At 51.4% G+C, this 57,671-nt stretch carries 48 protein-coding genes (2 of these 48 cut by a window edge); 12 read left to right on the top strand and 36 right to left on the bottom strand.

Going from position 1 to position 57,671, the window contains the following annotated elements:
* The 5 genes from F4Y39_17940 to F4Y39_17920 all read left to right on the top strand — a co-directional run.
* Positions 1–677, top strand: the 3' portion of a protein-coding gene (locus tag F4Y39_17940; GenBank protein ID MYC15609.1) for an ABC transporter permease. The gene continues 127 nt to the left of window position 1, outside the view; only the last 677 of its 804 coding nucleotides appear in the window; its start codon lies off the left edge, out of view; its stop codon occupies positions 675–677.
* An 11-nt stretch (positions 678–688) separates the two neighbouring features.
* A complete protein-coding gene (locus F4Y39_17935; protein ID MYC15608.1) occupies positions 689–1,474 on the top strand; it encodes an ABC transporter permease in 786 nt (261 codons plus the stop codon).
* A gap of 86 nt (positions 1,475–1,560) precedes the next feature.
* Positions 1,561–3,219 carry a fucose isomerase gene (locus F4Y39_17930; protein ID MYC15607.1) on the top strand — a complete coding sequence of 553 codons (1,659 nt, stop codon included), beginning with the start codon at positions 1,561–1,563 and terminating at the stop codon, positions 3,217–3,219.
* 1 nt (position 3,220) lies between these two features.
* Entirely contained in the window at positions 3,221–4,231 is a 1,011-nt protein-coding gene (locus tag F4Y39_17925; protein MYC15606.1) for a Gfo/Idh/MocA family oxidoreductase, read from the top strand.
* 17 nt (positions 4,232–4,248) lie between these two features.
* Positions 4,249–5,193, top strand: a complete 945-nt coding sequence (locus tag F4Y39_17920; GenBank protein ID MYC15605.1) for a TIM barrel protein — start codon at positions 4,249–4,251, stop codon at positions 5,191–5,193.
* A gap of 62 nt (positions 5,194–5,255) precedes the next feature.
* On the opposite strand, the gene F4Y39_17915 is transcribed toward F4Y39_17920, so the two are convergent.
* The 13 genes from F4Y39_17915 to F4Y39_17855 all read right to left on the bottom strand — a co-directional run bounded on the left by F4Y39_17915 (position 5,256) and on the right by F4Y39_17855 (position 24,025).
* Positions 5,256–6,311: a PorV/PorQ family protein gene (locus F4Y39_17915; GenBank protein MYC15604.1), complete on the bottom strand. Its 1,056-nt coding sequence runs from the start codon at positions 6,309–6,311 to the stop codon at positions 5,256–5,258.
* Between the two features lie 26 nt (positions 6,312–6,337).
* Positions 6,338–9,451: a hypothetical protein gene (locus tag F4Y39_17910; GenBank protein MYC15603.1), complete on the bottom strand. Its 3,114-nt coding sequence runs from the start codon at positions 9,449–9,451 to the stop codon at positions 6,338–6,340.
* 15 nt (positions 9,452–9,466) lie between these two features.
* Positions 9,467–12,355: a TonB-dependent receptor gene (locus F4Y39_17905; protein MYC15602.1), complete on the bottom strand. Its 2,889-nt coding sequence runs from the start codon at positions 12,353–12,355 to the stop codon at positions 9,467–9,469.
* A gap of 144 nt (positions 12,356–12,499) precedes the next feature.
* Positions 12,500–13,591 carry an XdhC family protein gene (locus tag F4Y39_17900; protein ID MYC15601.1) on the bottom strand — a complete coding sequence of 364 codons (1,092 nt, stop codon included), beginning with the start codon at positions 13,589–13,591 and terminating at the stop codon, positions 12,500–12,502.
* Positions 13,592–13,689: 98 nt separating this feature from the next.
* Positions 13,690–14,826, bottom strand: a complete 1,137-nt coding sequence (locus F4Y39_17895; GenBank protein MYC15600.1) for a VWA domain-containing protein — start codon at positions 14,824–14,826, stop codon at positions 13,690–13,692.
* An 8-nt stretch (positions 14,827–14,834) separates the two neighbouring features.
* The gene (locus F4Y39_17890) at positions 14,835–15,746 is read right to left on the bottom strand and encodes a MoxR family ATPase (protein ID MYC15599.1); all 912 of its coding nucleotides are present in this window, start codon (positions 15,744–15,746) and stop codon (positions 14,835–14,837) included.
* Positions 15,740–16,297 carry an NUDIX hydrolase gene (locus F4Y39_17885; GenBank protein MYC15598.1) on the bottom strand — a complete coding sequence of 186 codons (558 nt, stop codon included), beginning with the start codon at positions 16,295–16,297 and terminating at the stop codon, positions 15,740–15,742. The genes F4Y39_17890 and F4Y39_17885 overlap by 7 nt, the downstream gene beginning before the upstream one ends.
* 233 nt (positions 16,298–16,530) lie before the next feature.
* Positions 16,531–17,208 carry a phosphate signaling complex protein PhoU gene (gene phoU / locus F4Y39_17880; GenBank protein ID MYC15597.1) on the bottom strand — a complete coding sequence of 226 codons (678 nt, stop codon included), beginning with the start codon at positions 17,206–17,208 and terminating at the stop codon, positions 16,531–16,533.
* A 17-nt stretch (positions 17,209–17,225) separates the two neighbouring features.
* Positions 17,226–18,038, bottom strand: coding sequence for a phosphate ABC transporter ATP-binding protein (locus tag F4Y39_17875; protein MYC15596.1), 813 nt, complete (start codon positions 18,036–18,038; stop codon positions 17,226–17,228).
* A 23-nt stretch (positions 18,039–18,061) separates the two neighbouring features.
* Positions 18,062–19,663 carry a phosphate ABC transporter permease PstA gene (gene pstA, locus F4Y39_17870; protein MYC15595.1) on the bottom strand — a complete coding sequence of 534 codons (1,602 nt, stop codon included), beginning with the start codon at positions 19,661–19,663 and terminating at the stop codon, positions 18,062–18,064.
* A 16-nt stretch (positions 19,664–19,679) separates the two neighbouring features.
* On the bottom strand, positions 19,680–21,920 hold the full coding sequence (locus F4Y39_17865) for an ABC transporter permease subunit (GenBank protein ID MYC15594.1): 2,241 nt from the start codon (positions 21,918–21,920) through the stop codon (positions 19,680–19,682).
* A gap of 116 nt (positions 21,921–22,036) precedes the next feature.
* Entirely contained in the window at positions 22,037–23,014 is a 978-nt protein-coding gene (pstS, locus tag F4Y39_17860) for a phosphate ABC transporter substrate-binding protein PstS family protein (GenBank protein ID MYC15593.1), read from the bottom strand.
* 96 nt (positions 23,015–23,110) lie between these two features.
* A complete protein-coding gene (locus tag F4Y39_17855) occupies positions 23,111–24,025 on the bottom strand; it encodes a hypothetical protein (GenBank protein MYC15592.1) in 915 nt (304 codons plus the stop codon).
* 350 nt (positions 24,026–24,375) lie between these two features.
* On the opposite strand from F4Y39_17855, the gene ppk1 reads away from it, so the two are divergent.
* Entirely contained in the window at positions 24,376–26,496 is a 2,121-nt protein-coding gene (gene ppk1, locus F4Y39_17850) for a polyphosphate kinase 1 (GenBank protein ID MYC15591.1), read from the top strand.
* Here the strand turns inward: ppk1 and F4Y39_17845 are convergent.
* Genes F4Y39_17845 through F4Y39_17830 form a run of 4 tightly spaced genes read right to left on the bottom strand, consistent with a single transcriptional unit; the run spans position 26,470 to position 31,036 of the window.
* Positions 26,470–27,168, bottom strand: coding sequence for a hypothetical protein (locus F4Y39_17845; GenBank protein ID MYC15590.1), 699 nt, complete (start codon positions 27,166–27,168; stop codon positions 26,470–26,472). The two genes, ppk1 and F4Y39_17845, sit on opposite strands and share 27 nt — an antisense overlap.
* 46 nt (positions 27,169–27,214) lie before the next feature.
* Positions 27,215–28,507: a sulfatase-like hydrolase/transferase gene (locus F4Y39_17840; protein ID MYC15589.1), complete on the bottom strand. Its 1,293-nt coding sequence runs from the start codon at positions 28,505–28,507 to the stop codon at positions 27,215–27,217.
* 30 nt (positions 28,508–28,537) lie between these two features.
* Positions 28,538–29,548: an Ldh family oxidoreductase gene (locus F4Y39_17835; protein MYC15588.1), complete on the bottom strand. Its 1,011-nt coding sequence runs from the start codon at positions 29,546–29,548 to the stop codon at positions 28,538–28,540.
* A 12-nt stretch (positions 29,549–29,560) separates the two neighbouring features.
* Positions 29,561–31,036, bottom strand: a complete 1,476-nt coding sequence (locus F4Y39_17830; protein ID MYC15587.1) for a sulfatase-like hydrolase/transferase — start codon at positions 31,034–31,036, stop codon at positions 29,561–29,563.
* Between the two features lie 140 nt (positions 31,037–31,176).
* Here F4Y39_17830 and F4Y39_17825 point away from each other — a divergent pair, with 140 nt between their 5' ends.
* Positions 31,177–32,316: a hypothetical protein gene (locus tag F4Y39_17825; GenBank protein MYC15586.1), complete on the top strand. Its 1,140-nt coding sequence runs from the start codon at positions 31,177–31,179 to the stop codon at positions 32,314–32,316.
* An 8-nt stretch (positions 32,317–32,324) separates the two neighbouring features.
* Here the strand turns inward: F4Y39_17825 and F4Y39_17820 are convergent, their stop codons facing one another.
* The 9 genes from F4Y39_17820 to F4Y39_17780 form a co-directional block, all read right to left on the bottom strand.
* The gene (locus tag F4Y39_17820) at positions 32,325–32,630 is read right to left on the bottom strand and encodes a cupin domain-containing protein (GenBank protein MYC15585.1); all 306 of its coding nucleotides are present in this window, start codon (positions 32,628–32,630) and stop codon (positions 32,325–32,327) included.
* A 17-nt stretch (positions 32,631–32,647) separates the two neighbouring features.
* Entirely contained in the window at positions 32,648–32,899 is a 252-nt protein-coding gene (locus tag F4Y39_17815) for a hypothetical protein (protein ID MYC15584.1), read from the bottom strand.
* Positions 32,900–33,042: 143 nt separating this feature from the next.
* A complete protein-coding gene (gene speD, locus F4Y39_17810) occupies positions 33,043–33,438 on the bottom strand; it encodes an adenosylmethionine decarboxylase (protein ID MYC15583.1) in 396 nt (131 codons plus the stop codon).
* Positions 33,439–33,446: 8 nt separating this feature from the next.
* Positions 33,447–34,259, bottom strand: coding sequence for a sugar phosphate isomerase/epimerase (locus tag F4Y39_17805; GenBank protein ID MYC15582.1), 813 nt, complete (start codon positions 34,257–34,259; stop codon positions 33,447–33,449).
* 11 nt (positions 34,260–34,270) lie between these two features.
* A complete protein-coding gene (locus tag F4Y39_17800) occupies positions 34,271–34,645 on the bottom strand; it encodes a Rieske (2Fe-2S) protein (protein ID MYC15581.1) in 375 nt (124 codons plus the stop codon).
* Positions 34,645–35,757, bottom strand: coding sequence for an amidohydrolase family protein (locus F4Y39_17795; protein MYC15580.1), 1,113 nt, complete (start codon positions 35,755–35,757; stop codon positions 34,645–34,647). Before F4Y39_17795 ends, F4Y39_17800 begins: the two co-directional genes overlap by 1 nt.
* A 55-nt stretch (positions 35,758–35,812) precedes the next feature.
* Positions 35,813–36,559, bottom strand: a complete 747-nt coding sequence (locus F4Y39_17790; protein ID MYC15579.1) for a hypothetical protein — start codon at positions 36,557–36,559, stop codon at positions 35,813–35,815.
* A gap of 19 nt (positions 36,560–36,578) precedes the next feature.
* Complete coding sequence (locus tag F4Y39_17785) at positions 36,579–38,564, bottom strand: hypothetical protein (protein MYC15578.1); 1,986 nt, start codon at positions 38,562–38,564, stop codon at positions 36,579–36,581.
* A 109-nt stretch (positions 38,565–38,673) separates the two neighbouring features.
* Positions 38,674–39,429, bottom strand: a complete 756-nt coding sequence (locus F4Y39_17780; GenBank protein MYC15577.1) for a glutaminyl-peptide cyclotransferase — start codon at positions 39,427–39,429, stop codon at positions 38,674–38,676.
* Between the two features lie 193 nt (positions 39,430–39,622).
* Here F4Y39_17780 and F4Y39_17775 point away from each other — a divergent pair, with 193 nt between their 5' ends.
* Complete coding sequence (locus tag F4Y39_17775) at positions 39,623–40,876, top strand: amidohydrolase/deacetylase family metallohydrolase (GenBank protein ID MYC15576.1); 1,254 nt, start codon at positions 39,623–39,625, stop codon at positions 40,874–40,876.
* Positions 40,877–40,889: 13 nt separating this feature from the next.
* On the opposite strand, the gene F4Y39_17770 is transcribed toward F4Y39_17775, so the two are convergent.
* The 9 genes from F4Y39_17770 to F4Y39_17730 all read right to left on the bottom strand — a co-directional run bounded on the left by F4Y39_17770 (position 40,890) and on the right by F4Y39_17730 (position 50,735).
* A complete protein-coding gene (locus F4Y39_17770; protein ID MYC15575.1) occupies positions 40,890–41,897 on the bottom strand; it encodes a Gfo/Idh/MocA family oxidoreductase in 1,008 nt (335 codons plus the stop codon).
* A gap of 77 nt (positions 41,898–41,974) precedes the next feature.
* Entirely contained in the window at positions 41,975–42,727 is a 753-nt protein-coding gene (locus F4Y39_17765; GenBank protein ID MYC15574.1) for a hypothetical protein, read from the bottom strand.
* A gap of 139 nt (positions 42,728–42,866) precedes the next feature.
* Entirely contained in the window at positions 42,867–44,057 is a 1,191-nt protein-coding gene (locus F4Y39_17760; protein MYC15573.1) for a hypothetical protein, read from the bottom strand.
* Between the two features lie 166 nt (positions 44,058–44,223).
* Complete coding sequence (locus F4Y39_17755) at positions 44,224–45,483, bottom strand: TolC family protein (protein ID MYC15572.1); 1,260 nt, start codon at positions 45,481–45,483, stop codon at positions 44,224–44,226.
* Positions 45,484–45,591: 108 nt separating this feature from the next.
* Positions 45,592–46,974: an MATE family efflux transporter gene (locus F4Y39_17750; GenBank protein MYC15571.1), complete on the bottom strand. Its 1,383-nt coding sequence runs from the start codon at positions 46,972–46,974 to the stop codon at positions 45,592–45,594.
* 114 nt (positions 46,975–47,088) lie between these two features.
* Positions 47,089–47,850: a sugar ABC transporter ATP-binding protein gene (locus tag F4Y39_17745; GenBank protein ID MYC15570.1), complete on the bottom strand. Its 762-nt coding sequence runs from the start codon at positions 47,848–47,850 to the stop codon at positions 47,089–47,091.
* Complete coding sequence (locus tag F4Y39_17740) at positions 47,847–49,037, bottom strand: ABC transporter permease (protein MYC15569.1); 1,191 nt, start codon at positions 49,035–49,037, stop codon at positions 47,847–47,849. The genes F4Y39_17745 and F4Y39_17740 overlap by 4 nt, the downstream gene beginning before the upstream one ends.
* On the bottom strand, positions 49,034–50,002 hold the full coding sequence (locus tag F4Y39_17735) for a sugar ABC transporter substrate-binding protein (protein MYC15568.1): 969 nt from the start codon (positions 50,000–50,002) through the stop codon (positions 49,034–49,036). The genes F4Y39_17740 and F4Y39_17735 overlap by 4 nt, the downstream gene beginning before the upstream one ends.
* Positions 50,003–50,054: 52 nt before the next feature.
* Complete coding sequence (locus F4Y39_17730; protein ID MYC15567.1) at positions 50,055–50,735, bottom strand: glycosyltransferase; 681 nt, start codon at positions 50,733–50,735, stop codon at positions 50,055–50,057.
* A gap of 313 nt (positions 50,736–51,048) precedes the next feature.
* Between F4Y39_17730 and F4Y39_17725 the strand changes: the two genes are divergently transcribed.
* The 4 genes from F4Y39_17725 to F4Y39_17710 all read left to right on the top strand — a co-directional run bounded on the left by F4Y39_17725 (position 51,049) and on the right by F4Y39_17710 (position 57,444).
* A complete protein-coding gene (locus F4Y39_17725) occupies positions 51,049–52,962 on the top strand; it encodes a HEAT repeat domain-containing protein (protein MYC15566.1) in 1,914 nt (637 codons plus the stop codon).
* Between the two features lie 25 nt (positions 52,963–52,987).
* Positions 52,988–54,346 (top strand): sulfatase-like hydrolase/transferase, encoded by a 1,359-nt coding sequence (locus F4Y39_17720; GenBank protein MYC15565.1) that lies wholly within the window; start codon positions 52,988–52,990, stop codon positions 54,344–54,346.
* Positions 54,347–54,357: 11 nt separating this feature from the next.
* The gene (locus F4Y39_17715; protein MYC15564.1) at positions 54,358–55,875 is read left to right on the top strand and encodes an arylsulfatase; all 1,518 of its coding nucleotides are present in this window, start codon (positions 54,358–54,360) and stop codon (positions 55,873–55,875) included.
* A gap of 117 nt (positions 55,876–55,992) precedes the next feature.
* Positions 55,993–57,444 carry a pectate lyase gene (locus F4Y39_17710; protein MYC15563.1) on the top strand — a complete coding sequence of 484 codons (1,452 nt, stop codon included), beginning with the start codon at positions 55,993–55,995 and terminating at the stop codon, positions 57,442–57,444.
* A gap of 18 nt (positions 57,445–57,462) precedes the next feature.
* On the opposite strand, the gene F4Y39_17705 is transcribed toward F4Y39_17710, so the two are convergent.
* Positions 57,463–57,671, bottom strand: the 3' portion of a protein-coding gene (locus F4Y39_17705; protein MYC15562.1) for a hypothetical protein. Its footprint extends 1 nt past the window's final position; 209 of the gene's 210 nt are visible here — the last part of the coding sequence; its start codon straddles the right edge of the window (only 2 of its three bases are visible, at positions 57,670–57,671); it ends in the stop codon at positions 57,463–57,465.

The following is a 57,671-nucleotide window of genomic DNA, read 5'->3' as shown; positions in this document are numbered from 1 at the left end:
TATGGACGACAGTCGCCCACGCACGCGGGGGCAGCGTGGGATCCTATTCACCTGCCGACTTTGCCGCTTATTACATCGTCCTCATGCTCGTCAACCAATTCACATTTTCCTGGATCATGCACATATACGACTTTCGCATTCGCCAGGGCGAACTCTCCAACTTCTTGCTCAAACCCATACACCCCATACACGCGGACATTGCCGAGAACATCGCGTACAAAGTCATGACCGCAGTCATCATTTTTCCCACGGCAATATTGCTCTTCCTTCTCTTTGATCCCAATCTCGCCTTTCACATCCAGACATTCGCCGTCTTTTTACTCGCATTGGGCATAGCGTTCTTCATGCGATTCTTCATCGAGTGGACCCTCGCCCTCGTCGCCTTTTGGACCACGCGCAACGAAGCTATTAATCAGATGTACTTCACACTCGGCCTATTTCTCTCTGGACGCATCGCACCCATCGACCTGCTACCGGGTGCGATCCAGACCCTCGCCGACGCGCTCCCCTTTCGCTGGGCTATTGCATTTCCCGTCGAACTCATGCTCGGTCGTCTTTCGCAAGAACAAATTTGGAACGGATTCACCATGCAAGCCGTTTGGCTGCTCGCGGGTTTTCTCTTAATTCAGCTCACCTGGCGGTCAGGCGTCAAAAAATACTCGGCAGTTGGATCATAGGCACTTCATCCATGTACTACTTAAAACTGATATGGACCTTCTTCCGCATTGGCCTGCTCAACGAAATGGCCTATCGCGTGAACTTCTACGTCCAACTCCTGCAATCCCTCCTCAGCCTGGGCACAGCCATCGCGGGTCTGGCAATCGTATTTTCACACACCGATACCCTCGGCGGATGGCAGGCCGTTGATATCCTCGCACTACTCGGCGTATTTATGTTTGTAGGTGGCGTGATAGGCATGGTCATATCTCCGAGCATGAGCCAGCTCATGGACGATGTGCTACGAGGCCTATTCGACTACACCCTCACCAAACCGTGCGACGCGCAATTCCTCGCCAGCATCTCGCAAATCCGCGTATGGCGGCTCACCGATATTCTACTCGGCGCGGGCGTGCTCATCGCCGCGCTGATCTATCGGGGACTCGATATTGGTCCGCGGGAAGCCCTCGCCTTCGCCTTTGTCCTCTGTACGGGAGGCAGCATCATCTACAGCTTCTGGCTCATGCTCGCCACCCTCACCTTCTGGTTCTTGCGTATCGAAAACATCCTCCACATCTTCCAGAGCATGTACGAAGCCGGCCGCTGGCCCATTGGCATCTACCCCCACTGGCTGCGCTATATCCTCACATTCCTCGTACCCGTGGCATTTGCCATCACAGTACCCGCGGAAGCACTCTCAGGTCGCCTGACACCCGAAAGCATGATCACATCTGGCCTGCTGTGTATCTTTCTCATCGCATTCTCGCGCTGGTTCTGGAAACGCGGCCTAAAAAACTACTCCGGCGCATCGGCATAATAGTCATGCCCGTTTGACTTTCCAGATTCTATCGGCTATTTTACCCCTGCTTTCAACACCAGACAATACACATAAGGAGTTACAGAATGGCCTACCAACTTCCCGAACTCGCCGAACCCGAAGCACCTGAAAAGAACGAAGTCGTACTCATTGCCAACGGCGACCTGCGCTTATCTGCCAACCAGATGTGCTGGCCCGCACAAGAAGCAATGGAAAAAACCATCATAGCCGCAATCCAACGCGAAGGATGGAAAGTCCGCCGCGGACACCCCTACAAACAAGACGAAGAACACGGCTTTATCGGATCGCAAAAAGAGGGCATGGCCGTCTTCAAAAACATCCATCCCGACGCCCCCCTCATCGTAGCCGAAGCCGTCTGGCAATACAGCCACCACGTACTTCACGGACTGATCTCACACCGCGGCCCCATCCTCACCCTTGCCAACTGGTCTGGACAATGGCCCGGCCTCGTCGGCATGCTCAACCTCAACGGCTCCCTCACCAAAGCCGGGGTTGAATACAGCACCCTGTGGAGCCTGGACTTTACCGACGACTTCTTCAAACGCGGCCTGCGCGAATGGCTCACCAGCGGCAGCGTCACCCATGACACCTCCCATGTACGCGACGCCAACACCTTCCGCCTGCCCGAAGCCGAAACGCAACTCGGACAGGCGCTGGCAGAACAACTCCAGCGCGAAAAAGCCATTATGGGCGTCTTTGACGAAGGCTGCATGGGCATGTTCAACGCCATCATCCCCGACCACTTGCTCAATCCCACAGGCGTCTTCAAAGAACGCCTCTCACAATCTGCACTCTGGGCAGAAATGCAAACCATCACAGATGCAGAAGCAAATGCTGTTCGCACCTGGCTCGAGGGCAAGGGCCTCACCTTTGTCACTGGCACAAACACCACCGATGAACTCACCGACGACCAGATCGCAATGCAATGCAAAATGTACATTGCCGCCGTACGCATTGCCGATGACTTTGGTTGCGCCACCATTGGCATTCAATATCAACAGGGCCTCAAAGACCTGTGCCCGGCATCTGATCTGGTCGAAGGCATTCTCAACAACGCAGATCGCCCCCCGGTCAAAGCGCGCGCCAATGGCCAGATCCTCTACGAAGGCGAGGCACTCCCGCATTTCAACGAAGTCGATGAATGCGCTGGCCTCGACGGCCTGATCACCAATCGCATCTGGAGAGCACTGGAGCAGCCACCCGAAAACACCTTACACGACCTGCGCTGGGGCGAACACTATCGGGGAAATGGCATTGACGACTACGTATGGGTCTTTCTCATCTCTGGCGGCGCGCCGCCCGCACACTATATCGGCGGGTACAAAGGCACCTCTTCCGAACGCCAGCCCAACATGTATTTCCCTCTCGGCGGCGGCACCTGCAAAGGCGTGAGTAAACCCGGCGAAATCGTCTGGAGCCGCATCTTTGTTCAAAATGGCGAACTGCACATGGACATTGGCCGCGGTGGCGTCGTCGAACTCCCACAAATAGAAACCGACCGCCGCTGGCGTGCCACCACCCCGCAGTGGCCCATTATGCACGCCGTCACCTACGGCATCTCCCGCGACCAGATGATGGCGCGCCACAAAGCCAACCACATCCAGGTCGCCTATGCCCAATCAGCACAGGCCGCCAACAACGCGCTGGCCGTAAAAATCGCCATGATGCAAGCATTGGGCGTCAAAGTTCATCTGTGTGGCACAAATAACGGATTGGTGGATTGACATGGACCGTGTTCGTATTGGCGTTATCGGCGTGGGCAATATCGCCCGCAATTACCATTTACCCCCTGTACACGCACTCCCAAATGCCGAACTCGTCGCCGTTGCAGACCTCGACGAATCGCTCAGATTAAGAGCACAGAAGCAATTCGGCTTTCGCGATGCGTACACCGATTACCGCTGCATTTTAGACCGCGACGACATTCACGCCATCATGCTCCTCACCCGCGTGAATACACGCACCGAAATCATTCCCGCAGCCCTCGAAGCGGGCAAACACGTCTTCACCCAAAAGCCCTTTGCACTGACAAATGAAGACGCTGAATTTCTCGCCCAGGCAGCCAGGCGCACGGGCAATCGCCTCGTCTGCAGCTTCATGCATCGCTACTTTTCGCATACTCAGGGCGCGCGTCGAATCCTGCAGGAGGGCAAAATCGGCCGCCTCGAAATGGTGCGCCATCGCAACTGCATCGGCAGCCGCTACGACAACGCCGTTCGCTTGTGGGGCGGTGTCCTCGACATCGGTACACACGGCATAGACGTCATCCGGTATCTCACCGAACAAGACGTTGTCAAAGTGCAAGCCATGATGGATCCCTATCTCACCAATGCAAACCTGCCGATAGACCCCACCATCAACCGCCCCAATGAAACCGTAGCCATCATGAATTTCGAAATGTCTGGCGGCACCCTCGTCACCTTTGAAATGCACTGGACCCAACGCGGTGGCGCAGGAGCCTATTACGCCGAACACTACGGCGATGGCGGCTCGATGATCATCAAACATCCCATTGCGCCCGCAACCCTCGTTTACACCCAGGGCCACAAAGGCGACTGGATTCAACCCGACCTCGAACAGCATCCCAAAGGCCACCTGCACCACAAAATCTTCATAGACGACATCCTCAACAACACCTGTGAAAGTGCCACCCCTGAAGACGCCGTAGCCACCGTAAAAATTATCAACGCCGCTTACGAAGCGGCACAAACTGGAAAAACAATCACTGTAGGCTAAAAAAAGGACATAGTACCATGAGAATCGCGCTCGTTATCCGACCATTCACCGATGAAAACCTCCAGACCGCGCTTCAAATGGGCGTAGAAGACATCGTAACGGTCTTACCCAATGCTGGCCCCGTATGGGATTATCTCGCCATCTTGCGCCACAAAAAACGCATTGAAGACCAGGGCTTGCGCTGGTCTGTGGTCGAATCTGTTCCCATTTCGGACAACATCAAACTGGGCCTTGAAGACCGCGACAGTGAAATCGACAACTACTGCCAGACCATCCGCAACCTCGGCGCAGCGGGCATTCCCGTAATGTGTTACAACTGGATGGCTGTCTTTAACTGGATGCGCACCTCGATGACCACCCGCACGCGCGGCAATGCCCTGACCAGTACCTACGACCACAGCGACATGGAAGACGCGCCCCCCATCACCGACTATGGCGACATCACCGAAGAACGCCTCTGGGAAAACCTCGAATACTTCCTCAAAAGAGTCATACCCGTTGCCGAAGAAGCCGGCGTCAAACAGGGCCTGCACCCCGACGACCCGCCGCTCTCGCCCATTCGAGGCGTTGCCCGCATCATCACCAGCCCCGAAGCCTATGATCGCGTCATCTCTTTTATCCCCAGCGAATACAATGGCCTCACCTATTGCCAGGGCAACTTCAAAGCCATGGGTGCCGACATCCCGGCCACCATACACCACTTCAAAGACCACATCCACTTCGCCCACTTCCGCGACCTCCACGGCCAGGTACCCACCTTCTCCGAATCTTTTCACGACGACGGCGACACCGACATGGCAGAAGCCATTCGCGCGTACAAAGCAATCGGATTTAAGGGCGTCGTTCGCCCCGACCACACGCCCACCTTTGCGATTGACCAGGAAGATACAGGAGGCTACAACTTCCTCGGACGGCTCTATGCAGTCGGTTACATGCGTGGTCTCATCCATGGAACAGGCTAATTCAAAAAAAGGCTGCGATCTTTCGACCGCAGCCTTTTGTGTATCCAGTGAGAGAGCTTCTCTCAGAACCCAAGCCCCACAGTCAACCAGTGATTATCCTGAAAGTACTCTGTCTTGCCAAAGGCATAATCCACCTGAAAAGCCATATTGCCCATGGGCACATTCAGACCAAAGCCAAACGTCGGGCCGAGAATATATTCCTTCTTGAACCCGCTGGGCAGGGCATCACCTGTTGGAGAAGCAACATATCCTCCGCGCAACTGAAGAATTTGCTTCATCGAATACTCAACGCCAGCCTGATATTCGTCAGTCGCCAGATTGTTATTGCGGAAGGTCGCCGAAAAAATAGCTTTGCCCAGCGCATCTTCATAGAAAGCATAGGAAAAACCGATTTCTATGGACGTGGGCAACTCAGCCGCTGCCAGTGACGTGCGGAAACTGCGCGACCCGGCCTGGGGATCGGCCTCTGGAACAGCGTCTTGCAATTTCACCACCCGATCCAGATCCGGACCATCAAACCGCAGATCGGGACCAAAATTTTGCATGGCAATACCCAGCGTCAGACCTTTGAGTGCGGTTTTGTACTGGAAGCCAAAGTCAAACGCCAGGCCATTGGCGACCTCGCGCTTAATCGCCTCGTGGATATATTTGATCGTGGTGCCAAACGACACGCGATCTGTCAACAACTGCGAATACGTAAATGTCACACACGAAAATCTCGGCGAGAGCACCTCGCCCGTGCCTTCGGGCGACTCCTCGGTCGTCACAATAATATCGCCCACCGCAAACACGCGGGCACTGATCCCCACCGAAATATCATCCCGCAGACGTGTGGTAATCGCAAAATAGTTCACATTCATATCTGCGATATAATCCAGATATGAAAATATGGCTTCGCGCTTGTGCGTTCCAAATACCAATCCCGAAGGATTCCACTGCAATGCCTCGGCACCCTTTACATGGGCCAGTATGGCACCCCCAAGTGCTGTACCGCGCGATCCAATAGGAATGCGCAACTCTTGTGCCGCGGCTGTGCCAATGCGGCTCTCATCGCCTGCACGGGCATCCTGAGCGATCAATGCCAGCGCGGCAAACAGAAAAATCATCTGCCTGAACATAAGTTATTCCTCCATTAAGCGGTTCGTTAAAATGTGTTCAGCGTCTCAGCTTCCATAAACACCGCGCACTTAATAAAATGCGTACCGATATTTGGCGCATCAAAATGCGCGATATAAATGCCGCTGGCAACCAGCACGCCCTGATCTGTTTTCAGATCCCAGGTATCAAACGACAAACCGTTATTGTGATTAATCGTTCGCACCAGATCGCCCGACAGGCTGAAAATTCGGATCGTGCATTGCGCGGGAAGATTGGTAAAACGCATCTGGCGTGCGAGAGAAGTGAATTCATAAGACGAACGCCCCAGATACGGATTGGGCACCGCCAGAATTTTGGTCAAATCCTCCACCGCCAACTCCTGATCGCCCCGGACAGCCCCCTGTGTGTTAAATGCAAACACATCGTTGGGGCCATTGACGTGATTCGCCAGAATCAAAAACGAATCGCCATCCTGTGGAAACCGATCTGGCGTACGGCGCGCGGCCCAAATGATATACATAATGGGTGGTGCTGGCGCATCGTTAATCAAACCCTGAGACAACTCCGCCACATTGGAATCATCGCCCGGCTCGGTATAATCCCGATCAAAAATGAACAGCCACTCGCGCGGTCCACCACCAGCCAGATTGCTGACATCGCCGTAAAATCCCGGACCATACGCGCCGTTGACCAGGCCGCCGGGTTGGTTATTTTCCAACCAGCCAACTTCGAGACGGCGATTATTTTCCATATCCCAGGCCGAAAGCGCGATGGGATTGCGTTCCTGATACACATATACGCCGGGACCCGATGTATTGATGATATAATGGCTCCAGTCATAAGGTGCTTGTGTGGTCGTCTGATCTGCAGGAGCAGGAGGAGGAGCACCTGCACCGCGCAAATACCGATATCCATAAGACACGTTGGGATTGGTCAGGTCAATGGGTTTGTACTGATCCTCGCCTTCATCTTCAATCACACTGGTAAATCGCAATTCCACATTGACCAACCGCGCAGGCGACACACTCGTTGGACCGAACCACATATGGGCAATATCGCCCGTCATCGCGCCGTTAAAACCTTCGGCACCCCAGTTGGTATTTGCCCAGGTGTACCACCGCGCGCCCGAGGGAATATCCCAATCTTTGATGCCGAGGGGTGGACCCGTCACACGCACGAGCAAACCCTCGACAATCGGATTGGAAATCGCCGCATCCAGTGAGGCGTGCTGCTGCATATCTGAGAGCACGGCCTGACCACTCGACAAATTGATCAAATCCCACACCGTTCCCGCATCGGTATCGCGGAAGCGCACTTCGTAAGACGCGCCCGTGATCTGTGTATCGTCAACCACCTCTACAGCCACGATACCATCGCTTGAACCCGATGTGTGCTCAACAGTACTATCCACACCCACGGTATTGAATCGCGTACCCGCAGTGGGTCCGCGCGGCACAATACCATTGGCCGGAATCAACTCATCCGAAAGGGGCTTAAACGTCATGCGCCCATCAGCCAGAGCCGAGATGGATGTCTCGAGCGTTTTGGGCGACCTGCCCTCATTCAACGAATAGGCCGTCACCGCAAAATAATAGGTTTTACCCGTCACCAGCCTACCGCCCAAAACCTTATCCTCGGTCAGTTCGATATAGCGCCGAATACCCGAGTCACCGCCAAATTGCGCGGGCGAGTTGACCACCACACCCGCACCTTCATCGAACTGATTGTCAAAAATGATGGCCGAGCCATTGATCACGTCATAAGTCGCAAGGCGCCTCCAGGGGCCAGCGATCGACTCGCCCTGATACACGTTATAACCTTCAAAGGCATAATCACCCGAAGCGACTTCTGAATCATCTCCCCAGGTCAACTGAACTTTGCCATTGCCCATGTGATCACCCGTCACAGCCACCGACACTTTGGGTGAGGGCGGAGGCGATGGCAATGCAAAATTGGCATCAAAAGCCGATTGTGCAAATGTATCGTTAAAACGCACGGCTGTAATCGACGTGAGACGATCTTGGCCTTGCCCGATAATAATAGCACCCACTACTTCTTGTGTATCGCCGGGCGCAAAGGTAAACGGACCCGCCGTGAGCATAAAGCGCCGGTCAGCCGGGTTTTCGTCAAGCCAGCCCGTGCCCGCAACCGGATCTCCATCGACCATAAAAGCCTTCACCTGACCCGTAATCGGATCGGTGTGATCGGTCACGCCGCCATCCGGGTCGAGACCCTTCATATAATTATAGGTCTCTTCTGCGGTATGAGGATCCGTACCGTTGATGTATTTGTTAAACGACGTCATCGGCAATTCCACACCGTCATCGCCAATCGGCCCCTTGAAAAAGTCATACCCCACGGCAGGGGGTGAAGAACCATACTGCGCATCTATGTTTGATCCGTTATAACAAAACCCAAAGCTGGTCTCCACATCGCAGCCCACCAGGTCGTTATCGAACTGCCCCAGATCGGGATCAGACCACAGCGACACATAAGTGCTATCGATGGTATTGCCACCCTTGTTGATAATCAAAAATTTGACAAATATCACATTGCCAAGCGGACCTGTGCGGTCAAACGCAAATGTCGTCTGCTGTATTTCAACGCCTAAAGGCGCAGTCTGCATATTGGTGTGGGAACCCGGATCGGCATCGTTATAAACCGCCCACAAGGTCTGGTCACCCAGCACCATTGGCGTACCATCGGAATTGACCGGCGCGCCGTCTTCAACCGGCCACTGCGCGTAATCCGGATTTTCCATGCCATCGCCTTTGCTAATCTTATACACGCGATAGCGGTCGAGTTGCGGATCGGCGGGTGTGCCATCGGGCAAAATAGGCCCGGGCGCAAACTCAAATGAATACTCGGCAATCGCCACGCGAATCTCTCCATTGACCTTGCCCGCAATCCACGGACCGGAAGCAAATACCGCGGTTTTGCCCGTGCCCTTGGGAAATTCAAGGCCCGAAGATCCGGTCGCCAGGTCCCAGGCGAATGATCCCTGGTTGGTCACAAACATTTTGATATTGTTCACATCAATCACTTGATCATTGCTAATTTTACCCAGCCGCGGCTTTTGCGAGGGCGATGCAGCCAGCGCAATGCCAGCCATGCTCACACTCATCAAAGCCAGCGTCAAAATATTCAAAAAGCTTTTCATGTTCTAATCTCCCATTTAGAAGCTGAGCGCGAGTCCGAAGCGAACCTGCCGCGGCGTGCCAAAGTTGAATGGGCTTTTCTCTTTGAGCTTGTATTTGTCTTCGCCCAGTTGACCAAAGCGCTCCACAAATTTGCGGCCTTCGTCTGTATTCAACCAGCCCGAAGTCATTGGGCTGCCCGTGCTCGAATACACGGGGCTAGTCGCGTTGGCGCGGTTGAGCAAATTGAGTACCCAGACGTATATGTCGCCCTGAAGCCCTATAATTTTGAAACGCTTATTCGCCTTCACATCGGTCCTGAATGTCCAGGGACCATAGCTGGAATTCACCGGTCCCGAAGGACGTGACGCCGAAGCCCCTGTGGTCACTTCATTAAACGTAAACGTGGGCGTATAGGGGAACCCACTCCCGGCTTCGAACAACACATTGATCCCGGCATTGGACAGCGGCTGACCGCCCAGGAACCTCGGCCCATCTTTATCGACAAAGCGATAGTCGATCGATGCCGAAATTTTGTGGCGTTGATCAAAGTCGAGAGGTGAGGTCGATTTGGGCGGCTCGGTCACGCCGGGTTGGAAGCCCCAGGCGATCCGCCGCTGAGTTTGTGGGGTTGATCCCGTGCCCGTCGCATAAGCCAGAGAATAAGACAGACGCGCTGTTGTGCGCCCTATGCGACGCATGAGCAAACCAAAGTCCAGCCCCTTGATGGTTCCGTAGTCGTTGTTGCGAAACGAGGAAAAGGCCGTGGGATCAGACGGAATTGTCGACACCTGAACGAGGTTTTCCACGGCTTTGTAATAAGCAGTGACATCGACACTGGCATGACCGCCCAACTGCTGCACCACACCCACTTCGTAAGCCGTGGTTTTTTCCGGCCTGAGATTCGGATTGCCAAAGGCGTAATAATATCCCCCCAGTGGCACTTTGTATTCCAGATAATCCAGACCAACATACAGGTCTTCCAGCTTGGGTTGCTGGTAAAAAATGCCGTAGTTCATGTGGAACACGGTCTTATCTGTAACGGGAAACCCAACACCCAGGCGCGGGCTGATCTTGTGATACACGCTATTGCCAGCGAGATCCGATGGATCGAGTGTGGAATCGCCACCCAATGGCACGCCTTCATTGGCGAGCACATCGGTACTCGCATTCAAATAATCGTAACGCACGCCCGCATTGATGATCAACCCGTCGTATTCCATCTTGTCCTGCACGTAAAACGAAGCCAAAATGGGTTCTTTTTGCGCGTCTCGGGTCGAATCCAGAGGTTCGACTACCTGGCCATTCCAGTTGTAATCATACCCGTAGCGATCTACATCCTGAAAGCCACCCCTGTCGTCTGTGCTGACAAATGGACCGCGAAAGAGCAAAATGGGGGTCAGGTGCCGGTAATAACGCAACCGATGCATCTGCACGTCAAAACCGAGCTTAAACTGGTGATTGCGGCTGATCTGGCTGGTCAAATCGAAGTCGATAGGCGTGAGATAAAATGAGCTGGTTTGCTCAAAGTCATCATACACGCGCCCTTCATCGCCTTCAAAATACGTTATAGAGCGATCATTGATGGTTTCCGTTGTCTGCGTAATCTCGGTGGAATCCACATCGCCGCGTGCAAACAAACTTTCCGCGTCAAAACGCGAATTGCCCTGGGGACGGGCATAGTCGTGCAAATTGTCGAAATGAACCCCGTCGCCCGCCTTAAAATTCTGGTCGAACAGACTTGTTTGCAAAGTGAAGAAGGTCTTTGCACCCATCGTATAGGTCACGCGGGCAAATGCCGAGTTGTTATTTCTTTTGACACGCGGCGCATGCCGCAAATTATAGCGATAGGTGTGACTATAGCTCAAGCGATCCGTTTTTGAGCCTACAATCCCTGCCTTCAGACCGATTTCGTCGGACAACCGATACGCCAGCTTGGCCTGCCAGCCCCATCTTTCGAGCGTATAATGCGGCAATATGCCCTCGCTGAGCAAATCGTACTCTTCCTGTGACAACAGGTCTTTTTCCCACTCGTGGGCTTCCACCCCCCAGCGCGGGCTGCGGTCGAGGCGATCGATGTATTCTCCGGAAACAAAAAACGAAGGTCCGTTCGTTCCGGGAACGAGCGGACCACCAAATGTCGCATCGGTAGTGTTATACCCATAAGAAGGCGCACCGGCCCAACTGCGGTCATTCATCTCATCTGTAATATATTCCACAGACCCCGAATAATTCTGCCCGCCTTCGCGCGTCACCACCTTAACAACGCCCGACATCACGCGCCCGTACTCCGCTTCAAATCCACCCACAATCACAGATACCTGATCTATAGCGCCATTGCTCAGGGTGGTGGTCGATGAGCCGAATTGCAAATCCTTCTGCGACACGCCATCGACGATGTAGTCAACTTCGGAAAACCGCCCACCGCGTATGTAAAGCGTGCCGTTCCGGTTCGTCACGCCCGCCTGCAAGGACGTGGCCGCTGCATACCCGCGAACCGGCATATACTCGAGTTCTTCGCTGGTTACGAGGCGCATCGAGCTGGTCTTGTCTTTCTGCACCAGCGGACGCACCGCCACCACTTCGATAGTTTCGCCTTCCAGTACTTGTTCTGCGAGCACAAAATCTACTTCGGTGGTCAAATCGGGCAATACCTTGATGCCCTTGAGCACCACGTCTTGATACCCGATAAAACTGCATTTTACGTCAAAAGTGCCCGCCGGCACATTCAAAATCACAAAATTACCTTCGGGATCTGATGTCGCACCAAAGACACTGTGCAAGCCCAGAACCACCACATTGGCACCGGGCAAGCCACCACCGTCGCCTTTATCGACAATCTGACCCGCAATTTTACCCGTCACCCCGGCCATTGCCGATGCGGATAAAAACGACATCGCAACAAATGCGATTATCCATCTCGTCATGGTTAACTCCCTTCTGAAATAATTTCGAAAACCAGACTTAAAAGATGCTCGCGCACCTCTGTCGTCTCCCCTCACGTAAATCGTTCTCAGCTATGTCGCTACTACATCACCTCCTTGTTCTCCCCCGACGATAAGTCATTTACCTCACACCGATGACAGCGACATACCCTGATGAATGGGTTTTCCCTGTGACCGGCGCACCTGAACGAGTTCAGAAACAATACTCACGGCGATTTCTTCGGGTGTATCTGCGCCGATATCCAATCCAATCGGCGCGTGAACAACATCCAATTTTTCTCTCGGAATACCTTTGGCTTCAAACTCTTTCCACATCAGCGCGATCTTCCGACGGCTACCAATCATACCAATATACGCCGCCTGGGTATCAATCGCCTGCTCGATAACCGGTTTATCGTGCTGGTGTCCCCGCGTCACAGCCACCACATAAGACAAATCGTCAATAACCAGATGGTCAAAAGCCGTCTCCATCTCCAGCGTCAGCGTTTCACTCGCCATGGGAAACCGCTCTTTATTGGCAAACATGGGCCGGTCGTCAATAACCACAATCCGAAATCCGACCGAATGCGCGATCTGTGCGATAGCATAGGAAACGTGCCCCCCGCCAAACAAAAACAGCGTAGGCTCGGGACAAATAGATTCCAAAAAGACCACAACGGGTTCTGACCCGATTTTTATGACCTTGAGCAAACTTTCCGGAATCGCCTCAAAAGCTGCCACCTCTTCGCGCACACAGGCTTCGGCAAGGTCATGGCCCAGACTACCCACTGTTCTACCATCGGGATGGACCAATAACTTCGCACCCACCTGATCGCCGCCCGAAACCAGCGTTGCCAACACAGCCGAACCGCGCACTTTGCGAACCCGAGCAATATCGCCGAGCATGTCATCTGCGCGACCGGGCAACAGAGGTTCGGTAAAAATCTCGACATTGCCGCCGCAATTGAGGCCATTTTCGCCCGCGTGTTTTTCCGTCAAAATAAACTTCTGCAAAGTCGGTGCTTCGGTTTCCATCACATGACGGGCTTCGGCCCACACATCGGCTTCCAAACAACCGCCACCCACCGTACCTATAATCACGCCATCGGGACGCACGAGCATCTTGGCCTTTTTGCTCATCGGCAAAGACCCCTTGCTCGACACAATCGTCGATAAGGCGGCCTTTTCACCCTGAGAAACCAGGGTCAAAGCCTCTCGAAAAACATCTTGACCAGCCATAACGTCACCTATCGAAAAAACGCGAATAGACGAATAGACGAACTCCGCCCAACCACCCAACTGCTATCGTTGATTCGTTGATTCGTTGATTCGCTACCCTACTTCCAAACAGACCGCAGTGTTCGGGCCAATTGAATCAAACTCTCCAGATTGTGTGCGGGCAAAAAATAATCCAGATATGGAAGTGCTGTCTTCATCCCCAAACACAGGGGCTGATACCCCGGCGTGCCCAAAAGTGGATTGAGCCACATCAACTTATGCACGCGCTTTCGCAATCGCGCCATCTCTTGCCGCATCAAATCGGGATCGCCCCGGTCCCAGCCGTCGCTCACAATAATCATCACAGTGCGCGAGTGCAACATATCGCGTGCAAACTGGTCGTTAAACTCGCGCAAACACCCGCCAATATCTGTGCCACCCGCCCAGTCGTGTACTGTATCAGCCACTTCTACAAGTGATTCTTCAATGCCTTTTGTTTTGAGCAAACGCGAAATTGCGGTCATCCGCGTGGAAAACACCCCGACCTCCACATCTCGGATTTCGCGCTTGAGCGCGTAGATAAAGCGAATCAGAAACCGGCTATAACAATCCATAGACCCGCTCACATCACACAACAACATCAGCTTGGTCTTTTTGATGCGACGCCGCTTCATCATCAATTCGACACCGTCAGAACCATACAGCGCATTGCGCCGCCATGTGCGCCTGAAATCCAGTTCAGCCCCCCGATTTTCGGGCACGCGCCTGCGACTGCGGCGGTTGGCAATGATATTCACAATTTCGTGGATCACCTTTCGGGCCTGCTCAATCTCGCGATCGGACATTGCGGCCAAATCTTTTCCCATCAAAGCCTCATCGGGGCTATACCCAACCTCCTCGGATTCGCCTTCCCCCTCGGCCTCTTCCTGCAAATCTGCAGTATCCACCACCTCATTGACATCTGCCTGAACATCGAGATCCGGATCTCCGCCGGCATCCGTATCGGTCAGAGTCATATCGTCGGGCAAAATCGGTCGCGCCCAGAAAGCCCTGAAAACCTCGTCAAAAGTCTCCAGATCGTCATAGCGCGACACCAGTGTCGCACGCGCAGCAGCGTAAAAATCGCTCCGATTGTGCAGGCTGATATATTGAAAACTATCGCACAAATCAATGAGATTGCCCGCATTGACTTCAACGCCAGCACTGTGCAAAGCCCTTGAAAAACCGACAACTCGTCCCAGCATAGTTCTTGGCATGTGATCTCCTAAACGGCAACTTGTGTGCGTTCTTTCAGCAATCGGGCCTTCTCAATCAGTTGTGGTAGGCCGTCTTCCTGAATTTTTTCAATATCTTCTTTATACTTCAAAACACATCCCAATGTCGCATCAACTATCTGCGGATCCAGTTCTTCAACACGCATAGCCATCAGAGCCAGTGCCCAATCAATCGTTTCGGCAACACCGGGCTTTTTGTAAAAATCGCGATTGCGCAACAATTGCATAAACCCGCAAACCTGTTGTGCCAATTCGTCCTGCACACCCGACACACGCGACCGCACAATATCCATTTCTTTGCTAAACGTGGGATAGTCAATCCACAAATACAAACACCGGCGCTTCAGCGCGTCGTGCAACTCGCGCGTTCGGTTGGACGTAAGCACGACAAACGGCACCTGCATCGCTCTTATCGCACCAATCTCGGGAATCGTAATCTGGAAATCGGATAACACTTCGAGCAAAAACGCTTCAAACTCTTCATCCGATCGATCCACTTCGTCAATCAACAACACCTGTTGCTTTTCTGCGCTACCCTCAAGAGCCGACAAAAGGGGACGCTTGAGCAAAAAATCTTCGCGAAAAATATTTTGACCAATTTCGGCCTTGTCGATTCCCCGCGCTTCTTCGAGCCTTAGCTCCAGCATCTGACGCGGATAATTCCATTCGTACAATGCCGTATTGGCATCAATACCTTCATAGCACTGCAATCGAATCAACTCAGTATCAAAAATACCGGCCATAACTTTGGCTACTTCTGTCTTTCCAACGCCTGGTTCCCCCTCCAGAAAAATTGGTTTGCCAAGCGACTGCGCCAAAAAAATCGTCGTTGCCAATGTGCGGTCCGTGATATACCCCTGCTCGGCAAACCGCTCTTCAACATCTTCAATAGAATTCAGCATAATAACCTTTCTTTATCATACATTTCGCCATACTGCGCCACCCAAATTTGCAATGCCTCTCTGGTCGTGTCAAAAGCCAGATCATTCCATGGAATATCCCGAGGGGCAAATGTAGCCACAGCCTGCGATTCAAAATTGCCTTCCAACTTTCCGCCCACAACCCGTCCAGTATAAACAATCAGCACCACCCGCTCCCCTTCATAAGACAACACGCCGAGCAACTCACCGATCTCGACCTCTAACCCCACTTCCTCGCGGGTTTCGCGCACAGCCGCAACATCGGTTGGCTCGCCTGCATCCACATATCCGCCGGGGAACACCCACTTGCCAAACCCGGGATCAATATTGCGCCTGAGCAGTACAACGCCACCATCGAGGGTTACAATAACTCCGGCTGCTACCTTGGGGTCGAGATAAGCCACAAATCCACACGACGGACAACACGGTCTCTCCCGATCTTCAACTGCTTTTACAACCAGCAAAGTCCCACATCGCTCGCAAAACCGAGCTTCGGATTTTATGCAACTGGGCAAAGAGATCAACCACCTCATTGTTGTAATATTAATATAATATAGTAGTCTCTCCAGACAGTAAAATACACAGGTACCAATTTTGGGTCAACGAAAAAGCCCCGAATTTGAATTCGGGGCAAAAAAAATGGGAACCGGGTCGCGGGCCGGTTCCCAAGAGGGAGAATACGTCGTGCTTTGGGTATAATATCATCGCCGTGTTACAATCGCGTGTCATTTACGCGACAGTGTTCGCCACAAAAATACGGTGGAGATTACTCGCCTGCGCGCAATTCCTCCTGTTGATGTCTCACGATGCGCCCTTGAACGAGATAGACGGCATTTTCGGCAATATTGGATGAATGATCGCCAATGCGCTCCAGATGTCTGGACACGAGAATGAGTAAAATAGCCTGATCCACAGTCGAGGGAATACCCGTGTTTAAGTACGTCAACAACTCGCGGAAAATTTGATCGCGCAAGGCATCCATAGTATCGTCAATTCGACGCACCTTATTGGCCAATTCCACATCGCGATTGACAAATGCATCCAGAGCATCCCTGACCATACCCCGTGCCAACTCGGCCATCCGCGGAATATCGATCAGCGGTTTCAATTGCGGCATGCGATTGAGCAAACGGGCGCGCTGAGCGATATTCACCGCCTGATCATTGATGCGCTCGAGATCGTAATTGATCTTCATAATGCCCGCCACCAGGCGCAAATCGCCAGCCACGGGTTGCTGCACAGCCAACACCCTCAAACACTCTTCTTCTATCTCCACTTCCCAATCGTCAATGTGATGTCCACCCTCTTCAACCACATCAACGAGGTGATTGTCGCGTTCTACAAGCGATTGTACTGCCTGTTCAATAGACTCTTCTACCGCACTACCCATCTTCAACAACTCACCTTTGAGGTGGTCGAGATGCTGGTCAAGAGTACGCTCCATAATCATGACTCCTCTGCTTAGCCAAACCGCCCTGTCACATAATCTTCGGTTTGTTTGAGCTGCGGATTGGTAAACATCTCGCTCGTTTCGGCCATCTCAATCAAACGTCCCAAATAAAAAAACGCCGTATAGTCCGAAATGCGCGACGCCTGCTGCATATTGTGTGTTACAATCACAATCGTATATTGCTTTTTGAGCTCTTCAATTGTCTCTTCAATACGCCCCGTCGCAATTGGATCCAGTGCCGAACAGGGTTCATCCATCAAGATCACCGCAGGCTCAACAGCAATTGCACGCGCAATGCACAACCTTTGCTGTTGTCCTCCTGAAAGCCCCAGAGCACTGTCATTGAGCCGGTCTTTTACCTCATCCCAAAGCGCGGCAGCCTGCAAACTGCGTACCACCACCTCATCGAGCACCGCCCGCCGATTTTCACCTGCAATTCTCAAACCGTAAACGAGATTCTCATAAATCGACTTGGGAAAGGGATTGGACTTTTGAAACACCATACCGACCTGGCGGCGCAACGAAATCACATCGTATCCGGGACCGTAAATGTCGTCATTATCAATTTCAACCACACCCTCGATATGCACCGAATCGATCAAATCGTTCAGCCTATTCATGCACCGCAACAGCGTTGACTTCCCGCATCCCGAAGGACCGATCAAAGCCGTTACCCGATACTCGGGAATCTGCATGTCAATGTCAAAAAGGGCCTGCGTCTCGCCGTAATACAGGCTCAGATTCGATATGGTGACAATGGGATTCTGAATATCTGGAACAATTGCTTCGCCGGACCGTGTATTTGCAAGTTCTGCTTCAGCCATTGTGATTCCTTTCTCTCACCTATTTAAAACGTCGCACCACCAACGCGCTTGCGAAGCCGATTGCGAACCAGAATCGCCACCAGATTCAGAGCCAGTACAATCCCCATCAGCAATAAAGTCGTCGTATATACCATGGGGCGAGCCGCCTCGACATTGGGCGACTGGAAACCCACATCGTAAATGTGAAATCCCAGATGCATAAACTTGCGTTCCAGGTGAAAAAAGGGCCAGATACCATCTACGGGCAATGCAGGAGCCAATTTCACAACGCCAGTAATCATCAGCGGAGCCACTTCGCCAGCACCGCGTGCAATCACGAGAATAATGCCCGTGAGAATACCCGGCAACGCGCCGGGCAAAACCACGCGCAAAATGGTCTGCAATTTGGTCGCCCCGAGTGCCAGCGACCCGGCACGCACATCGCTCGGCACAGCAGAAAGCGCTTCTTCGGCAGAAACAATCATCACCGGCACTGTCAGCAACGCCAGGGTCAACGAAGCCCACAAAATGCCGCCAGTACCAAATGTGGGCGTGGGCAACGCCTCGGGAAAAAAGAACTGATCGATACTTCCGCCAATGCCGTAAACAAAAAATCCCAGGCCAAACATCCCAAAAACAATAGAAGGTACACCCGCCAGATTATTAACCGCAATGCGAATCACTCTAACTAAGATACCTTGCCTGGCGTATTCGTGCAAATAGAGCGCGGCTAAGATACCAAATGGCACAGCCGCCAAACTCATCAAAAAAACCATCATAACAGTGCCAAAGATCGCGGGGAATACCCCACCTTCTGTATTGGACTCACGGGGTTCATCAAATAAAAATTCCGCGACACGCGAAAAATAAACGCTCGTTTTTCCCAAAATTCCCAGTCGGTTAGGTCGATATGCACGCACGATATCGGCCGTGGCAATCTGCCGCACCTCACCGCCAATTAACCGCACATCTATGCGATAAACCTCGTTGGCTGCTCGCAATTGCGCCAGTTCGTCAGCCAATCGTTCATAAGCTTCCCAATAGGATCTGCTCTCTCGATCAATCGCGTCAATCTCATCGGTATCTCCATCACCCAATTCTATCTCACGTTTTTTTAGTCGCAGGCTTTCAATTTGTCGATTTAAGTCACCGATCGCATCTTCTTCAATTTGCCGAATCTGTTCGTGTCGTTCCCGGGTATTATCCAATTGCGCTTGTAGCATATCCCATGTATTCAACACCTGGGTTTCACCTTCGTACAGAGCTTCGATAAACCCATAAAAATTGCCCCACTCGCGCCGCTCAAAAACCACCGCATCTACGAGATAATCCGTCGATTGAATATCCGATTCATCTATCCATTGAAAATCGCTGCCATACACATCGCGATTGCCCACTTTGAGCTGAATGCGAAATTGCCCGGACCCCGTTCGATTCGACGCCGGAATCTCCTGTTTATCCCACCGCTGCCCCATTGCTTTCCGACCATCTTTGAGTATTACCGCTTCGATATCCGAGGGCCAAAAAAATCCAGTGCCATTGTACATAACCAGCGCGATCAGCCCTATAATCATGAGCAAACAAAGCGCCAGCGCGCTACCGGTCAACCAGATAAATGGCACACCTGTTTTCCAAAAATTCTTCACATCCATCTCCAGAACATCAAATCCTGCTATACTTCTCGCGCAAACGCTGCCGCACCACTTCTGCCAGCGTATTCACCAAAAAAGTAATCGCCGCCAGCAAAACCCCTGTCAAAAACAACACGCGATAAAGCGTACCTTCATGGGGTGCTTCGGGAATCTCCACGGCGATATTGGCCGACATCGTGCGCATGCCATTAAAAATGGTCCAATCCAAAATCGGCGTATTGCCCGTAGCCATCAACACAATCATCGTTTCGCCCACAGCGCGGCCAAATCCAATCATAGTCGCGGAAAAAATACCCGGGCTCGCCGTGGGCAACACCACGCGGATAGCCGTTTGCCATGGCGTTGCGCCCAGCGCGAGTGATCCAGCGCGCAGATGCTGTGGCACGCTCGACAGAGCATCTTCGCAGATCGTGTAAATAATGGGTACCACGGCAAATCCCATCGCAAAGCCCACCACCAGACAATTGCGCTGATCGTAGCGTGTACCCGTTGTGCCGAGCAGCCAGCTTTGAAAATTGCCGCCGAACAAAAGCGATTCGGCCAAAGGACCGAGTGCGAACGACAGATAGAGCGAAAACAACGCGATGCCAGCCAGCAAAGTTAGAATCCAGTGATCCGGTATTCTGCGTGCAAAATCTTCGGACATCTGTCCCCAGCTCCAGGCACATATCACCACGACAATGGGCACACAGGGCAACAACAGCAATGCACCGACGATCCTCGTCTCCAGCAGTGGAGCCAACCACAAACCAGCCAAAAAGCCCAGAATCACACTGGGAAGCGAAGCCATCAACTCCACCACGGGTTTGACCACACCACGCACGTTGGGAGAGGCAAATTCCGATGTGTAAATCGCTGCCAGAACAGCCAGAGGCAGCGCGAATAACATCGCATAAAGCGTACCCTTAAAGGTACCAAATATCAAAGGTACAATACTCAGCTTAGGCTCAAAATCATCCGATCCACCCGTAGATTGCCACACGTATTGAGGCTCCGTATATCCCTCGTACCACACTTTGCCAAAAAGTGTTTGTAACGTCACTTCGGGATGTGGATTGTAAAGACCGAAATCCGTCACCTGTCCCGACTTACTCACAGTCAAAAAGCCATTTGCTTTTGGCGCAAAAGACAGGGATTGAATAGGGCTATCACCGGGCAATTGAAAAAACGTTTGTTCCGATGTCATGTGATGCAACGCAACCATCCCCGATACATCGCCCGATAAAAACTGTTTGTCGCGAGCAGACGACGCCAGTGCAGTCACCGCCGCCGGATGAGACTGCAAAGTGTGGATCCTTTTGAACACCCTTTTATTGTCGCCCTCGCTCGTTCTGACGGGCATCCAGACAGACACACGACCACCCACATCGCCCACGACGAGCGACACATCGCCCAGCACAAAATCCAACGCAGACACCTCCTGATCGGAAACCCGAAAATAATCCAACAACCTGGGATTGGAACTCGCCCGTCCAATTTCCCATCGAAATACTTCACCGCGGTCTGTGCCCACCAGAACATAGCGTCCCGATTTTGCCACGGCACCCACCCTGGCGCGCCCTTTGATCTCATCGGTCAAATCGTATGTGCGAACAGTCGTTTTGCCATCACCTAAAAGTCCTCGCTGTCTTTCGGAAATTCCCAAAACGAGTTGCCCGGAATCCGCAATGCCAAGTACTGTGCCTCGAGATTTTCCATCGTGCCGAAATACGAGATGCGCAAGAGCCTCATCGGTTAGATCTATCGCCGACTCAACAAAAAAAGACGGCGTCACAATCTGCTTTCCCTCCGCATCGTAATCCACGGCAAAATTCACGCGACAGCCCAGCATTGTACCGTCGTCCAGACCCAGGCCAACATGCGTGTTATCCAGAGCGCGATAAGCCGCTCGAATGCGCCGTCCCTGTAGTTCGGGAATAGATACGGACTTTGTCACCGACTTTGTAGTCATATCCACAAAATCAATCCCCGCTTCATGCACGACAAACATCACCGCCTGATAGGGATCAACCCCCGTACACAGGACGGGCTGACGGTGCGAAAAATCAAAGGTATGCGCCCTGGACACGCTCGGCTTCAAAAACAGAGGATAGGACTCCATCAACACAAAAAGAAAAATGCCCAGCACCGACAGGATCACCCCGATGCCGCCAGCAGTGATCACCCACCGTCCAGCGCGGTCCATCAGGCGTGCCTTTGGCGTGATGCCAGGCAATTGTCGCTTTGATGTTGGTTCTGTGGGAAGAGACATAATAAAGGTGAGACGTAAGAGGTTAGAAGTGAGAGAACAGAGACTGGGGACGGGTCGTAGCTATTACGTCTCAGGAAGAGGGGCTGGGTGGCCCTCTAACGTCTCACCGCTGGGAGTCAGGGATTTAAGGTGGGGAATTGTAACTTCTCAAGTTCCTCTTTAACCACCTGATAGGGCACGGGCATATAGCCATCTTTAACGACAATCTCTTGCCCCTCTTTGGAGAAAATGAATTTACAAAATTCTCTCACGAGCGGATCGAGAGGTTTATTGGGTGCCTTGTTGATGTACAAATACAAAAAACGCCCCAGAGGATAAGATCCATCTATCACATTTCCGATCGTACCCTCTCTAAAGGGTTCACCAGTTTCCAGCGCCAGAGGTACGACGCGCACGCCAGAGGTCTTGTAACCAATGCCACTATAACCCATGCTGTACCTGTCTTCGGCCACGCCCTGCACCACCGAGGCAGACCCCGGTTGCTCTTTGACTTCATCTTTAAAATCGCCCTTAAACAGCGCGTGATCTTTGAAAAATCCATAAGTGCCCGACGCGGAATTGCGCCCGTAAAGGCTGAATGCGGCATTTTTCCAATCGCCCCCCAAACCCAACTGCCCCCACCTCGTAACATTTTCCTTATACTCACCGCGTCGCGTCTTGGAAAAAATCGCATCTACCTGCTGCAAAGTCAACCCATTAATCGGGTTGTCCTTATTGACAAAAATAGCCAGTGCATCCAGCGAGGTGCGCAACACTGTTGGTGGATATCCAAAATGCTTTTCAAACTTGTCTATCTCCGAAGCCTTCATCGGACGCGACATAGGCCCGAATTGCGCGGTGCCTTCGATCAGTGCGGGAGGCGCAGTGCTCGATCCCTTACCCTCAACCTGAATAGTTACACTGGGATAGTACTTGCGAAACCCTTCCAACCAGAGCGTCATCAAATTATTCATCGTATCTGACCCAATACTGTTGGCACTTCCGGAAATCCCACTCACTTTTTGATACGCAGGAACAGGCGAATCTTGCTGCGCCTGAGCCGCAGCCTGTGTCAAAACAGCCACACATGCGATCATACAAATAAATCTGGTCATTCAATCTCCCTTGGGTAGTGTTACAGAATGAAAAAAATAAACCTGTATCGCGTTACACAGATGACGAAAACACGACATTTATGTGATAACCTGTACTCAAAACTTAACATATAGCGTTAGCCGGGGAATCACCTCAATATCCACATCTGGAGCCTGAAAATTTGTGCCCATCACATTGGGCATAATGTGAATATCCTTTACCGGCTCAATGTCAAGCCCTCCGAGAAAGCAATATTCCCCATCGTCGTCAGACTTATCGTCTGGATCAAAGAAATCGCTACGAGCAAACACCTTTATCTTCTCGCTAATCTGTCCTGAGCCGAACAGTGAAAGTCCTCGCATCTGTGCGGTATGGTTGCGCCAGTGCACAAAGGCTTCCAATCCACCGTGGAAAATTTTCTTTTTCCACCCAATAAACGTAGCCAAAGTCGTGCGATCTAGATTGCCTGCGCGTTTTTCCCAATCTACATAAGTCGTCACATTCAGGGTACCAGGCTCAAAATGCAACAGACCGTAAATTTTCTTGTAGTGATCTGACTCGGACTGCTGTCCGCTGCCATTGGCCAGCATAATCTGGGCATTTAATTTTCCAGCTTCATCCAATCGCGTGCGATATGCAATGCCTATATCAGCCGAAGAGGCAATTTTTTTTCGGTCCATGAGGGTCTTCTCGATAGAGCGATAACCCCAAACAGACTCCGATACGTTCCATGTTGGCGTACCCGACAGCCCCATATAGAGCGCATGGCCATTTTTGCGATAGCGCAAATACGCGTGCTTTACAAAGGGTTCTATTTTCTTTTCGCTATTAAATCCCGCATCCTTGGCTTCCAGCCGAACCCGTCCAGAAAAAGCATCACTCCACTTCAGGTCATGGGTGAGATAAATGCGTCGAAACCTAAAGCCATTTTCTTCTTCTCCATTTCCTCTAACGATATAATAATCGGCAAACATAACACCCTGAAGCCTGGTATCTACAGCTTCACCCCGCCCCGCCAAAACAAAACCCAAACACAACAGTATTCCCCAAATTGCTTTACAAATGCGCTTTTGCTCTCCCTTCGAATTGGTGAATAAACGACGTTCTCCGCGATAAGATATCGCTATAATGTTACAAATCGCCTCCAAAACGGTTACGCTTTGGTCACAAAAACGTGACATTTTTGTTACAAATACGCCATTTCATCCTTTCTTCGGGGATTCTTCCCGCTAACTCTCTTCTCAAAAGAAAAGGTCGGATGGATTTTTGCCCATCCGACCTTTTCCTCAAGATCGCCGTTTTTATTTGACAAACTGCTCTATATCGCATTATAATACCTGACATTTAACGCAATTCCGTCGCCTCTTCCCCGGAGTGTGTTATGGACCTCGGCGATACCAGTCTCTATCTCAATAGAGAACTTTCATGGCTGCGTTTTAATCAGCGCGTATTACAAGAAGCCCGCACCCCTGAAAATCCCCTGCTGGAACGAGTCAAATTCCTGGGCATCGTGGCCAACAACCTCGACGAATTTTTTGAAGTGCGCGTAGCGGGACTGCTCCAACAAGTAGAAGCGGGCATTTCCGACTACGGCCCCGATGGCCTCCTCCCCGAAGAACAAATTTCAGCCATTGCAAAAGAAGCCCATCGCATGGTCGATGAGCAATACGCCTGCTGGAACGACGAACTCCTTCCCGCATTGCGCGATGCAGATGTCCACATTCGCACCATCAGTACGCTTTCTGCCCGCGAAAAATCCTTCCTCGACGACTATTGCCACGCAGAACTCTACCCGGTTTTAACTCCGCTCACCATCAGCCCTGCACACCCATTGCCACGCCTGATTAACAAAGCCCTTTGCATCGCCCTTTTGCTCAAAAATCGCGAAGGCGAAACACTGCTCGGCGTCGTGCAGGTTCCTCGTCTATTGCCGCGTCTGATTCGCTTGCCCCGAGAAGAAGACAGCCAGCGCATCGACTTTGTCTTTCTCGCCGATATTGTCCAGGCACACATTCCCGAACTTTTCCGGGGATATCAAATTCTCGACTCGGCTGCTTTCCGCATCACCCGAAACAGCGATCTCTACCTGGACGAAGAAGAAGCCGATGACTTATTGCTCGCCATTGAAGACGAATTGCAAAATCGGCGCAAAGGCGACACCGTCCGCCTCGAAATCGAAGCCGATGCCAGTCGGGCACTTGTCAAGCGCTTACAATCGACATATAGTCTGAAAAACAATCAGGTGTATCAAGTCAACGGACCGGTGAATCTCAACCGTTTAATGGGACTCTATAGCGCGACCCCCAGACCCGATTTGAAATATTTACCTTATCACCCGCCCGACCACACGTATGAGGAAGTCGATACCCTCTTTGACCAGATCAGACAAAAAGATATGTTGCTTCACCATCCCTACGATGCTTTTACACCCGTTGTTCAATTCGTCAATTCAGCGGCAACCGACCCCGATGTGCTCGCCATCAAACAAACGCTCTATCGCACCAGCGAAGATTCACCCGTTATCGATGCACTGATCCGCGCAGCAGAGGCGGGTAAAGAAGTAACAGTGGTCGTTGAACTCAAAGCGCGATTTGACGAGGAATCCAATATTCGATGGGCACGCCGCCTTCAGGATGCGGGTGTATGCGTCGTATATGGGGTTGTGGGCCTTAAAACGCACTGCAAACTCTCGATGCTGGTCAGACGTGAAACCAATAACGGGCTACGCCGCTACGCCCACATCGGCACGGGCAATTACAATCCCTCAACAGCCCGACTTTATACGGACCTGGGATTGTTCACAGCACGCGAAGACATCACAAATGATGTAGCCGAAGTTTTTAACCTGCTCACCACGCAATCTGCACATCCCCAGGTCAGCAAAATGCTCATTGCACCCTCTACCATGCTCGATTCCATCCTCAAAAAAATCGATCGCGAAATCGACCATGCACGCCAGGGACGCACAGCCCGTATTGTTGCAAAAATGAATTCACTTCAAGACCCCAAAGTCATTCGCGCGCTGTATCGCGCATCGCAAAACGGCGTACAAATTGACCTGATCGTGCGCGGTATATGCTGTCTGCGTGCGGGTGTCTCCGGTATAAGCGATAACATCAGAGTGCGCAGCATAATCGGGCGATTTCTGGAACACAGCCGCGTCTATTACTTTGAAAATGACGGGGACCCCGATGTGTACATCGGCAGTGCGGATTGGATGCCTCGAAATTTGCGCCGCCGCGTCGAAACACTTTGCCCCATCGAAGATCCGGACTTGATTATACGAATAAAATCAGAACTCCTCAGTGCATGTTTTGCCGACAATGTTAAATCGCGCGAAATACTCTCCGATGGCACAGACCGTCACATTGAACCCGCCCAAAACGAACCCGCATTCTGCGTGCACGACATGCTCATGAACCTTTCCCTGGGTGAACCCGTCGATATCCCCGACTTCTTTGCCCAAACACCATCCTCAATCGAATCGACCGCTGCCACTTAAATGCAGCCCCACCAGGCGAGCAACCAGCACCGCCAGATAGGTTTGTCCCCAAACAGCTTCCAAAACAGCCATATTTTTCGCCATCCGGCTTATAGGCATTATATCCCCATAGCCCAGAGTGGTCATTGTTATAAAAGAAAAATAAATTAGATCTGAAAACGCACCCACGACATGATCCGAAAACAAAATCGCATCTGGATCAAATAATAACAGAGTTTGATAAAGAAATGCCCAAAACACGCCGCTTAAAAAATAAATGGCTATTCCCCCTTGAATAGAATCTATAGTAACCGTCGTCTCTGAGAAAATCCGGTGCAAAAAGATGAGAAGGCATATCCCGTAAAACAGGGTATAAGTACCCATTTTTCCCATCTCAAACACTCTGAATACTGCCCCAGAGAGATCAATATTGTGGATAAGTAAATGAAAGCCAAATCCCATAATTCCGGGCACCAAACACAACGTCAATAACCATCTGGGAAGGCCTAAAGTCCAGAGCACTGTGGCCAGGAGCATTAAGAAGAGAAACCGTGCAAAATCCTGTCCTGCGCGGTCTAACAATGGCATTGCAAAAAAAAGAAAAACCACTGAAAGGGCGAGAATAGTGTATTTGTAGGTCGAAAAGTGCTCCCAGAATTTCAAATCTGGTCCTTTACTATTTGATCTCTCCACACCGGTCCTCCATTACTCCTCTCTCCATCCCCACCACGCTCCCCAATCACCTCTTCACGCGCCTGTACCAATTTTGCAACACATCGTACAAATGCGCCTGTTTCTCAGCATTTGTACGATCGTTCAGCAAATTATTCATCTCATAGGGATCATTTTCCAAATCGAACAGATGTGTTGCTTCAAAGCCTTCTTTTTCCACCACCAGCTTAAACGCGCCTTCGCGCACCATACACCAGGGCTGCATTTCTGAAAACACCGGTCGGTCTAAAGTTTGCGAAGGATCGCTCATCAGAGGCGCGAAACTGTCGCCCTCAACCGAAGGAACGGGAGGTTGCCCCGCATAATCTACACACGTCGCAAAAAAATCCATGCCAGACACCAGATCATCCACCACCGCACCTGCCGCACCCCCTGGTGCGCGAACAATCAGGGGAATGCGACTCGACTCCTCCCAGGCCTTGCCCTTATTCGTCTCTCCGTGGCTGCCCTGCAAATCCCCGTGATCCGACGTAAACATCACCACCGTATTATCCCGCAACCCCATGCGATCCAGCGCATCCATCATCCGCCCCACATTTGCATCCAACTGCGTCACCATCGCGTAATACGCGCGCAGATATTCATCGAGATCATTGCCATAGCGCTGATAAACCGGATCATTCTCCTGGGGCTTGGGACTCGGTGGACTATGCGTTCTCGTATAGGGATCAACCTCCACGCAATTTGGACGTCGCGCAAGAGTCACGCCCCGATACATCTCGTCGTATTCGTATCCCGGTTGCTCGGGATAATGCGGATTCTGATAGGACACAAACAGCGCAAAGGGTGCGTTTTCCGCCATCTTCTCCATGCGCTCAATCGCAATATCACTCGTCACATCCGTTCTGTGATCATCATACCAATGCTCATCACCCACTTCATCGTAAAATTTCACACTGTGCAAAAAATCGTTATAACACTGATACCCGATAAACTCCGTAAAATCCGCCCGCAACTCGGGTGGGATCCACACATTACCCGTTGCGCCCAAATGCCACTTGCCCACCCAACCGGTTCGATACCCCGCGTCATTCAGCGTGCCTGCCAGTGTGCGCGTCCCCTCGGGAATATACCGCCCATTGCGCAACGTATCTGTCTGCGACCCGTATTGTCCCGAAATCAGCGTCGCGCGAAACGGCGTACAAACCGGCGCATTGGAATAACAATTGCGAAACAAAACCCCTTCTCGCGCCAGCTTGTCCAGATTTGGCGTATGAATATCCTCCGTCCCCATACACCCCATCGCAAAAGCGTGCATCTGATCGGCAAAAAGAAAAAGAATATTCGGTCTATCGCTCATCTATTGCTCCTTCTGTTAGTTGATACCCGTCTAAAACCTCGACCCTTCAAATTGTCCAAACGGCGACGAAACCCCGACACCATCGCCCACTTTCTCCAGCAAATCGCGGTGCTCATCGGTCATGGGAATACCGATCTCGCGGTGCTCTCTTTCCCATTGCCATTCCATACCGCCAGCTAATTCAGCGCGATCGTGCCCCGGCAGGGGTTTTGTGGCGCGCGCCTCGCCGACATAGCGATCCATCTCCTGCTTAAACATCTCCACATCAGCAAATCGCCTCACGTCAAACACCGCAATAAACGCACCTTGATGCGGCGCAGCCCCCTCGCCTTCACCTGTAAACTCATACCCTTCATTCCAGATACCCGCCAAAATCCCCCCCATCGCCTGTAACACAGCCGCCAGCCCCAAACCCTTGAAAACTGCCGCGGGAAACTTCTCAAATGATTCTTCACTATATGGGATAAAGTGCGCCGCCATATCCATAATTAGAGGGGGTTGTTCGCCAGCGGGCACGGCAATACTAATCGGCGACCCGCCTGACGCACTCATAACCGTCGCATCTGGACGCGGGCGATAGCGATGAGAAGACAGAGCCATCCCGATACAATCGCTGGCAAGAGCCATACGGGAATAATTGCCCGCTGCCCCAAAGTGGAAGTGATTGCGCGTCGTCACCGTACTCACCCCCACCTTTAACGCCTTTTCAATCGCCATCTCCGTTCCCCGATGCGATGGGAAATATCCCAACCCGCCATCCCCATCCAGTATAGCAGTCGCCTCTGACTCGGACACCACCGTCACATTGGGCCGCGGATTGGTATGCCCATTCTTCATTTCGGATATATAACTATGCACCTGCCGCGTACCGTGGCTGAACACACAGCGCAAATCATTTGCAGTCAACGCAACCGCCATGTGCTGCGCGTGTTCTTCAGACGTACCCACAGCGAGAAAAAGCTCACGAACGAATGCCTCCATCACCTCGCATGGCACGCGAATCCCATGATCTGGATGTGAATTGAACAATCGCGATGGCATAATTCCTCCTTCTCACGCATGCCATTGAATCTGGGGCATATCGGATTTTGGTGGTGGAGGCCAGTGCTGTCCGCGCTGGCTGGTCAGCCCCCGGTTGGGGCCGGAGTGATATGGCTGGTCTGGCAGGCCCACCAACTGTCCATTCTCGACCCATGTTTCATCCTCGCCGTAAAGTTCGCCAATCAAGAGCGCGTTCAACCGCGCCAGAATCTCGGCATGTTGCGGATCGGAAGACAAATCCACGAGTTCCTGGGGATCGTTTTTCAGATCAAAAAGCTGCCGGTAATTTCCCACAGAATAGTAGATCAACTTGTAGCGGCCATCGCAAATCATCCGCGTCGAATGGGCATCTTCGCCAACCTCGCCGTAAAACCAATCCCGCTCTTGCTCGCCAACCATCGACATTCCCTCCACAGTATCGGGAATATCTATCCCCGCCAGATCCAACAACGTGGGCATCACATCTTGCCACCCCACCAGGCGATCATCCACGCGATTGAACCCGACCCGCTCATCGCCAGCAGTACCGAGCAAAATCATCGGAATATTGGCCGACCCCTCGTAGAAAAGACGCTTCGCCAACATATTGTGATTGCCCAACATATCGCCGTGATCCGACGTAAAACAAATAATCGTATTATCGAGCAAGCCCTCCTCCCTCAGCGTACCGATCAACACGCGCAGGCTGTGGTCAATATGAGTACACAGGGCATAAAACGCACGCCGCGCCATCTCAATTTGAACCGCGCTGTGCTTGTCTCCTCGCGCAGTCATCGATTGGAGACTATAGGGAAGATTTCCCGACCGAACCCAATCGCCCATAAACGGCGTATCCATCTCCACATCCCGATAAAAATCCAGATACTTCTGCAACGGCACAATCGGCGGATGTGGATGCCGATAGGAAATAAACCAGAACGAAGGGCGCGTGGGATCTCGCCTTTTAATAAATCTCGCCATATTTTGTGTCGCCCAATTTGTCGCATGGGTTTCATCGGGCAAATGCCAGGGCATCGCGCTATACTCGTTATTGCTCATGCCGTGATTAAAGTGCTCGCCCGCATAGCCCTGATCGCCCAAAAAAAGCTCGTAATCGTCGAGAACCCCATACTGCGTGCGCCCCTCCTCGTCTAAGATCACATCGTCAAACCCAATGCGGTCCCGCTGCGGAAACACATGCAACTTGCCCACGGCATACGCCTGATAACCCGCATTGCGAAAGGTCTGCGCCAGAGTTGGCATATCGGGCATTTCGAGTGTCTCCACAAACACGCGATCCCCGTGTGTTCGCGGCGTAGTGCCCGTCATCAACGTGCGCCGTGCCGGAATGCACACCGGGCATTCGGCATAACAATTGGAAAAACGCACCCCACTTCGCGCCAACTCATCCAGCGTCGGCGTCTGAATAACGGGATGGCCAGCACACCCCAAAAGATGCGCTGGCCAGTGATCTGTCGAAATCAGCAAGACGTTCGGTTGTACAGACATAAAATTCCTCACATTTTGGGTGTAGGTTGTCAGCCTCTTTGGCGAGCCGTAATACAGAGACTTGACACCGTGCAAAAGGTTCGCTAAGTTCGAGTATGAGCAGTTATTTTTGAAAAAGCTGCGTTTTGCGGGAGATTGCCATGGCGACAATTGTTGATGGCAAAAAAAGGATTCCATTTTTGCGGGGCATGCTGGCGCACTACTTAATTGAGCATGGATTCGCATTCCAAGAGGCATACAAATTCGCAGATGGCATCCGTCGGTCACTTCAAAAAGCGAAAGACATCAACGCCGAAGATATGGCCGACCTGGTGCGGAAACAGGTGCAACGCGAATTTGGTGATCGGATAATTGGCGATGCCATCTTTTGGGAACCCACATCGCGACAAATTTTTATCGAAGAAGGCGAAGATAGAACACTATTTTCTCTGGAGCGGCTTGCCGATTCGCTCGAAGCCATTGGGCTGGATCACGACCTCACACACCAGATTGCCTCAGAGGTTGAGCAACAACTTTCGAGATCACAAGGCACGGTAATTAAGCGATCACAGATTTTTAAAATCACACTGAAAAGCTTAAAAGACGGCTATGGGTCTCAGTATGCCGAGCGCTATGAGGCCTGGTATCGATTTCGCAAGGATCGACAACACAAGCCACTCATTATTCTCATCAGCGGCGCAACTGGGGTGGGCAAAACATCCGTGGGAGTGGCATTGGCCAACCAGCTAAAAATTTCGCGCGTCGCATCCACCGATGCCATTCGACAGATTATGCGGTTGATGATCGCACCCGAACTGATGCCCGCGTTGCACGCCTCCTCATTTTCTGCCTGGCAACACACAGGTGCAGAATTGGGCGGTGAGCATCCACCAGTAGTGCAGGCATTTCGCGAACAAGCTGTTCGCGTTGGTGTTGGCGTGAGAGCAATGATTGAGCGCGCCATTGAAGAGCATGTCAACCTGATAATTGACGGGGTACATCTCCTGCCCGATTTGATCGATTTGAGCACCTATAAAGATCAGGCAACATTTATCTGGATGACCCTGTACTTAGATGACAAAAAGCAATATGCCGAGCGCTTTGAATTTCGCAGTGAAAAAGCAACGCAAAGAACATCGCACCACTATGTAGAAAACCTCGATGCCATTTTACAGATTCAGCAACATATCTTAGAGGTGGGCGAAGCCCATCACATCATAACCGTTGAGAATGCAAATTTTGACGAAACCGTACAATCGCTCTCGGCACACATTATGGATGTGTTGCGAAAACGCTACTGATTCCTCACTTATTTTCTAATAATCACGGCGTATTGAAGCGGGCCATCGCCGATATTTTTTATCCCGTGCAAAATACTGCATTCCAGGTGCATGGCTTCACCCGTATTGACCGGATGTGTTTGGTCGCCGTACAGAACTTCGCCATTGCCCTTGATCACATAGAAAATCTCCCAACCATCGTGTCGGTGTGGCGGGTGGGCGCGTTGACCTGGACCAACTTCTGAAACATGCAAGTGCAGACGGTCAGCATCGGTACCTTGGGTAAATAAAAACCGAGAAATGCCCTTGATATCGGTGCGGGTTTCGACAGACATAGCTGAACTCCTGAAAATTAATGGGGATGGTCGTCGCAGTCGGGGCGGTTGGGGTCGTCGGTAAAAGTGCCTGTATCGAGATACTCAAGCGCCTTGGTATAACTACGGCGCTCGAGAAAATGTCTGAGTTGTGCTGGCGTATCGCGATCAAGGCTGCGCTGAATATCGTCGAGTTTGAGCAAATGCTCGGCGATATTTTCTTTTTTTTCAATAGCCTCAAACATCTCGATGAGCGTGGATCGAATTTCAGCGGCCTGGCTTACTGTCATGAGGGCCTCCAAAAATAAATATAGAACTTAAAATAGAAGTGTCAAATTATGCAAAAAACGCCCGTCGGGATCAACGGCTACCGCAGTTGTACACCAATCGACGGGCGTCTTACTATTTTAATCTCACAAGTTACGGATCACCATCAGCCCCCAAAATTGCGGCTGGAGCCAGTCTTTGCAGGCGATGCATCGCCTTGCCCACGCCTGAATTGTCGCACTTCGATCCGTGTGGATTGAAGTGCGCGTTTTAAGTGAGTCAAAGCACGCCGCGGTTTGGTCTGCGTGCCACATGTGAACAGGTCAATAGCTGCAAAACCCTGCTCTGGCCAGGTGTGGATGGTCAGATGGCTCTCCTGAATGACCACAACACCCGATACCCCAAAAGGCGAAAAGTGATGAAACATGCTATTGATCACCGTGGCACCTGCGCGTTGGGCGGCTTCAATCATAACCGTTTCAAGCCCAGTGACATCATTGAGCAGATCGGCGGGACAACCGTACAGATCGACGAGCAGATGTTTGCTCAGTGCATGGGACATAGGCTCATTCAGGATAGGATTTTTTCGACATATTTACGTGCAGCAGCACAGGCCTGGACGGGTTCACCCCAGGTGACTTTTTCCAGTTCAATGACAAGTTCGCCCTCATAACCCGCGCCCTTGAGAATGTCGATAACATCTACAAAAGGCAAATCGCCCTCGCCAAAAGGCACGGGAGTTTCACCCTTCTGATCTCTAAGGTGAACATGGCCAATTCGATCGGCAAAAGCTTCCGCAAAAGCCCGCACATCGACACCTGCCGACAGCAGATGCCCTGTATCCATCAGCACTTTGGCGCAATCGGGAATCTCGGGCAAAATACCCTGATAATCTTCGATATTCTCGAACAAATTCCCCTTGTGATTGCCTATGTTGAGGGTAAAGTTAGAGATGCGATCGAGCACGTGATTAATACCCGTAATAAAATCCTCGCGTGCTTCGTTTGTGCGATCACCGCCTTTGAGATTGGCACACTGTAGCCGCAGAGCGCGAGAAAGATGGATATCCCATTCGACCTGGCGCATATTGTATCTCAGATCGCGTTCGTCCTTGCTGGAATTGCGTCCCGTGATATTGCGAATATTGAGACCCGTGAGCGTAACGCCTGCATTGTCCAGACGCTCCCGCACCATACGCACCGATGTATCCACGTGAACCGGCGAACTCTCGGAAAACGTGCGAAAAAGTTCAATGCGATTAAAACCCGCTGCTGTAGCAACGTTCAGCGCATCGGGCAAAAGTAAATCGGGACAAACAGTGGTGCTAAAAGTAAGTTGCATAAGGTATCTCTTAAAAAAGTTATCATTAGACAGCCCATCCATCCCCTCACATCTCACCTCAGATAAAGCACAACATCATCACCCTCGGCCTCCACGCGATAGGTACGCACGCGCAAATTGTCATCTGTAATGGACTTACCGGTCTTCAGTTCAAACTCCCAGTTGTGCCAGGGACACTTGATAATTTCGTTTTCGCGTTCATGCCCGATATCGGTAAAGCGCCCACCGTCCACCTCTTCGCCCTCCCAAACGACCAATGGGCGTACGCGGCCCTTGCAGATCGGACCCAGGCGGTGGGGACAGATATTGCGCAAAGCATAGAGATTGCCATCCACATTGAGAACGCCAATTTCCCGGTTATTAATCGTCACAATTTTGCGCTCGCCAGGGGGCAAATCCGCTATTTTCGCTACCCTGTGTTTCGACATCAGAAAAGCCCAAATATTTCGCCAGCATTCTCGCCCATAATACGCTTCTTTAGATCGCGATCAATATTGCGAAGCACGTGACCGGGTTCATCCCAGTCCCAATGTGGATAATCACTGGCAAAAACAAGGGTATCTTCGGCGTGCATCCAGCGCAGATACGTCTCCAGATCTTCTTTTCCGCCGGGTATATCGGGCATGGGTTGCGTACCCAGGCGGATGTGCTCGCGAATATACTCGCTGGGCAGGCGTTTGACCCACGGCGTATAATCGCGCAACGCGCGCCAATCGAGATCGAGGTGCCACATAAGACCCGGCAGCCAGAAAGTATCCATCTCGACAAATATAAAGTGGAAATTCTGGAATTTCTCAAACACGCCTTCCACAACGAGACTGGTGACATGAGCCTGTGCAATTTGAGGCCGCGCCATCCGCATCTCGAGATAATAGGTGGGATATCCCGCAGCAGTGGGCGGTGCTGCAAGACCTGCGCCTTCAGCACCGAAATGAACCGAAACGGACAACCCGTGTCTCTCACAGGCCTCGTAAATGGGATGATAGTGGCGGTTGCCAAAAGGCATGCGAGCACCCGCGGGCATCATAACCTGCACAAAATCCGGATCGGGACCCAGACGGTCAATTTCCTTGACCGCGAGTTGCGGATCTACAGGACAAATATGGATTGAAGCCCGAAACCGTGGATCGGCACTGATCCAGTGGTCTTTTGTCCAATCGTTAAACGCACTGCAATAAGCCGATGCGTAATCCGGGTTGTTGTGAACAGCTGCTGCATAAGGCCCACCCGTGAGAACCGCGTAATCTATATCATACACATCGAGATGCTTCTCAATACAAACCTGTGGCTGATGGGCGGGATTTTCCTTTGGATCTTCCCACAGATCTTTTCGCGCACCGCCTCCCGGCATATTGGTATATCCGAGTCTCGGCATCATCGTACCAAAATCTTTGATATACTCGACAAAGTGGCGCGGCATATACGGATAGAGCGCGTCACCCTTGTCCGGAGAATGATGTACATCGCAATCTACAATCGTCATTTTTGTAAGCGCATTAGCCCTGCCATTGGTACGCGGGGCAGTTGTAGTAGCAGACATCGCAACCTCCTATGTGATGGTCAGGAGAATAGATTACTTCCTTTTCAATGTCAAGTCAAACGATATCAAACGTACGAGCCACCACCCAATCGGGTCGGGGATTATCCACCGCACGGGGCTTATTGGATATGGCATTGTACGAGATGATAAATGTCTTGCGTGGCAATGGCGACATATTGTGACCAGAGCCATGCACGATATTGCAATCAAAAAACAGCACATCGCCCGGCTTTCCCGTAATATGCTCAATATCTTCCTCGCAGATTTTTTCTTTCAGAGTATCTGTATCAATGCACCACTGCTTATAGCTCGTCGTAACCGTGTCTGCATAGTGCTCCTGGCGCCCCCATTTATGAGACCCCGATACCACCATCAAACAGCCATTGTTGAGCGTGGCCCGATCCAGGAAAACCATAGCGGATACGAGACGCGGATCAACCCCATCCCACATCCAGTACCCATAGTCCTGATGCCACAGCCAGACCGTGCCTTCAAAAGCATCCTTGACATTGAGTTTCGAGTGCCAGACATACACATCGTCTTTGAGAACTTGCCGAACGGGATGCAGGATTTTCGGATGACTGATAAGCTCCTGAAAAGCGTCAACACTCCGATGGGCGAGATAAACCTGACGCACAGCCCCACCGCGTTCGCGTTCCCGATGCAACCCGTCGTTCTCCCCACTGAGCAAAAGCGGAACATCGCCATTGAGTGCATCGACCTCATCTGATGAAAGCAGACCGGGCATAAAAAGATAACCCTGTTCATCGTATTGTGCGAGTTGTTCGTCTGTCCATTTCATGGGTAACTCCCAAGTATTGTTAATTCCCCATCACGTGTATCTGAAGCGTTTCAAAACCTTCCAAAAATAAATCGACATCTTTCTCCATAGAAACGGGTGCAGTCGTGTTCTCAATACCACGAGGACCACGCGGTGGGGGGTCTGGCAAATTGTCAGGCGACGCGCTTTCCTCAAATGGCATAACAAATGTCAAACGCGTCTTTAAGATAACATTTTCATCAATTCCATTCACGCGGACAAAAAAATCTTCGAGCGTTTCATCACGCCCAAAAGGATCAAAAAATCCAAAAGGACCGCCACCGTCTCCAGCAGAATCTGGCCCTAATGTCGCTACAGAACCCACTTCGAGTTCATAAACACCCGCGGGAAGCGTATCGGGCAGGCTAAATGCCATCTCGATTTCCCGATCCTCACGCCGCCCCACGCGCAGCGAAGTCGCAACAGACAACGTACTCCCGGCACTGGCAACCGTATCCGCAGCAACGCCTACTATCTTTGCAAAACGCGATTCGGAGAATATATCAACATGAATCTCTGCCTCGCGCATCTGCACGGCGTAATCATTCCTTGTCATGAGTTGCGAGAGTATCCTTCTCAGGTCAGCAGAGGCATTGTCAGCCAAAGACCAAAGCCGTCCTTCTGGCTCTACATAAAGCCGAGAGCGAGCCAGTATTGAATCTGTCTCCACAAAAGAAATATCCGTCCTGACGCGCACACTGCGATTCGGCTCATTTTCAACCCGGCTAACCAAAGGCCAGAACAAAGCCTCCGCAACGAGATCGGCTGTCGTAAAGGGTTCGAGGCCAACCGCCGCCAACCTGTGCGTAAGCTCAAGTACATGCCCCGAAGAAAACGTATATACGCTCTTGACAGGTATCAATTCTGGCTCCTCGCCAAGCACACCGCGAACCGCGGGCAAACGGTCTTCGGTCAGCGTCCCCCGCACCGTTGGATTCAGCGTTGCAAACTTAAACGGCGCTCTTAGATTGGATATTTGACCGAGCACCACTGCTTCTATGATAGGCAGTTCGACCGCACCCAAATCGTCCATCGAATGTCCAAAACCATATATCCGATTGCCATCGACGTATGATATGGTCCCCAAAGCACCGAACGTAACCTCACCTAGCATCAAACCAACCGCCAGGGGCCTACCCGCCGCAAAACTATCCTGACTTTGTGCGGCTCTCCCCGCTGGCGTCAACTCACCTTGAAAGGGCGAATCAGATAGCTGGTATGCCGGATTGAATCCCGTGCCCAGCAGGGGAATAGTCAGAGGCTTAATACCATTCCCCTCCCAGGTAGTTAGGCGTTTAGCCAATGGAATCGCGCCCTTATTGCCAATTACCCATTCTATCGGCGTTGCAAAAAAATAATACGGCGGGCTATCCTGTGAATTAAAACCATACGCAATAGCACCCCATGTGCCTTGCTCAGTGAAAATAGGAGAACCACTCATACCCTGGGCAATTCCCCCGAGTTGTATCAAAACAGGATCGGAAGCTTCAACCATATAAACAGGCATTGGCGGGAGTAAATCATCAACCACCTGGATGAACGTCATTTCGAGATCTGCAAGCTGTCCATTGGCAAATTCGGTCCGCATGAATACGGGCGTGCCCACAGGCATATTACGAACCTCGTCAATCGAAACAATAGATGAAAGATCCCAGGGCTTTAATTCCCCTGTTGGACGCAAAATATCTTCTGTGTCTCTAAATACTGCTTTACCAAAATGCTCGACAAATAACAGAAAATCGTCAAAAGCAATCTCGCCATCGCCATTCAGATCGTACCTGGATTCATACGCCTCATCGCCACGACTGAACCCGAACTTATCTACAAATTGCAAAAAGTCGGGAAAATCGACAACACCGCTTCCATCAAAATCCGGATTGAAGCCTGATTGTAACGCGCTCTGAAGGGGTTGAATTAGAAAAAAAATCGACAGGCTTGCAAATATCAAAACCTGCGCCGAACAGGTGTAAAATCGCAGTTTCCGCATTAGTTTTTTCCTCTCATTGGATTTTAGAAGTTATTTTAAACTATATCCCAATCACACACGTCAAATAGATTACATCATACCCTCCTCCTCTCTCCCCCAGCCTTCACTATTACTGAACGAGCTTGATCTCAAACAATTTGGGCCACCACTTACCCGTAACAAAAATGCGGTCAGTCGCGGCATCATAGGCAATGCCATTTAGCACGCCAACGCGATGGTGCAAACGATCAGTTTGAGAGAGAATACCCGTGAGATTGATCCATCCTGTAATCCTCCCACTTTGGGGATCGATGCGGGCAATGCGATCGGTTTGCCAGACATTGGCAAAAATCTGTCCCTTGATATATTCAAGCTCGTTGAGATAATGAACAGGACCCGTGCTATCGGTCACTTCGATACGCCCAATTTCCCTAAATGTATTGGGATCCCGAAAATAAATAATATTCGTACCATCGCTCATAATCAGCTTTTCGCCATCGTGAGTAAGCCCCCAGCCCTCCGTAGAATATGTAAATTTGACCTGTAACTCAAATGTGTTCTTGTCGTACACAAAGCATATACCCGATTTCCACGTAAGTTGATACAGGCGGTCGCCAAAAATCGCGACACCCTCGCCAAAAAAATTGGACGCAATGCTTTTCTGCGCCAAAACCGCGCCTGTGGCAGGCATAATCTTGCGAATGGTTGAAGCACCGTAGTTTCCGGTACCTTCATAAAAAAAACCATCTTCAAAAACCAAACCCTGGGTAAAAGCATTGGGATCGTGTAAATAGGTATTGACAATAGTGTAGGTATAGACAGACGGAAGTGCAGATTCCTCTACTTCTGAATCTGCACCTGGAAGAGGCGGCGTCTGGTTGCACATCGTAAAAAAGAATATGCACCAACAAATACAGAAAACGCGCACCCATCTTTTGGCATAGGCAATCAATGGCTTAATTCCCAAAAATTTCAGACAGTTAATGCGACAGACCTCACATCGTCCTTGTTAAATATAAGATTATAGCACATAATACTCAAGAAGATGAATATCCGAAAAACGCAATTGGAGGTAAGTCATGGCCGAAGGTAAATTCGACCTGCTGTTAAAAGGCGGGCGGGTGATTGATCCCGCCAATAAGGTAAATGGATTATGCGATGTGGGAATTGCAGATAGCAAAATTGCAAAAGTAGAAGCGGATATCGCCGCAGAAGAAGCAGACCATGTGGTAGATGTATCTGGTCTGCTGGTAACACCCGGATTGATCGATATTCACATCCACGCCTACTTCACTCGAGCGCCAGGAGAGGGCCTATTCGGTTCAAGCCTGAATCCAGACGCACATTTCCCACATTCTGGCGTAACAACATGCGTAGATACGGGCACTGCAGGATGTGAGGAAATAGCGCATTTTCGCCAAACCGTCATGGAACATGCAAAAACGCGAGTACTGGCTTACGTAAATATTTCTGCACCCGGTATGGGCGCGCCCGAACAGGATATCCGAACTTTTGACGTAGATGGCGCTGCGCGAGCCGCCCTCGAACACAGCGAAGTAGTCGTCGGCATCAAAACAGCACATTACTGGACAAGCGCGCCATTTGACGACATGCACCCCCCCTGGGAATCGGTGGAAAAAGCAGTAGAAGCGGGCGATGGATGTGGCATGCCCGTCATGGTCGATTTTTGGCCGCGTCCGCCCGAACGATCCTACCCCGCATTAATCCTCGAAAAACTCCGTCCAGGTGATATTCACACCCATGTCTATGCGCGACAATTCCCCGTAGTAGATGACAGCGGAAACGTCCAGCCGTATATGTTTGAAGCCAGAGAACGCGGAATCTGGTTTGACCTGGGGCACGGTGCCGCGAGTTTCTGGTATCGCAACGGAGCGCGAGCCATTGCCAATGGATTTGCCCCCGACTCCATCAGCACAGACCTGCACATGGGTAATATCTCCGGTACCGTATTCAGCATGCAAGACACCATGTCAAAATGTCTGGCAATGGGCATGGCCCTCGAAGACGTAATTTACAGATCAACCGCGACACCAGCCCGTGCAATCGGACGCCCGGAATTGGGCACACTATCGGTAGGAGCAGAAGCGGACATCGCAGTATTGGCCCTCGAAACCGGAAACTTCTCATTTCAAGACTGCGGCTATACGCGAATAGACACAGATCAACGCCTGATCTGTCGGCTCACAATTCGCAATGGACAGATCATCTTTGATCGAGACGCACGCACCGTACCCCATTGGGAAGACGCACCCCCCGAATACTGGCCAGTAACTGAAACACCCGTCAGGGTCCCCAGATTGTGGCGGGCATAAGTGATAGATAACGTCAATCCAGCGTTTCTGGGCGCACCATCTCGCCTCGTTCGGCCGATGTATCGGCTGCACATGCCGCCGCGAGCGAATCGAAGGCATCTTCACCGGTCACCGCGATCGGTGCATTGTTCACGACCGAATCGACAAACGCGCAAACGGCCCCCGTGATCCCCGACGCTGTACTGTTGTCCAAACCGCTTAAATCTTCCCAGTCCTCTGCCCCTTCGCGATAGACATGCGGTCCCACAATCATGCCTTCAGAAGCAACCACTCGGAACATATCGTCGAGAAAATTCGAACGCGGCCAGCGCGCCTCATAGGTCACCGTAACCTGACCCACAACGCCACCTGCAAACTGGAACAGGGCGGATGTTGTTTTGTCTCTCGGAAACTCCAGATTGCCAAGCCGATTGGCGAAAGCACAGACAGACTCCACAGGTCGTCCTGCGAAATGTCGCGCAAGATCCACTTCGTGAATGCCCGAACCGTTCAAGGCACTCCGACCCGCCTCTACCGACGCATACCACGGCGAACGCGCAAATTGCCCACGCTTGTCCTGGATCGCATCGATACGGAGGTGGATCAGATCGCCTACTTCGCCAGCATCGAGAATCGCTTTGATTCGCTTGAAGCGTGGCCGGAACCTGCGCTCGTGCGCAACCATCACTTTCTTCCCTGTCGCCTTCGCCGCGGCCAAAATTGCACGCGCGTCCTCGAGATTCGTCGCAAGCGGTTTTGTCTGCAACACATGGGCTCCAGCCTCGAAGCAAGCCGTTGAATGTGGCCGATGGAGATGGTCGGGGGTCACGACACACACCGCGTCAGGACGCTCCTTTTCGAGCATAACCTCAATCATCTCATAGACGGCATCCACCTTGTCGTGCTCCCTTTGAACCATTTCGGCTCGATCGGCGTCCAGATCTACCAGGACAATCCTATCTACATCCGGATGCCCAACCAGTCCACGAACAAAATGCTGGCCCAACCCAAGCCCCACTACTGCTGCCTTTATTGATCCCATAACGTCTCCTTTATGGATTAGCAAAAAGGCGATCCACCGCAATGGACCGCCTTTTCTTTTTTTAACATTCCTCAGCGTCAATGCATTTCGTGCGTCTCCAACCCGTGCATAGCTCCGGACTCGATAAAATACAGCCCATACGCGAGAGCGATCCCTACGAGAAAGCACACAGTGAGCTTGACTCGGTCGTGACTGTGAAAATGGATTTCCGGTAGCAGATCGCTCAGGGAAATACACAGAAACGCGCCGGCTGCAAAGACCAGCACATACCCGATCACCTGTTCCTCCCAATGCCCCAAAAGACCAATCCCCCAAAAAGTCAGTAAAGCCACCACCGGACAGAGCAGGGCGAATCCGATATTAACTGCTATACGAGCACGGAGGCTATGACCCGCGGCCTGCAACAAACCGATAATAGAGAACGCGTCGAGTGGCTTGTGGAAAAGAATCGCAAGAAACACTCCGAGTCCTGCTAAACCGGCTTCGCCTTCATGCAGTTCACCAACCCGGATGCTGGTGCCCAAAGCGATGCCCTCGGTCACCGTATGCAGACCCAGCCCCAGAGCAATGCCGATCACCCTGCTTTCGGGACTGGTATGCTCGTGGAGAAAATCACCTGCCTCATCGCTGAAATCGTGCTGGTGAAAGTGAAAGATACGCAGCAACAGAACCATCAGTACGATGCCAAACACCATCAATCCCATGGCTTTTTCGACAGCACCTGGCCCGGGAATCCATACCAGACCGTGTGGCACGAGATGATACAGGGCAATCCCCAGAATGAAACCCGCAACAAAACTCATCACCGTCTGGATGCGCGTATGCGTCATGGTAACCTTTGCTGGCAAATATCCGCCGAGCAAAGACGCGGCAATGATAGCGATAGAGTATCCTATAAAAAGAGGTAGCAAATTCGAATCCGCAGTGATTTAAACCAAAAACTCAAATGATCTGGATTGATTATAGATATCACAGTTTGAACAGAGGGCGGACATTGAACAACATATCCTCATAGCCACTCTTAAAAGCACCTGCGCGGAATCGCCAAACAATCAGGGCGATCATGGCAAAAGCACTGCCCCATTGGATGAGTTGAATGGTCTCTGACTCCGAGGGACCAAGGTACACGGGAATCGTCACGCCGATGGCGAGAAGCAGAATATCAACTGCAATGCCCAGCACGACAGTAACTGCGATCACCGATGACACATAGATAGAGGCAAAGCGCGTGCCGAACTGGCTGACAATAATCGCGATAGTGCCCGTATTGGTCGCTGGCCCAGTCATGAGAAAAATCATCGCCGCGCCAGGGCTAAACCCCTTGGCGACCAGCGCGGCGGCTATCGGAGTGCTCGCGGACGCACAGATATAGAGAGGTACCCCAACCAGCACCATAACTGGGTAGGACAACCAGCGCGCATACGCATTTGACATCAGATCGCTCGGAATCGCCAGATAGATCACGCCTCCCAGCGCGATGCCCACGATCAACGCAAACAGAATATCGTCCGCTATTTCGACAAAGCCATAGCGAAAAATATGCCTGACGACTTTTTTAAAAGTCAAATCGTCCGCAGAAATTTGTTTGTCGTTGGACCGAACCATATCGCGTTTGTGGTGATTGCTCATCCTCACCCAGCCAAAAAATAACGTCTTCAATTGTGAGGGACTAACGTAGCAATCATCACTTCCAGACACCAGAGGTTCGTGCCCATGGTCGTGGTCACATTCATGATCGCAGTCTTGACCACGGTCACGACTGCGATCGCTCCTCTCAGTCTCGTCGCGATCACCTCGTATGAGACCAATACAAAAAGTACCGGCGACGACAGCGGTAATAAAACTGATGATGGGCCTGACAATAGCGACAATAAATCCAAAAAATGCGTTCGTGACCAGAATCGAATCCGCACCTGTTTCCGGCGCCGTGATCAGAAAAGACATACAGGACGAACGGGACGCACCCTTATTGCGCATCTCGGCAACTACTGGCACAACCGAGCAACTGCAAAGCGGCACCGGCACGCCGACGGCAGCACTTGTGCTTACGGATTTCAAGCTATCCTCACGCAACCACCGCAAAATGGCCTCACGCGAGATAAATACGTGAATCAGGCCAGAAAGAAATAGCCCGAGGATTAGCATAGGCGCTAACAACAAAAACGATAACCAGAGAAAATCAAGAAAACTGGTCAATACCTGGAGAACTTTTAAAACCAATTGACCTCACCCTCTCTGCCAGACAGATGACGTGCTGGCCATCAACCCGGGCGGTTGTTGGCCTTTATCATTTCCATTTGTATTTACAGTTTTTTTAACTTCTAACTCATTCACATGTAAGACCGAGCCAGACATCCACCTGACCCGCTGCGAGAAGCCACTGGAACCAGGCCTGCCAGACCTGCCCGCGCAGATCAAGGGCACTTTCCTGTACATCCAGGGTCTCTCCCAATTGACTCAAATAATCGGCCGTACTGAGATCCCCAGCCTGCCAGAGTCGGCGCAGTTGCTCGCTTTGTCGGTCCAGGCTCTTCCGCCCTGTATGTTCCCACTCATCCCAGGCAGAGCGCGATAACTCGTAGCGCGCTGCCGCACTGGTCAGGGAAGCGTGTGCCATCTGCACTGCGTCATCGGCGAGTTGTTGCGCCTGGACGCGCTCTGCCATGGCTGCGGTAACTTCATGTGCAAAGCGGTTCCGGATCGGAAGCGGAATAGACAGACCCAAACCGATCAACCTTTCACCATCTTCGTACCCACCAGTGAGACTCAGTGTCGGGTCTGGGCGACGTTCGCGTCGTTGCAATCCCACCACAGCATCAGCCATATTGACCCGATGCCGTGCGGCTGCAACCCCGGGTAATGCCTGCACCAGGGCCTGCGAATCAGCACTTTGCTCAGGTATCTCTGGTAGTTTTTCGGGAAGAGAGGGCCACTGCGCCTCGGGTATTCGCGGCCCAAGGCTGTACACCGCTTGTCGCGCTTCGGCCAGATCGGCGGCCACCATTGCTTTTTGAATACGCACCTCGGTCAGGGAAAGGATGGCCTGACCGAGTGCCACCTGGTCTAACTCACCAGCCGCAAACTGACGTTGCGCCAACGCCGCAAACTCCTCCATCAACTGCTGGCGCGTCTGGGCCAGGCGATTGCGTTCAATGCCAATCTGGTATTGCACGAGACCATTGAGCAAATCTACCGCAACCGCCCATCGGGCATCCAAGTACTCCGCCTCGGCAACGAGGCGGTCTAACTCCGCCACTGCGGTACGCGCCTTGCGTTTGCCGCCCCAGTCCAGTGTCTGACTAATCGATAGTGTGCGTATTCTGGCTTGTGCATTCTCAGCATCCAACGACAATTCGGGATTGTAGAGGGGGCGCGACGCGGCATCCCTAAGCGCACTACTCGCTTCTAAACCCGCGCGTGCTGCCTGCACACGAGGATTAGAATCGACAACAGCTTGCACAAAACGCGTTAACGCGATACTCGCCCGGGCATTTTCCAGAACCGTTGTCTCAGCGACCAGTGTCGTCCAGGACACCAATATCAGGCCACACAATACGAAGGCGTGTCGATAACATAGTTTGAGCATCAATCATCCTCCTGATGGTGACAATGAAAATCCCCTGCGAATCAAAAGTAATCTGGAAAATTTTATCGCGAAAATATAGAGCCAAACCAACCAATTGTCTATAAACGATTAAATTTGGTGCTTTTTCCAATGGCCCTGGGCAAACTTGCGAACAGTAAGTACACCCTGTACAATACTGTAAACAATAAGCGCGGCCCAGATACCATAAATATCAAACCCAAGCGTAAACCCCAGAACATAAGCGACGGGCAGGCGAACGAGCCACTGGGCAATCAGAGTATAATACATCGGAGGCATCGTATCGCCAGCACCTCTGAGACTGCCGCTACTCGTATTGGAGGCACACAAAAATGGTTCGGCAATAACCATCGCGTAAAGATAGATGACACCGGTACTGATCACCTCTTGTGCATCCGTAAATACCGACATAAAAACGCCAGCAAACACCACGGCGGGCAGCGACAGGGCAATATTGGTCACAACAGAAATAAAGAGAATAGTCCAACCGTGGCGCTCTGCACCTGCGGGATCTTTCGCCCCCAAATGCTGCCCCACCATAGCCGTCGAAACCGTGCCAAAAGACAGCCCGGTTCGCCGCAAAATATGTTCCAATTGACTCCCAATCGCATACGCTGCAACCGCGGTTGTGGATAATGTGGACATGGCAATGAGTTTGAGATAAACCACACCTGAGCCATTGCGCAAAATGCCTTGCAGACCAGAAGGCACGCCAATTTTGAGAATGCGGCGCGCAACGCCCCAGTTAAACCGATAGGATGTATCGGGCAAAAGCGTGAGCGCAAAACGCCCGCTATAAAGACACCCAAGCCCAATCAAAGTTGCCGCACTGCGCCCCAAAAGACCGCCCACAGCAGCCCCTACAACGCCCATCTCCGGCAAACCCCAGTGACCAAAAATGAGGAGATAACACATGACAATTTGAATGCTACTACTGATCAAACTCAGATAAAAAGGCGTGCGCGTATCCCCAGCACCTTGAAAGCAACTCGCAATCGCGCGATTCAGCGTCATAAAGGGAACGCCCAAAAAGAAAACCTGTAAATACGGCGTACCCAGCGCCGCCACCTCGGAATCAGAGGTCATCATCGGAATCAAAAAAGGCGAAAGAGCCAAACTGCCCAGACCAAAAGCGATACTAAAGAAAAAAAGCAGGGAAAACGCCTGCTTCGCCGATGCGCTGGCTTCGCGCATAGAATCTGCGCCAATCGCCTGTGCGACCATCGTGAGCGCGCCTCTCGAAATGGACATCATCGCCGTAAAAAGAACGCGCGTAAACACCTGAGCAATACCCACCGCCGAAAGGGCGGCAGGACCGAGCGTCCCGATAAAAATGAGTTGAACCATGAGTACAACACTCTCGATCTGGCCTCCCAGAGCAACCGGGATGGTCATTCCGAAAATCTTTCCGGTAAGCGAAAAATCGACTTTACGCTCGGTGGATTCTATTGTCGTTTCGAGTGGTTTGGACATGGAATAAATGCGAATCAACGAATCAACGAATCAACGAATCGAAGCTCGTAGTGATTTGGGGTGGTTGGGTGGGATTCGTCTATTCGTCTATTCGCGCTTTTCTCGTCTATTCGTCTAAAGATGTTCAGGAATACCCTGTCCCATCACCATAGCCGCGACATCGTCCTGCGTGACATCACAGATCGAAAAATCGCCGACCTTTTCGCCGTGGCTGAGAATAGTTGCCCGGTCAGCAACCTCAAACACATGGGTAATATTATGCGTAATAAAAATAACACCTATACCTTTTTCTTTAGCAGCCGCAATATAGCCGAGCACCTTGCGCGTTTCGCCAACAGAAAGGGCAGAAGTCGGCTCATCGAGAATGAGCACGCGAGACCCAAAGTGAAGAGCGCGGGCTATGGCAATCGATTGTCGCTCGCCACCGGAAAGACGGGCAACGGATTCACTCGCGTTGCGAATGTGAATACCTATCTCACCCAGCGCTGCGGCCGCACCTGCATCCATCGCTGCCTGGTCGAAAAGCGCAAACGGACCGACCCGCTTGACGAGTTCTCTCCCCAGATAAAAATTGCGCGCAATGCTCATACTCGGCACGAGCGCGAGGTCCTGATAAACGGTCTCAATACCCAGATCTCGGGCATCCTGCGGCGAGTCGAATCGAATGACTTCATCCCCAAAATACATATCGCCTTCGCTCGGCGGATAAACACCCGTAATCACCTTAATCAGCGTAGATTTACCCGCTCCATTATCGCCTAAAAGCGCGAGAACTTCGCCATCCTCAAGCGTGAAATCAATGCCTTTCAGCGCGACAATATGCCCAAAGCGACGACCGATATTTTTGAGTTCGAGCAAAGCCACATGTAGCCTCAGCGTTCTTTCCGCACAAAATTATTAATCACAACAGCCGCAATCATAATAGCACCAATAGCACCCCGAAAGGCATTGGAGGGAACCTGCATAAGAACAAGCCCCGTGCGCAACATGCCCGTCAGCGCAGTGCCAATAGCCGAACCGATCAGACTGCCATACCCCCCTGTGAGCAGCGTACCACCAATGACAACCGCGGCGATAACCTCGAGTTCCAGCCCCGTACCGCGCAATGGATCGACGCTTTTGAGGCGTGCAACCTGAATAATACCCGCAAGCGCGGCGAGAAATCCCGAAATGACAAAATTGGTCACGCGCACGCGATCGATACGAATACCCTGCAAACGCGCCGCCTGGGCATTGCCCCCCGTGGCAAAAACAGCGTTGCCAAAACGAGATTGACTCAAGATAATCGCAAAAGCCGCGGTCAGTCCTATCCACCACAGAATGCCAGTGCGGTAGTTCCCCGGTTCAATGCGTCCGTTGAGCGCGTAAAAAAAATCAATTTTAACCGGCATCAAAGGATGGGGTATAAGTGCCTCAATGGCGAGATAAGCGACAAAAAGAAGCGCAACAGCAACCAGAATCCTGGACTTTGCGGATTGATTTCTCGCCCGCCAGATATCCCGCGCTATCCACAGAACAATAAAAAAAAGTGTGAGCGTCAAAATAAAAACTACCAGACCGGGCACTTCGAGAATTGGAGACTCGCGCGAATAGTCGGCATATCGTATAATGCGCCCACCAGAAATAGCCGTAAGAGGAATGGCGCGATACGCGAGCATCGTCCCCAACGTAATAATAAACGATGGAATGCCCGTGGATATGAGAAGCAACCCATTGATCAGACCGAGCAAACAGCCGACAATTAATCCAATGGCTGCCGCGAGTAAAACAGGTACACCATTTACGGTTGCATAGAGAAATGCGAGAGAAGACACCCCCAGAATAGAACCAACTGAAAGGTCAAACTCTCCAGAAATCATCAAAAGCGTAATACCAATAGCGAGGATGCCCGGAACGGCCTGACTGTTGAGAATGGATGAAATCGCGCTATGGGAGAGAAATGTATCTGGCGCGGCGAGTGCAAAAACCAAAAATATAACGGAAAAACCCGCTGCAGCGCCAGCTTCTGGAGAGCGCGCAAGGCGGGTGCGAATGGCGTCATAAGGCTTCAACAGAAATCCTATCTATAACCTGCGGTCACTAATCTGGCAATGCGGTCAACATTTGATGCATTAATGGCGAACGGGCCTGTGAGCACATCCTGTGCGAGAGTAAGACCATAGGCATTATTCAAATACAAAAAAGAAACAGTCAAATAACCCTGCAAATAGGGCTGTTGATCGACAGCCTGAACCGTATATCCCCTCCGAATATGCTCAAATATGGACGTACTCGTATCGTGGGTAACATGCAAAATTTCGCCAGCTTTTTTTCCCTCTTCCTCCAAAAAAAGATAAAAAGCATCTGCTGGCAGTGGTCCCAGGGTAGCGATGGCATTGGTCTCGGGATGTCCGAGAAAATAGTCGCGCAACAAGCCCGCGGACTGCTCGACATCGTTAGATATGGTCAAACCATCGACGACAATGCCCCTTTCCCCAAAAATGCTCGAAAAACCAGCAAACCGCGCTTCGAGACCACTATGCCCGAGTTCCTGAATAGGACATACCGCGCGCTGAACCGCTATCCCGCGCTTTTCCGCCTCGGCGAGAATAGCTCTTGCATTGGATTGACCGCCGAGATACTCGCTGGCACCCACATAAAATTGCGTGGGCAATGCATGATCTCCCCCCGCGTTGGAATCTGCCGTATTGAGCACAATAATGGGAATACCCGCCGCGTGTGCGCGCACAACGCTCTCCCGGATAGCTTCGGGATCCGGACACGTAATGCCAATGCCGTTGACCTTATTTGCAATAGCGTCATCGAGAAAATTGGGCATATCCGCAATTGAAAATGTGGGATTGCTCAACCATTGCACATCCACATCATAGCGTTTGGCCGCATCTTCCATACCCTTAATCACCACATTCCAGAATGGATTTCCCGGCCCGCCATGCGTGACAAAAGCAAATTTGTAGCGTTCCTGAGCGATTGCGGGATGCAGGCAAAAAAAGATAAAGAAAAGCGCGAGAACATAGCGAATAACCATTGAGAACTCCTATCTCGAAATGATGACTTCGCAAGATACGCGCCCAAAAAGATCAAGTCAAGTTCGACAAACAGGCATGCGTGTACGGTAAGGGATCTATGCCCGTAGCGAGTATTGTAGCGCGCGCATGGGCGAGAAGAAAATCGAGTTCATCGGGGGTATCGACATCAAACCAGGGGGGAACGAGACCGAGCGTATTCCCCGCGCGCTGAACGCGGTCAATAGTCTGCGCCAGAACACTGGGTGTACTCCATGCCACATCCTCAAAAATTTCCGGCGTAGATTTTGAAACACCAACGAGATAGTATCCACCATCTGTACTCGGACCTAAAACAACATCCTTTGTGTGCAGCAGATCGAATGCCTGTGTAATATGATGGGCTGGCAGAGAAGGGATATCCGTACCAATGAGAACGGCTGCTGATGCACCAGCGTCGAGTTGTTGAACCAGTGCTTCTCGCATACGCGCACCGAGATCATCCTGCACCTGGGGAACGTACTCCCATAGAGCCTTCACCCCCCCATCAAAAAGCACGCGAACCTCGGACTCTGCATCGGGAGGGTCAAAAGCGATCACCCGTCTATCGACATCAATACTCTCTGCCCGAGCCAGCACATCGCGCACAAACGCAGTGTACAGAGCTGCAACCTGATCGGGTGTATAGCGCGTCTGCAAGCGGGTCTTGACCGCTCCGGGAAGTGGATTTTTGACAAAAACGATTAGGGATGTCATGAGTGAGAAGTGATCCAGTGGTTTTGTTCGTCATCGCGGTATGCTCCCTGCTTAAATCATGCAGGGACATGCTTTAGCCGCGATCCAGGAAGCTTTTAACTATGCATAGTCCAGAGGCTGGACGCCGGCTTAAAGCCTGCCGGCGTGACGATTGCTATAAGACGTAAGATACAAAAAGAAAACAACGAGGGCTGGAGATAGGACTACAACTGACTGTTTACCAAGACATCAAATTTTTGTATGATAAATGACATAGTACCTGAAAACAATCTAAAAATCAAATTTCTCGCAACCCCAAAGGAGAACCTGAAACATGAGTCCCCGCACCCAAAAATCTGATTTTACCCCCCTCACATATACCACATCCGACCGTCTGGTCACAGATTTTACAAGCCGGGGCATAGTCATCCTTTCCCCCGAAGACCTGGGCATCCCCGCCGAAGTCCACAAACGCGTTTACAACTTCGAAAAAAAGGCTAAAAAAGAGAAAAAACGCGTCACAACGGGCATTATCCCCGACGTACTCGAAGTCCTCAACGCACCCGGCCTCGTCTCAGCCTGTGACCAGCTCGCAGGTAAAAATTGGGCCATCGTCCCCTTTACCCACAACGCAGTATTTACCAGTGGACCCAGAGATCAACACTGGCACAAAGACGACAACGGCCCATACAACAGCCGAAAACAGCGCCACCATCAGGCCGTCCAACTGGAAATGCTGTATTATCCTCAAGATGTCACCGCAGAAATGGGCCCCACAGCAACCATCCCCTACTCACAATATTGGACCTTTAACCACGAAGAAAACCACGATAACTTTGCAGGCGCAGACCACCTCGATTTTGCCTACTTCTTCGACATGCAAAGCGAACACGTCAGCGGGCCCCAATCCAAATACGATATCGAAGACATCGTCAACCAGCGCACCGCCCATGACATTCGCATGCGCGATGCCGTCACCAACACACAATGGCCTCTCGTACTCCCCTTTGAAGCAGGACCACTCCGCGCAGGCAGCGTGATCATCTACTCGCACAACACCTTCCACAGGGGCAACCACCGGCGCGATGACTGGCGCACCTGGGAAGACAACCCGCGCTTTATGTGGCGCTTCTGGCTTTATCGCACCACCGATCCATCACCCAACGGGTCAACCACCGTTGTACCAATGAACGACCTCGGCATCGACCCCATCACCCGCGTCAACCTCTCCGGGGCACCAGACGATGCCACCGAAGTGTGGCGCTATCATCATCACTGGATCAAAACCGGCCAGGCACCGCCACCCCGTCCCGAATCAAAATCTGCTTCGCAAAAAGAAAAAGAGCGCGAAGCCAAAGCCCTTTTCGAACAACTCCACGCCAAATACGACGAAGCTGAACCCGTCCGAATTGGAGCAGCTTACAAACTCGCCTCAATTGGCGACCCGGCATTGGCCACCAAATTCCTCGGACGCGCGCTCCACACCGACCGCGAAAATGTGCGACGCGCCGCCACATACGGCCTGATCGCCGTGGGACCAGACGCGACAGACACACTCATCGAAGCAACCCGATCGCCCATCAAATGGATTCGCAAAGCAGGCATCTATGGCCTGGGCGACGCCAGCCATCTCACAAAGGATGTACTCGACGCAGTTACCTCCTGCTTACACAACGACTCCTCTGTCTATGTCCGCTCTGTAGCCGCGGGAACCCTGGGCTGTTTGGGACGCCGTGCTGTAGCTACTGGTAAAGGCACTGATCTGATTCCCACTTGCATCGATGCGCTCTTGCAAAGCCTCAGCCGCGAAGAAAACCGCCCCAGCATGGACAAGGCACAAAAACGAAGCATCAAATTTGTGCGTCCAACCGACGACTGCGACGTCTGCGAAGGCAGTGGCGTCGATTTTGGCCTCGACCGCTTTGAGCCTGTTCGCTCTGCAGTCCGGGAAAATGCCCTGTGGTCCATCGTTATCCTCTGTTCCCATGGCACCAAAATCCTCGGCAATGCACTTGAGCCGACAATCGAAACCTTAAAAGACATCATCCAAACCGACAAAAATGTCATCGACGTCGGATTCGCCATGGACGCGCTGATTCGCCTGGTCAAATTGAGCCCGGATGAAGTTCCTCAAATCAACCGGAAAAACCTCCTGAATATCTTGAAAGAACTCCCCGTACACAGCTGGGAAACCTTCATCCGAGGAGGCCTTAGTCTGGACACTGTATCAAAATTTAATAAACCCTGACAACACATCTAAAAATGGAGAACCTATGTCTCAGAATCGACCGAATATTCTCTATATCATGGACGACCAGCACCGATGGGATTATCTGGGATCAATGGGTGCTGATTTTGTCAAAACATCCAATCTGGACCGGCTGGCAGAGCGCGGCATTCAGTTTACACAATGTATAACAAATTGTCCGGTTTGCGCGCCATCTCGCATTGCGGTCGCATCCGGCCTGCAACCCGTTCGCCTGGGGGCGCTGGGTAACAACAATTTTCTGCCGCGCACAGCCACAACCTATTACCAACGGCTACGCGATCACAATTACTACGTGGGATGCGTGGGCAAACTGGATCTGGCAAAACCCGATGGGTACAATGGACGCGATGGCGATAGGCCAGCTACGTATATGTGGGGGTTCACGCATCCCGTCGAAGTTGAAGGCAAAAGCCATGCTGGCAGGGGCAGAATTCCCCAGGGACCCTACAATCATTTTTTAAAAGAAAAAGGACTACTCGATGCGTTTGTCGATGATTATTCAGCGCGAAGTGGCCCCGCCTCGTGTCATGATTCGGTACTCCCAACAGAAGCATTTGCAGATACGTACATAGGACAGCGATCTGTACAGTGGATCGAAGACATACCAGGCGATTTCCCCTGGCATTTATTCGTGAGTTTTGTGGGACCACACAGCCCATTTGATCCACCGACCGAATATGCCGAACGATATCGCAACGCCGAGATGCCAGCTCCGATCCCAGCAACGAGCAAAGGTAAACCAAAAAATATTGAAAGCAGCAGAAAAGGTCTGACCGGGGCTGAGATTCTGGAGACGCGACGGCAATATTGTGCGTACATCGAACTGATTGACGCTCAAATTGGCGAAATATTAGACGCGGTTGAAAAACGGGGAATGATGGACAATACGTACATTATTTTTGCCAGCGATCACGGTGAAATGCTCGGCGACCACGGGCTTTACGGCAAAAGCGTGCCCTATGAGGCTTCGTTGCGCGTGCCGCTTATTGTGGCTGGACCTGGTATTGAAGGGGGCAGGGTATCGGCAGAACCAGTAGAATTGATCGATACCAACGCGACAATCTGCGAATGGGCCGGATTGCCACCACAGGAAAATATCGACGCGCAGTCATTGGGACCCGTTTTGAGAGGCGAGACGGATGATCATCGCACAGAATCGGTCAGCCAAATTGGTCGTTTCAGGTTGATCCGGACGAAAACACACAAACTGATCGAAAACAACAACGATATCAATGAGCTTTACGACCTGGAAAATGATCCGAATGAACTGGACAATATCGCGCGTGAAAATCCAGATATCGTGAAGGAGCTTGGCAGTCGGTTAGACGAGAGATTCAAAGAAGGGGCCTGGCTACGCGGTTGAGAAAGGAGATCATGATGAGTAAACCCAATATCGTTTTTATTCTGGCAGACGACCTCGGATTTGGTGATGTACGAGCAAATAATCCCGAGTCGAAAATTCCAACACCAAATCTGGATCGGATAGCAGCGGAAGGAATGCGATTTACCGATGCGCATACCAACTCGGCGATGTGTTCGCCTACGCGATACGGATTGATGACGGGAAGGTATGCGTGGCGTACCTGGTTAAAAAGGATCGTGTTGCCACACTTTTCGAAACCACTGATAGACGAAGGGCGAATGACGCTGGCATCGCTTTTAAAGTCGCATGGATATGCAACCGCAGCGGTTGGCAAATGGCATCTGGGTTTGGGATGGCAGGCCAAAGATGGCGAGACATTTGATCCAGAGGTCTGGACACCGCATCAGATTGATGCGATTGATTTTACCAAACCACTAAAGGGAAGCCCCCTGGATCACGGGTTTGATTATTTTTTTGGATTGAACGCGTCAAACAATATGCTACCGTATTGTTTTATTGAAAATGATCGCGCAGTTTTAGAACCGGATGAGCGAAAGTGGCCAGTGTATGATACCGAATCGACTGTGGGATTGATGTCGCCGGATTATACGTCGGAGAAAATTGATCAAGTTCTGTTTAGCAAAGCAAAAGCATGGCTGAATACGCATTTTGAAGAGCGGCAGGACGATCCTTTCTTTTTGTATTTTCCATCGTCGGCCATCCATCGTCCGTGTTTGCCAACCCATAAGTGGATTGGAAAAAGTCAGGCGGGATTGAGAGGTGATAAGGTTGCAGAATTAGATGATATTGTCGGGCGTTTGTTGGGAGAATTGGAAAAACACGGCGCGCTCGATAACACGCTGGTGATCTTTTCAAGTGATAACGGCGGGCTTGCAGGCGATCCTGAGCAAGCGTTGCAGAAATTGGCGGACAATGGGTATGGTCAGGTTTGGCCGTCCCGGCAATTGTTGGGCAGAATCGATGAAGGGATTCACAGTGTGCAAGGAAGAAAACAGTTGACGTATAGCCATCGGTGCAACGGAGAGTTTTTTGGTTACAAAACGGATATATATGAAGGCGGACACCGCGTGCCTTTTTTGGTACGCTGGCTAGGTAAGGTAACGGCGGGAACAGTTTGTGATGAGACGATTTGCATGACGGATATGCTGGCGACTGTAGCGGCGCTTTCGGGTGAGACCTTGCCCGAAGATGCGGGTGAGGACAGCTATAATATATTGCCATTGATATTGGGCGAAGAAATTGAGAAACCAATTCGAGAGGCGACGGTCCATCACTCCGGTCAGGGGATGTTCGCAATCAGGAAAGGCGAATGGAAGCTGGTATTGGGACAGGAATCGGGGGGTCAGACCGATCGCACGGTTGAAACTGAGGGGCAACTTTACAATATGGAGACAGACAAAGAAGAAACCACAAATGTGTATGAAGAACATCCTGAAGTGATAGCAGAGTTGACGGCTTTGTTGGAAAAGTATGAGCGCGAGGGACGGAGTGCACCAGTGATAGCTTAAGGAGGCATCATGTCTGCCACAGGTCGTAAACCTTCAACGCCAGTGTGGCGCATAAACAAGAACAATCGCATCAAGCGACTCATTGGCATTGGGCGATATGTTTGCCAGCCGATACTTCTGCACATCTGTTTGCTTTTAGTGTGTGTTGGTATTCTCGCACTGATTCCGAATGTATATGCAGAGGATATTCCAGCATTTCCGGGTGCCGAAGGTTATGGCGCAATGACGCGCGGAGGTAGGGGCGGAAAAGTCATCATTGTAACGAATCTGAACGACTCCGGACCAGGCAGCTTGCGCGAGGCATGCGAGGTAGAAGGTCCGCGGATAGTTGTGTTCCAGGTTTCTGGGACAATTACCCTTGAAAAGCGTTTGAGAATCTCCAACCCGCACATCACCATCGCCGGACAAACTGCCCCAGGTGATGGGATTTGCATCAGGAGATATCCGCTCTCAATTAATACCAGCGAAGTTATTATCAGGTATATAAGGGTAAGATTGGGAGATGAAACCGGCGATGATTCAGATGCCATATCCAGCAGGTATCAAAAGAATATTATCCTTGATCATGTGTCGGCAAGTTGGAGTATTGATGAAACAGTCTCTATCTACCATTGCGAAAATGTAACCATTCAATGGTGTCTGATATCCGAAAGTTTGTACGATGCTGGCCATGTTAAAGGCACCCATGGGTTCGGAGGAATATGGGGATCAAACCGCAGCACGTACCATCACAACCTGCTGGCACACCACACCAGCCGGAATCCGCGTTTTGCTTCTGGTTGCGGATATAACGATTTCAGAAACAACGTGGTGTACAACTGGGGTTATAACAGTGCCTATGGTGGTGAAAAACAACAGGCAGGCAATGAGAAGTTTAACTTTACCGTAGTCAACATGGTAGCCAATTACTACAAGCCGGGACCTGCAACCCGTTCGGGTGAGGTGACGTACCGCATTGTTAATCCTACATCAAATGATTCAGCAGACGGTTTCGGCAAATGGTATGTTGCCGATAATGTGGTTCATGGCAATTCCGCAGTTACTGCGAATAACTGGGATGGTGGCGTGCAGCCTGAGGACGGTAGTTCGCATATTCCAAAATTAAAACTCGACCGACCTTTTGACGCTATACCTATCAACCAGCAAACGGCTGAAGATGCCTATCACGCTGTTCTTGAGAATGCAGGCGCCTCACTGCCCAAACGCGATGCAGTGGATACACGCATTATTGACGAAACCCGTAATGGCTATGCCACTTATGAAGGCGGAACATATGAGAAGAATAACCGCGTGCCTGATGAATCAAAAAAATGCGGTATTATTGATTCACAGACAGATGTTGGTGGGTGGCCCGAACTCAGAAGTCTGCCTGCTCCGCTTGACAGTGATGCGGACGGTATGCCAGACGAATGGGAAAAGAGATATGGGTTTGATCCGCATGACGCTGCCGACACCTCAAAGGACAAGGACAACGACGGATACACCAACATTGAGGAATACCTCAATGGAACAAATCCGACTGAGTTTATCGACTATACCAGGCCCGAGAATAACGTGAACACACTATAGTAAATTCCATACCATACATCACCAGATCAGCCCCAGTCTTTCAGCGACTTTCTGTGCAGGTACAGTTTTACCACCAGCTTCCACATCAGCAATGGATTGCTTCAGTTCTTCGACGAAGTCATCGCGCAATTCCAGCCCTTCATCTGGGTCAATCATCATTTCAGAGAGCGTTTGTATGACAACTTCCTGCACGAGTTCTCTAAACTCATCAATTGTTAAATCTGCCA

Source organism: Gemmatimonadota bacterium (assembly GCA_009838845.1).
Classification (GTDB): Bacteria; Latescibacterota; UBA2968; order UBA2968; family UBA2968; genus VXRD01.
The sequence above is the reverse complement of the archived record's forward strand: the minus strand, read 5'-3'. Positions and strand labels throughout refer to the sequence as shown.

Bases quoted from the DNA above. Each gene is read 5' to 3' on its own strand.
- F4Y39_17910 (MYC15603.1), bottom strand. From the start codon at position 9,451: ATGAAAAGCTTTTTGAATATTTTGACGCTGGCTTTGATGAGTGTGAGC.
- F4Y39_17820 (MYC15585.1), bottom strand. From the start codon at position 32,630: ATGTCTGTCGAAACCCGCACCGATATCAAGGGCATTTCTCGGTTTTTA.
- F4Y39_17815 (MYC15584.1), bottom strand. From the start codon at position 32,899: ATGACAGTAAGCCAGGCCGCTGAAATTCGATCCACGCTCATCGAGATG.
- speD (MYC15583.1), bottom strand. From the start codon at position 33,438: ATGTCCCATGCACTGAGCAAACATCTGCTCGTCGATCTGTACGGTTGT.
- F4Y39_17730 (MYC15567.1), bottom strand. From the start codon at position 50,735: ATGACATCCCTAATCGTTTTTGTCAAAAATCCACTTCCCGGAGCGGTC.
- F4Y39_17770 (MYC15575.1), bottom strand. From the start codon at position 41,897: ATGGGATCAATAAAGGCAGCAGTAGTGGGGCTTGGGTTGGGCCAGCAT.
- F4Y39_17865 (MYC15594.1), bottom strand. From the start codon at position 21,920: ATGTCTCTTCCCACAGAACCAACATCAAAGCGACAATTGCCTGGCATC.
- F4Y39_17805 (MYC15582.1), bottom strand. From the start codon at position 34,259: ATGGATGGGCTGTCTAATGATAACTTTTTTAAGAGATACCTTATGCAA.
- F4Y39_17715 (MYC15564.1), top strand. From the start codon at position 54,358: ATGATGAGTAAACCCAATATCGTTTTTATTCTGGCAGACGACCTCGGA.
- F4Y39_17900 (MYC15601.1), bottom strand. From the start codon at position 13,591: ATGGCTGGTCAAGATGTTTTTCGAGAGGCTTTGACCCTGGTTTCTCAG.
- F4Y39_17765 (MYC15574.1), bottom strand. From the start codon at position 42,727: ATGACGCATACGCGCATCCAGACGGTGATGAGTTTTGTTGCGGGTTTC.
- F4Y39_17775 (MYC15576.1), top strand. From the start codon at position 39,623: ATGGCCGAAGGTAAATTCGACCTGCTGTTAAAAGGCGGGCGGGTGATT.
- F4Y39_17925 (MYC15606.1), top strand. From the start codon at position 3,221: ATGGACCGTGTTCGTATTGGCGTTATCGGCGTGGGCAATATCGCCCGC.
- F4Y39_17755 (MYC15572.1), bottom strand. From the start codon at position 45,483: ATGCTCAAACTATGTTATCGACACGCCTTCGTATTGTGTGGCCTGATA.
- phoU (MYC15597.1), bottom strand. From the start codon at position 17,208: ATGGAGCGTACTCTTGACCAGCATCTCGACCACCTCAAAGGTGAGTTG.
- F4Y39_17785 (MYC15578.1), bottom strand. From the start codon at position 38,564: ATGCGGAAACTGCGATTTTACACCTGTTCGGCGCAGGTTTTGATATTT.
- F4Y39_17780 (MYC15577.1), bottom strand. From the start codon at position 39,429: ATGTGCAACCAGACGCCGCCTCTTCCAGGTGCAGATTCAGAAGTAGAG.
- F4Y39_17720 (MYC15565.1), top strand. From the start codon at position 52,988: ATGTCTCAGAATCGACCGAATATTCTCTATATCATGGACGACCAGCAC.
- F4Y39_17935 (MYC15608.1), top strand. From the start codon at position 689: ATGTACTACTTAAAACTGATATGGACCTTCTTCCGCATTGGCCTGCTC.
- F4Y39_17800 (MYC15581.1), bottom strand. From the start codon at position 34,645: ATGTCGAAACACAGGGTAGCGAAAATAGCGGATTTGCCCCCTGGCGAG.
- F4Y39_17840 (MYC15589.1), bottom strand. From the start codon at position 28,507: ATGAGCGATAGACCGAATATTCTTTTTCTTTTTGCCGATCAGATGCAC.
- F4Y39_17930 (MYC15607.1), top strand. From the start codon at position 1,561: ATGGCCTACCAACTTCCCGAACTCGCCGAACCCGAAGCACCTGAAAAG.
- F4Y39_17915 (MYC15604.1), bottom strand. From the start codon at position 6,311: ATGTTCAGGCAGATGATTTTTCTGTTTGCCGCGCTGGCATTGATCGCT.
- F4Y39_17895 (MYC15600.1), bottom strand. From the start codon at position 14,826: ATGCCAAGAACTATGCTGGGACGAGTTGTCGGTTTTTCAAGGGCTTTG.
- F4Y39_17885 (MYC15598.1), bottom strand. From the start codon at position 16,297: ATGAGGTGGTTGATCTCTTTGCCCAGTTGCATAAAATCCGAAGCTCGG.
- F4Y39_17725 (MYC15566.1), top strand. From the start codon at position 51,049: ATGAGTCCCCGCACCCAAAAATCTGATTTTACCCCCCTCACATATACC.
- F4Y39_17890 (MYC15599.1), bottom strand. From the start codon at position 15,746: ATGCTGAATTCTATTGAAGATGTTGAAGAGCGGTTTGCCGAGCAGGGG.
- F4Y39_17750 (MYC15571.1), bottom strand. From the start codon at position 46,974: ATGTCCAAACCACTCGAAACGACAATAGAATCCACCGAGCGTAAAGTC.
- F4Y39_17790 (MYC15579.1), bottom strand. From the start codon at position 36,559: ATGAAATGGACAGACGAACAACTCGCACAATACGATGAACAGGGTTAT.
- F4Y39_17835 (MYC15588.1), bottom strand. From the start codon at position 29,548: ATGCCATCGCGATTGTTCAATTCACATCCAGATCATGGGATTCGCGTG.
- F4Y39_17875 (MYC15596.1), bottom strand. From the start codon at position 18,038: ATGGCTGAAGCAGAACTTGCAAATACACGGTCCGGCGAAGCAATTGTT.
- F4Y39_17735 (MYC15568.1), bottom strand. From the start codon at position 50,002: ATGGTTATTCGCTATGTTCTCGCGCTTTTCTTTATCTTTTTTTGCCTG.
- F4Y39_17920 (MYC15605.1), top strand. From the start codon at position 4,249: ATGAGAATCGCGCTCGTTATCCGACCATTCACCGATGAAAACCTCCAG.
- pstS (MYC15593.1), bottom strand. From the start codon at position 23,014: ATGACCAGATTTATTTGTATGATCGCATGTGTGGCTGTTTTGACACAG.
- F4Y39_17830 (MYC15587.1), bottom strand. From the start codon at position 31,036: ATGTCTGTACAACCGAACGTCTTGCTGATTTCGACAGATCACTGGCCA.
- F4Y39_17795 (MYC15580.1), bottom strand. From the start codon at position 35,757: ATGTCTGCTACTACAACTGCCCCGCGTACCAATGGCAGGGCTAATGCG.
- F4Y39_17905 (MYC15602.1), bottom strand. From the start codon at position 12,355: ATGACGAGATGGATAATCGCATTTGTTGCGATGTCGTTTTTATCCGCA.
- ppk1 (MYC15591.1), top strand. From the start codon at position 24,376: ATGGACCTCGGCGATACCAGTCTCTATCTCAATAGAGAACTTTCATGG.
- F4Y39_17825 (MYC15586.1), top strand. From the start codon at position 31,177: ATGGCGACAATTGTTGATGGCAAAAAAAGGATTCCATTTTTGCGGGGC.